The following is a 57671-nucleotide window of genomic DNA, read 5'->3' on the forward strand; positions in this document are numbered from 1 at the left end:
GGAAAAACCAGTCTTCCCTGCATCGGGTCTTATTCGAAGAAACCGATCGGGAAGAATCCTTCCGCGAGGACCTTGCGGAATACTCGGAAGCGAACAGCAAACAATTGGAGAAAAGGATCTTCGAAAAATTCCAGGCACAAATAGATGCTGAAACCAGGGCAGTACCAATAATTCCATTGCCGGTAATTCCTTCGGTATCCCTCCGGATACGGCGGTGGAAAGGAGCCGCGGCGGCCCTTTTTATCCTGGCCTTAGGCACTGGCGCTTATTTCCTGACTTTTTACAGACAGCATAAGGATCTCGCAACAAAGGACAGCAGGCCTTCCCCCGTAAAAAACGACATGCCGCCGGGCGGCAATAAAGCCATCCTTACACTGGCGGATGGTTCGGCCATTGTACTGGATGAGGCAAAGAACGGGAAACTGGCCGGTCAGGGAAATGCCAATATTATTAAGAAGGACAATGCCTTGGCTTATACGCTTAACGGCGGAAAAGCCAAGGCGGAATTTAACCAGATCAGCACTCCCGTTGGGGGCCAGTACCAGGTGGTATTATCGGATGGTACGAAGGTGTGGTTAAATGCGTCCTCGTCCCTGCGTTTCCCGACGGTATTTAACGGGAAGGACAGGACCGTGGAGATAACGGGGGAAGTATATTTCGAAGTAAAAAAAAATGTATCCCTGCCCTTTCGGGTAAAGGCTGGGGAACTTGCAGTTGAAGTATTGGGAACGAGTTTCGACGTCATGGCTTATAAAGAGGAAAGCAGTATTAATACAACCCTGGTCGAAGGTTCCGTGAGGGTTATCCATCGCGAGGCACAGAAACAACTGCAGCCAGGTGAACAGGCCAATCTGAATAAAACAACAGGTGCGATCCGGGTAGCCGAAATGGATGTGGAAGAGGCTATAGCCTGGAAAAATGGATTTTTTCTCTTTAATGACGCTTCTGTGGAGACCCTTATGCGGCAAATTAGCCGATGGTATGGGGTGGAGATACAGTATGAGGGTCCCATGCCCATGAAGCAAATTAGAGGGAAAGCGCCCCGAAACACGAACCTTGCCGAATTATTAAAAGTATTGGAGCTGAGCGGTGTACATGCACGGCTGGAAGGGGAAAAGATTTTCGTGATACCGGGTTAACAACAGGAGAAAATGAAAAATGTTGATTAAAATTAATATACTCTGAAATTATAGGATAAAGAACTTGGTTGATCCAAAGAAAAACCGGAAGTGTAGCGAGCACTCCCGGCATATAGCTTAGGTCAGCTAATTAGTACAATCTGTGGACTGCTTTAATAATTAACCTAAACGATGCTAAGGTATGAAAATTAATGTTCATGGTAAGTTCCCTCCGGAGGGGGGGAGCTTCCAAACCAAAACTCTGTTGATTTTGAAATTAACAGCCATTTTAATGATTGCCTCCTGTCTTCAGGTAACTGCCCATGGATATTCCCAGAATATTACCATCAGGCAGAAAAAAATCTCCCTGGAAAAAGTATTCAAAGAGATCGAACGGCAGAGCCATTATCTTTTCTGGTATGATAAGGCCCTTATCCGGGAGGCCAAAAAAATTGATATAGAGATCAGTAATGCTTCTGTGGAGGAGGTACTGAAGGTATGTTTTAAAGATCAGGATCTGACCTATAGGATCGTCGATCACTTTATCGCTGTCAAACGCAGGGATGAGGAGCCGGTGGATCCCTTAACTGCCAGACTGACGGCGGATGTCGTAATCTCCGGTCTTGTCCTGTCCGGCAATACCGGCTTGCCGCTCAGCGGTGCTTCCGTCAGATTAAAAGGAAGCGAAAGAGGAACGGCAACAGATGGCAACGGTAATTTTTCGCTGACCGTTCCCGAAAGAAAAGGAGTTTTGGTGATTTCTTTTGTAGGATTTGAAACCGTTGAAATAATACTTTCCGGAAATCAGCCGGTAAAGATCGTATTGAAAGAGAAACAAACAAAGATCGATGAGGTCGTAGTAGTTGGCTATGGTACGGTAAAAAAATCAGATCTCACCGGTTCTGTCTCTACCGTGTCTTCCGAAAAGATCACCCAGGTAGATGGGATATCGAATGTAGCCCAGGCCTTGCAGGGGCAGGCTGCGGGAGTCCAGGTGAATGCCGCTTCCGGACAGCCTGGCGCACCGGTGATCATAAAAATAAGAGGAACAAATTCCATCGGGGCAAGCAACAATCCATTATACGTGGTGGATGGAATGCCGCTGGATGATTTATCCTCTCAATTGAACCCGGATGATATTGCAAGCGTACAGATTCTTAAAGATGCCTCTTCTACCGCTATCTACGGCGCCAGGGGTGCAAACGGAGTTATCCTTATTTCCACCAAAAAAGGGAAGGATGGGAAAACCCGCGTTTCCTATAGCGGTTATTTTGGCGTACAGACCTTGCGGAAAAAAATAAAATTACTGGATGCACCGGAATATGCCACCCTTCAGAACGAAGTGGCTTCGAATGACGGTAAGCCACTGCCCTGGACCCCATCACAAATAGATTCCTTAAAAGGAAAAGGAACAGATTGGCAGGACCTGGTTTATCGGCCGGCGAACGTACAAAGCCATGATCTTTCCGTTTCGGGAGGAAATGAAAACACCAAATATTTTACTTCTTTCAATTATTATAATCAGGATGGGGTCATCAGGAACTCCAACTATACCCGGTTTTCCTTCCGGGGAAATCTTGACCAGAAAATAAATGATAAACTCGGTATGGCTACCAGTTTATCCGTTCAGCATTCCCGGTATTTCCAGGCCAACTATTCCAATGCAGACTATGGCGGAGTGCCCTTTCAAACAATGGTGGAACCTCCTACAGATCAAGTTTACGATGCCAATGGGAACTACACCGTGTTTACCGGCGTGCCTTGGGGACAGACCAATCCGGTAGGCATGGCTGCCACCTTATGGAACCCTAAGAATTCCTTACGGCTGATCGGCAATACTGCCTTCACCTATGAAATCATCAACGGTCTCAAACTAAGATCAAGCGTCGGTATTGACAATACCTGGGAGCGGGATGATTCTTATACACCCCCCACCAATACCTTTGGTTATGCACCCGCTAATCCGTCTGCGACTCCACCCTTACCCGCCTTGAATGGTTTCGCTTCTGCCGGTTATTCCAATAGCCTGACCTTTGTCAATGAAAACACCCTGTCCTATACGCGCAAAGCCGGTTTGCATTTTATCGATGCGGTGGGTGGTATCACTTATCAATCCAGTGTATATAAAAATCTGAACAGCGGACAGGCTAAAGGGTTTATTTCCACCATCTACCAGAATAATAATATCCAGGCCGCCGTAGTTCCTGGTATACCCGGCACCGGATATTCCAATAATAAACTGGTATCCTATATCGGTCGTGCGAATTATAACTATGCCGGGAAATACTTTGTGACCTTTACCGGCAGATACGATGGTTCTTCTGTATTCGGTGAGAATAATAAATTTGCATTTTTCCCATCCGGTGCTTTGGCATGGAGGATTTCTGAAGAGCCTTTTCTGAAAGGAAATTCTTCTCTTTCCAATTTAAAACTAAGGGCCAGCTATGGATCATCCGGTAGTCAGGCCATCAATCCTTACCAGACATTGGCAAGCCTCAATAACATAAGCGTAGTAGTGAACAATCAATTGACTACGGGGTATGTACTGGCTTCCCTGGCGAATAACAGCCTTAAATGGGAGTCTACTGCTCAACTTGATCTGGGTGCAGACCTGGGGTTGTATAACGACCGGATACAATTAACCGCCGATTATTACAATAAAAAAACAAGCAATTTATTGCTCCCCGTCAATTTGCCGGGCTCTTCCGGTTTTGGACAGAACCAGGTTTTGCAGAATGTAGGCTCGGTTCAGAACCGGGGATTTGAATTCCAGCTGACTACCCGTAATATTACCGGCGTTTTAAGCTGGAGCTCGGTACTGACCCTGTCTCACAATGCGACCAAGGTACTTAGTCTTGGGGACGATGCAACAGGCAAACCGCTGACTTATGAAGAATTCGGCACAGGAGGGAATTGGTTCCCCCTGATTGTGGGACAGTCCATGGAACAACTCTACGGGTATAAGGTAACCGGTGTATACCAGTCCGATGACGAGGCAGTTAAAAACGGGGAGCCGCAGAAACATGCCGGGGATTACAAATTCCAGAACTTTCACCCCGGTAGCCTGGTCAGCGCAGATTCTGACAGAGTCACCTTAACGCATCTGGAACCAAAATTCACCTTTGGTTTCAATAATACATTTTCGTATAAAAATTTTGACCTGTCCCTGCTTTTTGTAGGCTCCTATGGGAATGATATTGTGAACGAATTCAGGAAATACAACCTTACCCTGAATGGTTTGTGGAATCCTACCCAGCAGGCTTATGATAACCGTTGGAAAGGGCAGGGCAGCAGTAATACCGGGGACAAACCATCTGCGGGAAGCATGCAATACACCCGGGATTATGCCAACAGTTTATGGGTGGAGAATGGTTCCTATCTCCGTTTGCGGGATATCACCCTGGGATATACCTTTTCTCAAAAAATGTTGAGAACCGTTAAGATCGCATCGGTCCGGGTATATGTCAGCGCTCAGAATTTTTTGACCATAACCAGGTATTCCGGTTACGATCCGGAAGCATCCTGGACCTCAGCTACTATCAATGGATGGGACCGGGGTGTTTCTCCATCCATGAAATCCGTGACCGGCGGGTTAAAAGTCAATTTTTAATTCTTCAACACAAACAACATGAAAAAGAATTCATTCATCATAAGCCTCTTTTCTTTTCTCCTGTTTATTTTGACAGGATGTAAAAAAACACTGGAGGAACAACCGAAGACATTGATCAGCCCGGGTAGTTTTTTTACCAACGCAGCCAGTTATGAATCCGCCGTCGTGGGGATTTATTCTAATCTGCCCTTATTTGAGCCGATGCTGCAGGAAATGTGTACGGATGTTTATAGCCAGCCCTCGCCAGCTTTCGAACAGGCTCTTCCTATGTATCAGAATGCGCCTAACCCGGTGTATTATAATACCATCAATGCCTGGGGAGGTGGATATGCCTTGATAAAGGATGCCAATTTTATATTGGACAACCTCCCCAATGCCACCATGGAGACTGTTAAGAAGGCGGCCCTTATTGCAGAAGCGCGGTTCCTCCGGGCCTATGCCTATTTCTACCTGGTGCAATTGTATGGGGATATTCCACTGCGTACAAAATCCATCAATGGTTATAATGATGTAAAGATCCCGAGGAGCAGTCAGGATAGTGTGTATAATTTTATCCTGGAGGATCTGAATTATGCGGAAGCCAATCTGCCGGATAATACGACCCAGCAGGGTCGTGTATACAAACTCGTAGCCACGGCATTACTGGCTAAAGTTTATTTGACTACCGCCGGAAGTCCCCTGAAAAAGACTGATAATTATGCTAAGTCCCGGGATAAGGCCTTAGCCGTTATCAATTCAGGGAAATTTAAATTGCTGAATGATTATTCTACTGTGTTTCATAACGCTGCCTATACGACCGAATCGATCTGGGAAAAACTCTATGTATCGACTATTGGCGGGAACTCTCTGCATGGGTTAAGTTGTCCGGCTATTTCTTATGTGCCGATCCTGCTACCGGCCACCTGGTTTATTAACAGTTTTGCAGCAGGAGACCAGCGAAATGTATGGGGGATCCAGAAGAATTACAAGGATCCTGCAGGCAATACCCTGACGCCTTTCTTTGAAAAATTTGTACTTAATTCGGCTATCGATCAGGGCACCGGTCCAAGCGCACCGGGTTTGATCGTGCCGTTCACCCTGCCTTATCTGCGGTTGGCTGAAATGTATCTTATCGCAGCCGAGGCGGAAAACGAAGTAAATGGTCCGGCCAATGCCTATGCGTATATTAATATGATCAGGTGGAGGGCCAGGGTGGATAAATCGGATCCTTCCCATGTTCCCGATCTTTCCGGGTTGACACAGGACCAGTTCAGGGCAGCTGTCTGGCTGGAAAGGAAACAGGAGCTTAGCCAGGAGGGCAGCACCTGGTTCGATCTCAAACGGACCAATACATTCAGTACTATACAAAATATACGGGGAGCCGGTTTGATCAACCCGATAGGCGTCTATAATAATACCTGGTTGATTCCCTATACAGAATTTGTGGCAAATAATATTCCGCAAAACCCTTTGTATTAACTTCACCGCTTCGGGCAGGTATTCACAAAGTCATTAACCTATAATTTTTGACATGCGTTATCTTAATCTCCTTTTGGTATTTCTTTTTTTAGCGTTCTCCGGCAGGACACAGTCCGGGAAAAAAAATGCTCAGGGTCACCAACTATTTGTGTCAGTAAAGGGAAAAGACACAAATGCAGGTAGCCTGGTAAGGCCCTTTCGAACCCTGGAAAAAGCCCTGGAGTATGCCGGTCATTTTCAGGGGCAGCAGGTTAGTATTCAACTTCGTGGAGGCACCTATTACCTGGATAAAACAATTATGATCGACGCAGGCCCTCAGCGGCCTGCGTCTTTGCAAATAAGAGCCTGGCGGGATGAGCAGGTAGTCATCAGTGCCGGCCGTCCTTTAAATTTGGTATGGAAACCCTTTCGGGACGGGATATATCAGGCCTCGCTGCCGGATACGATCGAATTTGAGCGTTTGTATATCAATGACAGACTTCAGCAGATGGCCCGTTATCCGAATTACGACTCCACGGCCAGAATTTTTCATGGCGTCGCAGCGGATGCCATCGCTCCGGAAAGGGTGAAAAGGTGGAAACAACCCGCGGGAGGATATCTGCATGCCCTGCATGAAGGTGAATGGGGCGGCTTTCATTACCGTATAGAAGGAGCTGACAGCAATGGGAATTTAAAATTGGACGGAGGCTGGCAGAATAACCGGCCTGCTGCCATGCATGCGCAATTCCGTTTTGTAGAGAATATTTTTGAAGAATTGGATGCGGCCGGAGAATGGTGGCTGGACAGAACCAAACATATCCTTTATTATTATCCGGAAAAAGGCGTGAACCTCCATTCAGCGAAAGGAACGAAGGGTGATCTGAAACCGGCGATAGTCGTTGTATCCCATCTTAAGAACAGTATCGAATTAAAAGGAACTGCTGCTAATCCGGTGAGTAATGTAGAAATAATGGGTTTGCGCTTCGAACATAATGAACGCAGTTTCATGGATACCAAAGAGCCCTTGCTCAGGAGTGACTGGACAATTTACCGGGGTGGGGCAGTTTTACTGGAAGGAACGGAAGATTGTACAATAACCGCATGCGATTTTACAGGATTGGGCGGGAATGCCATAATGTTGAGTAAGTACAACAAGCGGGATACTATCAGCGGCTGCCTGGTTGCCTATATCGGCGCGAATGCCGTATGCCTGGTGGGCGACCCCAAGGCGGTGCGTTCCCCATCCTTCCGATACGAGAACTCCATACCCTATGAACAATTGGACAAAACGCCTGGCCCCCTGACCAATAATTATCCCGAAGACTGCCTGGTAACCAATAATCTTTTTCATCATCTGGGCGATATTGAGAAGCAGGCAACCGGCGTGGAAATTGCCATGTCATCCCATATCACTGTCAGTAATAATACCATTTACCATACCCCCCGTGCCGGTATTAATATTGGAGATGGTTGTTGGGGCGGGCATGTTCTGGCTTACAACGATGTTTTTAATACCGTACTGGAAACAGGTGATCACGGGGCCTTTAACTCCTGGGGTCGGGACCGGTATTGGTTTGCTGACAGAAAATATATGGATAGCCTTGTTGCGCTGCACCCTGAATTGATTTTGTTGGATGCTCAACGACCCAACAGTATCCATGACAACCGTTTTCGGTGCGACCATGGCTGGGATATCGATCTGGATGATGGTTCTACCAATTATCATATTTACAACAATATCTGTTTGAATGGTGGTCTCAAACTCCGGGAGGGATTTTACCGGATCGTGGAAAACAATATCATTATCAATAACTCCTTTCATCCCCATGTCTGGTTCAGGAATAGCGGAGATGTCTTTGCGCATAATATCGTGATGAAAAAATATTTCCCGATACAGATAATCGATTGGGGGAATAAGATTGATTCGAATTTGTTTCCGGAAGCCCAGGCTTTAGCGGAAGCCAGGGAGAATGGGACAGATGGGCATAGTAAAGCCGGGGATCCATTATTTAAAGGTCCTGCCATCGGTGATTATACCGTTACTTCTAATTCGCCTGCTTTTTCCATCGGATTCCTGAATTTCCCCATGACCGGATTTGGAGTAAGGGATCCCCGGTTAAGGAAAATAGCATTGGAGGTGCCGGTTCCGGCATTGACCGTAGAGGGAGATCCGTCCGATAGATCTGCCGTTCTTTCTTTCCTTGGAGGAACGATAAAAAATGTGGAAGGGCTGGGGGAGAGATCTGCTTTTGGCCTCCCGGATGAAACGGGAGTTATAGTCCTATCTGCTGGCCCTAACAGTTTGTTGGCCCAATCCGGGTTACTGGAAAAAGATGTGATCGTAGCCGCAGATGGCAAACCCGTGCAAACTATGAAGGATTTACTGGCTGCCTGCCAGTCGGCGAATGCGGGGGCGAAAATTGGGGTAACCCTCTTCCGGAACCAGCAAATGGTAAAGACCATGCTTCATTTAAAATAAGCCAATTATTTTGGCACAAAAATGCTAATTTAATTAGTATTTTTGTGCCAAATGCGGACAATGGCCCACCAACTTATACCCTTATTCAAGGCAAATTATATAGACTATTCAGGCAGCCTGCGTTATCTCGAAGTTAAATGCGTATATGGTCAAAAGGGATTGCTATTTTTTCACTGTATAATCGATGAGGAGCAATCTTATAATATCCGGTTAAGCGAAGATGGGCAATGGTGCGAGTATCAGGATGGCCCAACTGTATTAGCTGATGAGATTGGCAGTATTATAGAATTAAAGGTGTTTTGATTTTTTTCAATATGTTGTTATTCCTTTGCAAACAAATCATCCATTGTAATCGTATTTTGAATAAATCCGGTAGAATGTTGATTGGCTTGCAGACCAATGGTTGTGATCAGCGTGAGAAAAAGGGCCTTATTTGTTTTGGTCTCTTTTTGGAATCCGAATACTTTTTTCTCCAACTCCGCCTTATAGGACTTGCTGATGCTGTAGGGGGCTTTTGAAAATTTGATTTCACATAATGAAACTACCTGATCCCTGCGATCGATGAGCAGATCAATTTGTACGCCTGAAGTGCTGCTTTGCCATGAAGATATTTCGGTATAAACTCCACTGATGCCCAGTGCTTTTTTGATTTGGTCGATATGCAACAAACTGATATTTTCGTAGGCATATCCGCTCCATGCTCTCCAGGAGGGGCTATCGATCCGGCTTAGCCAAGCCCCCTTTCCGCTTGCTCGTCTATCGCTCATAAACTTTAAATAGAATAAGGAATATTGGTCAGTAAGGCGATAGAGGCTGTTCTTTATTCGTTTTCCAAATGGATAGATGATGGTAATAAAACCATTTTCCTCTAGTTCGCTGAGCGTTCTTGTAGTATTTCCTCCATTACTGAGACCACTGAGGGTAATCAGTTCTTCACGCGAGAGGCCCCTGTTCTTTTTTGCCAATGCTTCAACGATAGCGATATGTGTTTCTGCTTCTTTGAAAAGAGAGCGGTACAGATTTTCATATTCATTTACGAGCATTCCTCCCGGTGAAAAACATAACCGGTCTATTTCCTGGAAGGCGCTCTGACCGGGTTTGAGCTCGTTCAAATAATAAGGAATGCCGCCCAGGGCCATGTATAGCTGAATAATTTGATAACGGTCAAAATTAATTCGTTTATAGAGTAAATATTGTTCCGTTTCATAGAGTGTAAATGCGTCTAAACGTATGCGCTTAGTAACCCGGTTATGCAGACCTCCTTTGTTATTGATGATTTTGTTAATCATCCAAGATGCTGCAGAGCCACAGACGACAAGCACTATATCGGTTCGGGCAGAAGCCCAGGAGTTCCAGAAATGTTCCAGGGCCATTAAAAATTTAGATCTTGGCGTATCGATCCATGGTAATTCGTCAAAAAAAATGACCTTTTTCCTATGCTTAAGGTTCTGCAAATAGGTTTTAAGCAATTCGAACGCCTGCATCCAATCTTTTGGCGCAACATCAGTATTTAAATGAGGGTTAGCGGTTTTTAATGCGCTAAAAAAATTTATGAGCTGCTCTGTAGTGGTGGCTTCTGCAAAGCCAGTCATCTGGAATACGATTTCTTTTTCGTAGGCGTTTCTGATCAGATAGGTTTTGCCAATTCGTCTTCTGCCGTATACGATCAAAAACTGTGATTGGTGGTCGTTTAAGAGCCCCTTCATTTCTACCAGCTCGTTATTTCTACCTATTATGGGTTCCATTCCTATGTCTTATATGGGCTAAATGTACTTAAAAAGATTAGATTTCGCCCTACAAAAACTGTTTATAGGGCGAAATCGCATAAAAAATAAGAGATTTCGCCCTATAAATGTGAATGACACAGCAATCCTTCACATTTTAATAACCTTCTTCCCCCCGGGCCTTCCGTCATCCTGCTTAAATTCGTCATGCCAACCGTCAAAAAAGACAAACCTTCGCATGATCACTTTTCTAAAAGTCCAGGCAGGTTCCATCATTGGCTCCTTTGCCGATTTCCTCGTCACTATTATCCTGGTTCAGGTCTTCCATTGCTGGTACCTCGCTGCAAATACAATCGGCAATATCTCCGGCAATCTCACCCAGTTCTTCATTTTCCGGAACCTGGTCTTCAAAGCCGATGCCAATGCCAAAATCGTATCTCAGTTCCCCAGGTATCTCTTAGTTTGGACAGGCAATCTCTTACTATCTGCCGCAGGCGTTTTTCTTCTTACACACTACGGCCGCCTCAACTATCTTATTTCCAAAACCATTATCTCCGTCCTGCTCGGCCTCAGTTATAATTACCTGCTGCAGAAGTATTTTGTTTTTGCAAAACCACAACCGCCCCATCAGTCCAAGGGTTACTAAGATCATAATTTTATTTTATTATAAATGTATAGTTGGTTACTTTTCGCGAGGTGAATTTAAAGGGGAAGTTTTTGTCAAACAATACGTTTACTGTACGTCGGATACTTTCCTTGAGGAAACGGAAAAAACATTCAGCCATAAATAGGAGCAAGGTTACATTTAGCCCTATCAATTCTTTGTAATATGCGTCTTTGTAATATGCGTTGTAAATCGATTTCCATTGCATTCCTTATCGCAATTACTTTCTCTTCCCTAGCCCCCAATCCCCAATCCCCCAAGGCATTCCCCAAAATATCCCCTGACACCCTCTCCGAAAAAATCGTCGTACTCACCTTTGATGACGCGGTCAAAAGCCATTACACCGTCGTTGCTCCACTATTGAAACAATACGGTTTCGGAGCTACCTTCTTCGTCTGTGAATTTCCACCTGATTACGCCGACACGACCAAATATATGAGCTGGCTTCAGATCGCTCAGCTTTCCCGATGGGGCTTCGAAATCGGCAATCATACGCGTCACCATGCCCGTGTTAGCCACCTGACAGCAGACAAATTAAACGAGGAAATAGGTTATATCGATCGGCAATGTGAAATATACCAGATTCCCAAGCCAATCAGTTTTGCCTATCCAGCCTATGATACCGCCAGTCAAACCATCCCTGTATTACAACAACTGCACTATACAATGGCCAGGTCAGGAGGTGACCGAAGTTATAACCCAAAAACCGACGATCCCTATCTGCTCCCCAGCTTTACACCGGGTAACGACGCACAAAAAGCCATCGATGCCATCAAACAGGCAAGACCCGGAACCATTGTCATCCTTACCATCCATGGTGTACCAGACAATGCACATGCCTGGGTCAATACGGATGTCCAAACATTCCAAACCTATTGCCAATACCTCGCGGATCACCAATACACTGTAATTTCCCTCAAACAAATGGCAGGCTATATTCATAAATGGCCTGCTCTTAAATAATACCCCCAATAACTTTTCTGCATTTCCATGTGCAATAATATCTACACAACGACGATCTAAATCCCGATTTTATACAAAAAAGCAGATGAATGGCCTCTCTATTCCTTGGTCCAATAATTGTCCATTAATCATTTTTTAACAGTTCACCCCAAATAATAGAATATGAAAAAGAAAACCCAATCCGGTAAACCGGCCCCAAACGAAAAAGGATTTTTAGCACTTGCGGGAGAAGCATTTCATGTCCTTGGAGAAGAGATCATCGAAGGAAAAGATAAAGTAGTGGAAACAGCTGCTGAAAAATTTAACGATGTAAAAAAAGCTATCAAAAGAATCACTCATAAAAAAGAAGCACCCGCCAAACGAGTTATTAAAAAAATAGTGAAAAAGACTCCATCCAAAAAATCTCCATCCAAAAAATCTCCATCCAAAAAATCTCCATCCAAAAAAGCGACACCCAAAAAGGTAATTAAAAAGACTGGCGGTAAAAATTCTGGGATTTCCAAAAGGACGGTTAAATGAACAACCATGCAGCCTTTCCTTTCCGTCTTCAATTGAAAGATAAAATATACAAGGGAACAATTACGCCCTCGGGGGATACCGATAAAAACGGGGTCCCGGTTTATTTTAGGGTTGTGTTGGAAAATAATTTTTTTGCTTACCTATGTTGCGATGAAATTGGTTGGCAAAAAAAGGATGACAAAGATAAAAAAGATCAAGGGGAAATAGGGGATGAGGGGTTAATTAAAGCGTTGGGAGAATTTATTAAACAGCATTATTCTCCCTTGAAATAAAAAATAAGCTCCATGACCGTGCCCTTTTTATTAGATCCACACCATGTTTTACAATGAATTCCTTAAGAAAGTCATTTAAATTCTGGGGGCAGGGACAATATTAGTCCAATAAGGGCATAAAAATGCTGCCCCGGAACTAACTTCTAAGAGTTTCCACTTACATTTGAGAATGGGTTCTGATTCACATGAGAAAGACCGCGCCTATGGCGTAGGCTGCTTTATTCGTTTAGGCAGAATAATCCGTTTTGAACAGGTATTCCTATATATGTCCAAATCCGACCTCGCAAGACTTACCGGAATCAAGACCCAACGCCTATTGATTATTCGCAGGAACCCCGAACTGATCAGGACCTGGGAAACCATCATCATCGCCCAAATCTTTGAAGTTCCCGAAAAAACGATACTGAAACTGCTGAATGCGCGGGAAGAATTATAGTTACGATTTAAGCGGCCCGTAATATTTATAATGGAAGACTGCACACTTATTTGCCTGTTTGAATCTTCGGGTGGGTAATTTCAATTTGTTCTCGGTGGGAGGAATGGCGTCCTTCGAAGGCTTGTGTACCTTTTCTTCATTCGCTGGTATTCCGTCGGAGTGAGGTTGAATTGCTTTAAAAATGCTTTGCCGAAGTTGCTCCGGGAATTAAAACCGACCATTTTCGCAATTTCGAATATTTTGTAGTTAGCGTCTGAAATGAGCTCGGCAGCCCTATTCATTCTGGCCACATTTATCAATTCGTTAGGAGTCAGATCGGAAATACATTTTATTTTGCGGTAAAGCGTGGGACGGCTCATATTCATAAGCCTGGCCAATAGGTCGACGTTGAGCTCAATATTTGGAAGGTTGGCGGAAATGAAATCATTCAACTTATTCAAAAATTCCTCGTTTTCTTTTGAGCTTGACACTGTGCTCATATGTGCAAAAAGCGAGTGGGCAAAATAGTCCTTGATCCGTGACCTGTTGGAGAGCGTATTCTTAATTTGGGCCAGGAGATATTCCCGGGAAAAAGGCCTTTCGATATGGGCGTCCGCACCAGATTGCAGGCTTTTTATCCTGTTTGCGTTTTTATCGCTGGGAATTAACAGGATCACCGGGATATGGGAATAATGTAAAGAGGACTTTAGTCGGGTGCAAACTTCAGCTCCATCAGCATAATTTAATTCTATACTTATGATAATCAAATGGATGGGATGAGTTTCCATCATTTTTGTTATCGCAGTTTCGGTCCGTGCGGTAAATAAGTCGCACATGTCGGCTAGATATTCATGAAGTTTGTCCAGCTCCGGTTTATTGTGGTCAACCAATAAAACGTTGTAATTTGATTTCTTTTCTTTGGCGCTTATGCTTGCAATCATGTCAGGGGCATTTTCAGGAGAATAAGGTGCAGTTGCTCAGTTACCTACAAAGCTATAATGATCAGAGAGTTAGATATGTGCAATTTGTTGAAATTTATAGCACATTTGTCCAATTCGTGATTATTAAAGTAATTTGTCGCCAGTATCAAATATATGCGCATAAAATGCTATATATATCTGCCATTTATATTGTTGTCTGCGCTTTTCGCGTCGGCCCAGGATCCCCATATTAATTTTACCTCATTGACGTCCAGGGATGGCCTTCTATCCAATTCCGTAAATGCCATTTTAAAAGACAGGTACGGGTTAATGTGGTTTGCCACAGATGACGGCCTGAACAAGTTCGATGGGACGAACTTTACCGTTTATCGCCGCCAGCCAGGTGACTCCTCAAGCTTGCGGGCCAATGAAATTCTCGCCTTGCATGAAGACAAGTCGGGTAATCTTTGGATTGCCACCAGCGGCGGGGCAGTTAGCATATATGATCGAAAGATGGACAACTTTATAAACTATCCCCTGAATGGAAGTACGCCTGGCTTTTTACCAAATGCTGTGGTCAGGGGTATCTGCAGCGACTATCAGGGAAAGATATGGATTGCACAGTTTGAGTCTCCATTTGTGCTGGATCCGGCTACCGGCCATGTGTTGAGGGTCGACCTGGCTCCTTACGCCGATGCCTCCTCCTCTAAGATGGCCCTTAACTGTATATTTGAGGACAGCCACCACAGCATGTGGATAGGCACGGATAAGGGGCTTTTTTTATACCTGAGGTCTACGGGCACTTTCAGGCAATTCAGGCATGACAGCTCGGATAGGTCCAGCCTGCCGAATGATGAAGTCAGGGCGTTGGGGGAAGACAGGAGTGGGCACTTATGGGTTGGTACGGATGAGGGTTTATGCATGATGCGGCCTGGCGAAAGCGGGTTTGTACGTTACAAGGAAATGGATGTCTCCAACGAGGTGCTTGGCCACCAGACGATCAATGCAATAGCGGCGGATAGGGATGGGATTTTATGGGTTGCAACTATGCGGGGTTTGCATGCAATTAACCCGCAAAAGGGACATTCGGTGTGCTACATGCCGGATGAGGAAAATCTCCATAGTCTGACGAGCCAGGCTGTCCGAAGTATTTATATCGATAAGGACGGTATCTACTGGTTTGGGACCTACCAGGGGGGAATCAACAAATACGATAAGAATCTTAATCTGTTCAATATAAAGCTCAGCGAAACTTTCCATTACAACAACTCCGGGAGCGTGGTCGTCACTTCTTTTGCCGGGCGCGCGGACGGCAATGTCTGGGTGGGAACGGACGGCGCTGGTCTATATATATTTGATCGTAAAACTGAACTGCTGCGACCTTTCGACATCCGGATTAACGGCAAGATAGCTTCCTCCCTTTCGGTGCTGTCATTGGCAAAGGCCCGCGATAATAAATTATACGTAGGAACTTTTGGGCACGGATTGATCATTTTGGACCCCGCTACCGGAAAAATGCGGGATCTCCCGATGGGAACGGGCAAAAATGAACTAAATGGCAGGGATATTTATTGTATCAGGGAAGACAGCCATGGACAGATATGGGTTGGTACCAATGGACAAGGCGTCAATGTATTAAAGGACGGCAGGGTCGTGGCCAGATATACGCCAGCGCCGAAAGCTGCCAATGACGTCCTGATGCCGGTGAATGGATATATCAGGGCCATTGAGGAGGACAAGGAAGGCAATATCTGGATAGGATCGCACGGCGGTGGACTGGCCGTATACTATCCCAATACCGGCGGATTCGAGGTCTATAAGCAAAATGACAAGCAGCTGCCAAACGACAAAATACATTCGTTGCTGCTGGACAGCAAGGGAAAGATGTGGATAGGTACTTATGGTGGAGGATTGAGCGTATTTGATAAAAAAACCGGCCAGTTCACGAATTTCTCGGAAAAGGATGGACTTCAAAACACTACGATCTACCAGGTGCTGGAAGATGCTCAGGGAAAAATATGGGTGAGCACCAATACGGGCGTCAGCAGCTTCGACCCCGGCACGAAGACCTTTCATAACTATACACACTATAATGGTTTGCAGGATGACAATTTCGTGCATGGCGCCGGGATCCGGCTATCCGATGGGGAATTGTTCTTCGGCGGTCATCAGGGATTCAATTTCTTTAACCCGGCGGTCTTGACGACCAACAGAAATGTTCCGGCCGTGATCGTGACGGACCTCAGGATTGCAAACAAGACGGTCACCCCGGGAAAAGGGTCACCGATCAGGGAGCAGATCTCCGCAGCCAGCGAGATCCGGCTGGACTACAGGCAGAACTTTGCCCTAAGCTTCGTTGCCCTGAACTATACAATACCTAAACAGAACCACTATGCGTACAAGCTGGATGGATTTGACAAGGATTGGAACCATACGGGCCCTATGAATACGGCTTATTACACGAACTTAGACCCGGGGGAGTATGTCTTTCACGTGAAGGCAAGCAACAATGACGGTGTATGGAGCACAGGGGACACATCGATCAAAATTTACGTCAGGCCGCCATTCTGGCTTACTATATATGCATATATTTTTTATGTTCTGGCGGCTTGCTCCTTGCTGCTGTATAGCAGGCACCGTGGGATCACGAAGTTAAGGAGAAAGTTCGCGCTGGAACAGGAACGATTCGAAGTTAGACGTGTACAGGAGATAGATCGTTTAAAATTGAAATTTCTCACCAACCTGAGCCATGAGTTCCGGACACCTATCTCGCTGATCATGGGGCCTGTGGATCAATTGCTCTCGACCCAAACGGATCGACGGGCGCAGGATAAATTAAATATGGTCAAACGAAACGCCAGGAGATTGCTAAACCTGGTCAATCAATTGCTGGATTTCAGAAAAATGGAAGATCAGGAACTTAGGCTACATCTTTCGGAAGGCGAGTTTGTTACCTTTGTAGAAGATATTTGCCAATCATTTACGGACCTTTCTGAAAGGAAGCATATCACCTTTGCTTTTGAAAGCGAAAGCGAAGGTCTGTATGTTCTGTTCGACCGGGACAAAATAGAACGTATACTTTTCAACCTTTTATCCAACGCTTTCAAGTTTACGCTGGAAGGAGGAACCGTCAGACTTTCATTGAAGGAGCAGGAGAGTGAAGATGATAGGAAATGGGTATCTGTCATGGTGACGGATACGGGCATAGGTATACCGGAAGATAAAAAGGAAAGGATCTTTGACCGGTTCTTTCAAAGCCCATCGGCCAATGCGATACTCAACCAGGGTAGCGGTATCGGCCTTTCCATAACTAAAGAGTTCGTCAAAATGCATGGGGGAACGATTGAGGTTGACAGCGAGCCTGGCCGGGGAAGTATTTTTACGATCCGTCTTCCTTTGGCAACGGCCAGCGGACCCGCAAAGGAACTGATGCCTTCGCCGGAGGCGCCGGGCATTCCGGACAGCGTGTCTGCCGGGAACATGCAAACGGAGGTGTCCGGGAATGGGGCAGACAGCGGTTTGTTGATGCCTGTGATTCTTCTGGTGGAGGACAATGAAGATTTCAGGTTTTATCTGAAGGAGAATCTTCGGCATCAATACAAGGTCTTAGAGGCTGCCGATGGTAAAGAAGGCTGGCAAAAAGCCCTGTCAAATCACCCCCATCTGATCGTGAGCGATGTCAGCATGCCCTTCATGGACGGGATCACGCTGACCCGTAAGTTAAAAGCCGACAAGCGGACAAACCATATTCCTGTCGTATTATTAACTGCTTTGACCGGAGAAGGGCAGCAGTTGACAGGGTTGGGAACAGGCGCTAACGACTATATCACCAAGCCCTTTAATTTTGAAGTGCTGAATGCCAGGATAAAGAACCTGCTGGAATTGAGAAATACGCTGAAAACGACATTCACCAGGCGCATCAAGGTGGATACGCCCGAAGTAAAAATGGAATCCGATGATGAGAAGCTTTTGCGCAAGGTGGCTGGCTACATCGAAGAAAATCTGACCAATCCACAGCTATCGGTGGAGCTCCTGAGCAGAGAGATGGGCATGAGCCGGAGTTCACTGTATAGTAAACTGCTGGAGATCAGCGGAGAAAAGCCGGTGGAGTATATTCGTTCGTATAAGTTGAATAAGGCTGCCGTACTTTTGGAAAAGAGCGATATGACCATTGCTGAGATAGCCTATCAGGTAGGGTTTTCAACCCCAAACTATTTTGCGCGCGCATTCAAGGCGAAGTTCGACCTGCTGCCTTCAGCATATGCTGCAAGGATAAAGAATGTGGAGCACAATGGGGATCCTTAGCGGTCGGGTAGGCGCATTTTATATTATTTTAGTTTTTAACCGATGCACATACAACTGATGGAAAATTCAAAGGAAATCACTATTTATGACATAGCAAAGAATCTCAAGGTTTCACCCTCGACGGTCAGCCGGGCTTTGAAAGATGACCCAACGGTCAGCAAAAAAACAAAGAAAAAGGTTTTTGAGACGGCTGCTCAAATGGGCTACCGGTCGAACCCTTTTGCAAAGAACCTCAGGCAGCAACAATCTTTGACCATTGGCGTGATCGTCTATGAACTGGACAGCAGTTTTATGCCATCGGTCGTATCCGGCATTGAAAAGGCGGCCAATGAGGCCGGGTATGGGGTAATTATCACCGACTCATCGCTAAGCGCAAAAAAAGAAGCGGCCAATGTTCAGAACCTTTTCCACCGGAGGGTAGACGGTATAATTGCATTTCTTGCCCCTGACACGAAAGACCTGGATCACTTCAACCCTTTCATTGAGAGGAATGTCCCTATTATTTTCCTTGATCGTGTGGGGCAGATACCCAATAGCACGTCTGTAGTGATCGACAATGCCTTGTGTGGCTTTATGGCCACGAAACATCTGATTGAACAGGGCTGCCGCAGGATCGCACATGTGACATCTGATCTTAAGCATAATATTTATAGTTTGCGTTATAAGGGCTACCGGGATGCTTTGCTTGAAAGTAATATCCATTTTGATAATTCATTCCTGGTAGTGGCTGCTCCGACAGAAGACAGAGCCGAGGAAGCCGCAAAAAAGATCATGGGCTTACTACCTCTTCCGGACGGTGTATTTTTCACCAATGACTTTACGGCTGCGGTAGCTATTCGAACCTTTTTGGATAATGGCCTCCGCGTACCCGGGGACATTGCTGTAGTAGGTTTCAACAACGATGTCATAGGAAGACTGATAAAGCCAACCTTAACGACGGTGAACTATCCGGGAAAGGAAATGGGTGAGACTGCTGCACGGAGCCTTATCAATCACTTAAAAGGCGCGGGAAACATAGGCAGCATCAGTGCGCTGACCATTCGTGCCGATCTGATCGTCAGGCAGTCCTCCCTGAGAAAAGGGTAAGTGCGCCATACTATGTTCATTTTTTATCAAAAGCTGGTCAAAGCGTCTCAACAATAAACGAAATGCGTGTCTGACAAATTTTTTTTCGGGCGAAACTATTACATTGGTTAGCAAGAAAAAACGAATGCATGCCGGAAAAGAAACGCGTTGCGGTTTACGATATCGCCCGCAAGAAAACAAAAACCGTTGGGATCATCGTGAACAAGCTGGACAGCCATTTTATCACATGCGCTTTAAAGGGGATTGAAACGGTCACTACAGCCCGCGGATATGACATCATCATTACACACTCCCAGGAAAGCATGGAAAAGGAGGCGAAGAATGTTCAATTGCTCTTTGACCGAAAGGTGGATGGGGTAATTGCCTCACTTTCTGTCGAAACCTGCAACCTGTCTCATTTTTCCGCATTTACGGACAAGGGCATTCCCGTTGTCTATTTCGATCGTGCACAGATCGCCGGTAACGGCGGCATGGTAGGTATAGACAACTCCAAATGCGGGTTCCTGGCGACAGAGCATTTGACAAAGCAGGCATGCAGGCGTATTGCGATCATTACATCCAGCCTGACGACAAATATTTATGCAGAGAGATACAAAGGGTTCCGCGAGGCGCTGAATAAGTATAATATCCCATTTGACGATGAACTTTTAATCCTTGTGGATATCGAAAAAGACGGCGGAGCAGATGCAGCGGAAAAGATCATACGGATGGATCCGATGCCCGACGGTCTTTTCATCACCAATGACCTGGCAGCTGCTATGTGCATGCAGGCGTTGAAGGATGCCGGCATACGCGTGCCTGAAGATATTGCCATAGTGGGATTCAATAATGACCCGGTAGGCAGATTAATCAAACCAACACTTACCACCATCGACTATCCCGGGCATGAAATAGGCAAGGTGGCAGCTTCGAGCCTGCTGGATCAATTGTCGGGCAAGCGCTCGCCGGGCCAGACCAGGGCCCTAAGGGCTATTGTACCTTCGGCATTGATCGTGAGGGCTTCTTCAATAAAAGCGATAAATCTTTCAAAAGAATAGCTGCATACCCTGGTAAGGCACGACCGTCTTTATAGCTCCTTTTTCATCATACTCCAACCTGGTGACCTTTATGCTGCGTAAATGTGTGATCCCCTTACTCAGACTGCTGTCATGATAGAACAGATACCAATCATTTTTAAATTGGAGGATTGAATGGTGTGAGGTCCATCCAACCACCGGCTGCAGGATCCTGCCGGCGTATTTGAAGGGCCCATAGGGATTGTCCCCGATTGCGTAACAGATAAAATGGGTGTCGCCTGTCGAGTAAGAAAAATAATATTTGCCGTCGTATTTGTGCATCCAGGACGCTTCGAAGAACCTTCGCTCCTTATCGCCCGCAAGAAGCGGATGACCTTTCTCATCGGTGATTACTATTTCCTTAACCTCTTCCGCAAATTGCAGCATATCATAAGATAACCTGGCTATGCGGGGACCTAATGCGGGAGCGCCCGGCGGGGGCTCTTGATTTTCAGCCCTGTATCGATTGCTCCTATATGATTGAAGTTGTCCTCCCCAGATGCCACCGAAATACAGAAAGGCAGAACCGTCTTCATCGATGAAGACTGCCGGATCGATGGAATAGCTGTTGTGAATCGCCGTTGCCTCAGGTTTGAATGGACCGGTGGGCGAATCACTTACTGCGACGCCTATCTGGAATAGGTCATCCGGCCGTTTGGCCGGAAAGTACAGGTAATATTTACCGCCCTTGCAGGCTGCGTCCGGGGCCCACATTTGTTTTTTAGCCCAGGGAACGTCTTTTACGTGCAGCGCGATGCCATGGTCGGTTACGGGTTCATCCGGACCGTCCATGGAGAACACATGATAGTCTTCCATGGCAAAATGGCTCCCCAGGTCATCAAATGGAATTCCTGCTTCGATGTCATGCGATGGATAGATGTAGATCTTTCCGGAAAAGACATGTGCGGACGGGTCCGCAGTGTAGACATGCCTGACCAGGGGATTGGATATAGCGTTGCTGTTAAGATCGTCGAAGTCAAGATGTGTAATGCTTTCTTCCGGCATATTGAAGGATTTACCTGATCAATAATTATTTTTTCTTTTTTTCAGATCGGACTCGATCTGCCATTCCATCTTTTTGTCAATGGGATAGCGGAAAAGCAAAAGGGCGCTACCGATAAATATCAATCCTGGTATGATACTGACCAGCAGTCGTATTCCACGGGTGGCGCTGTCTGATTGCATGGGCGCATCCGCCACGTATCCGAATATGCCTAGAAGCCATGCAGATAAAGCGCCGCCAATGCTTAATCCGGCTTTCAACCCGAAAATCATTGCGGAGAATATGATGGCTGTTGCGCGGCGGTTTTTCTTCCATTCACTATAATCCGCCACATCGGCGATCATTGCCCAAAGTAAGGGGATGGTGATGCCGTATAAAAAGCCATGGATGGACAGTATGATGAATACGGCAGACACTGACCTGTTATCCAGGAAGTATACGGCGATCAGGCAAATAGCAGAAAGGGAGAGAAAAATACCGAAGACATTTCGTTTGCCATACTTGTCCGCAAGGGGGTTTGAGAAAAAGATGCCAATGATCATGGCAATAGTGCTGAAGGCGCTGGTAAAACTGGCTGCGGAATAAGGCGCGCTGCCAGGTTTTTGAAATTCTTCGAAGGCAGCAGGATTGAATATCTTGCTCAGCATGTTGATAAGGCTGTCGAACCCCATATTTTCGAGAAAGTTTGTCTCGCTTTGCCCGTTCAGGAAATACTTGAAATAAAATATATTCATGCCGCCCTTTATAGACAAGGTTATAAAAACAAGAGTGGTAAGGGCCAGCATGATCAGCCATGGCCTGCTGCTTACGAGATCGGCCAGGTCCTGTTTAACGGGCGTTTTTTGCTCTTTTGGAGGATGCACCCTTTCTTTTGTAGTGAGAAAGGTGATGAGGAAACAAATTACACCCGTGACAGCAAAGACGAGCATTACCTTCTCGAACCCCCTGGCTTTGTCACCATGTCCCAGGGAAAGGGCCAATGGCAGCAGCAGTACCTGGATAATGAACTGGGCCACCATCACAGCTATGAATCGATAGGAGGAGAGACTGTTACGTTCCTTCATATCCCCAGTCAGCACCCCGCTGAGGGCGGAGTAGGGAAGGTTATTTGCGGAATAGGCGATAACAAGAAGGAAATAAGTGATAAATGCGTAGGCGACTTTTCCCGTTTCGGAAAAGTTTGGCGTGGAGAACGCAAGCAGCGAGATCACGCCAAAAGGGACTGCTGTCCATAGAACCCATGGACGGAACTTTCCCCATCTTGTATTCGTACGGTCTGCGATGGCGCCCATCACGACATTGAAGCAGGCGCCGATCAGTCCTCCTATAAGCATGACGAGGCTTGCGCTGCCAGGTGCGATCTTGTAAATATCCGTATAGAAGAAAGCCAGGAACGCCATTAAAGTCTGGAAGATAAGATTGGCGGCCAGATCGCCCAGGCTATAGCCAACCTTTTCGAGTACTGATAGTTTTTGCGGATCGTTGCTCTTCATTGAAAGATAAATTATTGGGTCTTATTTGAGCACAAGCAAATGAAATGTTGCGGCAAAGCTAAAAAATAAAATTTCAATCGGTTGAAATTTAAAAATACTTCCTATTTTTGAATTATTAGCATAGAATTTTTCAAGTTCTTACCCTTTGCTCTCACTCATGGGTCTTTTGAATCGTCATTTAATGCAATCGAATGAAAAATAAACCAGACAATGGAAGGCTATTATCATCGTTTTACAGGATTGATAAGTATTTTATTGATCAATTTGGCTATATACGGCCAGGGCAGCCGGCCCGACTCTGCCGTATATTATAACCAGGTGCAAACCTATGTCAACCCGGTTTTACCCGGAGACCATCCGGACCCTACGTTATTGAAAGTGGGAGATGATTTTTATCATTGCGGGTCAAGCTTTCATTTTACGCCTTATCTGCCGGTGTATCATTCAAAGGACCTGGTGCATTGGGAAGTCATCAGCAGGGTGGTGCCGCCGGCAAGGGCGGGATGGGTAGCTGACAAACCTTCGGTAGGTATTTGGCAGGGTGCTATCACCTATTTCTATGGCGCCTACCGGATCTATTTTTCTTCGGGCGGGCAATGGTTTTGCAAGGCAGATTCTCCATATGGCCCCTGGTCGGAGCCGGAGCGCGTAAGGACAAATACCGTTACAGGGGAGCTTGGGTATGACAATTCAATATTCGTGGATGACGACGGAAAACCTTATATGGTCATAAAGAACATGCAGAGGGTCAATAGGCTGCAGGCTCTTGGAAAGGATGGTCAGTTGACCGACACGGTGATCAACCTGGATTGGATCAATCGTAATTTGCAATACAGCTGGGCCGAAGGCCCTGTTATGTGTAAGCGTAACGGATACTATTATTATTTTCCGGCGGGGGACGTTTCAGGGGGACAATACGTGTTGAGGACCCAAACGCTTACCAGCGATTCCAGCCAATGGGAGCGATTGGGTGACTTCTTCAAGCCTGTGACAGACCCTGCGACTGGTTTCCAAAGGCCCAATCATATTTCGGCTCCAGTGCAGCTTGCAGATGGGAGCTGGTGGACAATTGGTCAGAGCTATGAAAAGCCGCAGGGAGATGACTGGTCCGGCATGGGACGTCAGACCTCGCTGTATCCGGTGATTTGGGAAGGTGACAGACCCTGGGGTATGGCGCCTGTCAGCCGTCCGATTGAAAGACCCGATCTGCCGCAGGGAACTATCCATTGGAGGAGCGTTCAAACAGACTATTTTGATAAGGATTCGCTGGGTCTCTGTTGGCATTTTTTAAACAGGGCGGCTGCAGGTGACTATTCGCTGATGGCCCGGAAAGGATGGCTGCGGCTTACGCCTGGCAAGGGCAGGGCCCATCTTGTTCAGAAAGAAACGGATCACTATTATACCGTCGTTACGCAGGTGGACCTGGAAGCTTCCGACAGCACGGACAAGGCGGGCATTTACCTTACCAACGGCGACCAGCATGTAGTTGTGAGGCTGTATACAGGTTTGGATAGCGGGAAAAGGATTGTTTTTCTTTCAGGCACAGAGGTCCGGAGCGTTCCTAACAAGTTCGGCAAGCTCGTTTGGTTGAAATTGGTAAGGGATGGCCATATGTTGACCAGTTATTGCAGCGGGGATGGAATTACCTGGATATCTCTGGGACCTGCTATCAGCGCTGTGCGTCTGGATAAGACGCAGCCTGATTGGAATTCATGGGTGGGTACGAGCGTAGGACTGTTTGCTGAAGGAAAGCCGGCTGATTTCAACAGCTTCGTTTGCAAGGATGGGTTCTCGTCTCTCGAGGCTGCCGGCTACAGCAATTATTATGGTGTGGAAACAGTGAAGACGGGTGCTGAAAAAGCAGTGACAAACACCTCTCCTTACGGCGGATGGTTTATGATCTCGGGGGTGTCATTGGGCAAGGATAATTCCCTGCCGGGGCAAGTCAGCGTCCTTGCATCTTCCCTCAAAGGCGGAAAGATTGAGGTATGGCTGGATGACCTGAACACAGGCAGGATGATCGCCAGCATTGCGATTCCTGCAACCGGCGGGGCCGGGAACTGGATGAGATGCGGCATTCGGTTAAAAGGGATTTCCGGCAGCCATGATCTGTTCGTAAAATTTCCATCCGGCAGCGATCATGAAATATATGTGAGACAGATACTTTTCGTCAGGAAGAAATAGGCATCATGAACAGGAAAATATTTATTCTACAGGCAATTTTACTTTTTTCAGTGACCGGAGACCTCTGGGCGCAAAATCCGATTATTTACGCTGATGTGCCGGATATGTCGATGATCCGCGTCGGCGACACTTATTACATGAGCAGCACCACCATGCATATGAGCCCGGGTGTTCCTATCATGAAGTCGAGGGACATGGTAAACTGGCAATTGGTGAGTTATGCCTACGATACGCTGGCCGATATGGACGAATTGAATTTGAACAAGGGGAAGAGCACCTACGGAAGAGGCTCCTGGGCCAGCAGTCTTCGTTACCATGACAGCACTTTTTATGTCAGCACTTTTTCAGGCACGACAGGAAAGACCTATGTTTATTCCACAAAGGATCCCGTGAAAGGAATATGGAAAAGGGTTGTATTCAATCGTCAGCTGAATGATCATAGTTTGTTCTTCGATGATGACGGGCGCGTTTATATGATCTATGGCGGGGGCGAGCTGAGGCTTGTTGAATTAAAGCGGGATATTTCGGGTATCGATAGCTCGATGCCGGAGCAGGTGATCATAGTGAATGCGAGCGCACCGGCGGGCCCTGATATAGGACTGCCCGCCGAGGGTTCTCAGTTGTTCAAGGTCGACGGAAAATATTATCTTTTTAATATTACATGGCCCAAAGGGGGAATGCGGACCGTCGTTGTGCACAGGGCCGGCAAGATCACCGGCCCCTATGAAGGTCGCGTTGTTCTTCAGGACCGGGGTATCGCCCAGGGTGGAATTATATGTATGACCGATGGCAATTGGTATGCATACTTGTTCCGGGATTATGGGGCCGTCGGCCGTGTCCCTTATTTCGCGCCATTAAAATGGGAGGATGGATGGCCCGTCCTGGGCAACAACGGGAAAGTTCCTGATACGGTAGATCTTCCCGCAGGCAAAGGACTGATACCAGGTATCGTTTCGTCCGATGAGTTCAGTCGGCGTAAGGGTGAACCTTTGCTGCCATTGGTATGGCAATGGAATCATAATCCCGACAACAGGTATTGGTCTTTGATGCAAAGGAAAGGCTATCTGCGCCTGACGACGGGACGCATCGACAGTTCATTCCTGCTGGTAAGAAATATGCTGACACAACGTACTATCGGTCCTGTATGCACCGGTGCGACAGCCATCGATGTGTCGGATATGAAAGAGGGTGACCTGGCAGGCCTGGCGCTGCTCCAGAAGAATTATGGCCTGGTTGGCGTGAGATACGACAAAGGCGGAAGGTCGATCGTGATGGTTAACGCAGGATCGGGCCAACCTGTTGAAAGCCAGCCTGTGCCGATACATCAAAACACTATTTATTTTAAAATAACCTGTGATTTCAGGGACCAAAGTGATACAGCCAATTTTTTCTATAGCCTCGATGGTAAAAATTGGGTACCCGTCGGTACGACACTCAAGATGTCATACACGCTGCCCCATTTCATGGGATACCGGTTTGGGTTGTTCAATTATGCCGCCAAAAATCAAGGTGGGTATGCCGATTTTGATTTTTTCCATATTACGGATAAACTAAGTTCGGAATAAGCGCCTGGTTGGATAGGGTGTGATATGCGTAAACAAAAAAATTAAATATTCATGAAACGTTTATTTTTCTTTCTTGTCCTTGTCCTCTGCCTGGGCAATCTTGCGGATGCACAGGGACCGGTGTCCGTTGACCGCCAGCTGCAGGTCAACGACTCGGGGTATTTTGAAAAGCCGGGTGTGAACCTCCTTGTTTTCAGCAATCAATATAATGGGATGTTCTTCGACGAAAAAACCGCCGGGATCGAGCTCATCCACCATGGAGTGTGGACTTGTACGGGCGGCGCGGTGAGGCTGCAGAACACGCCCGAACAGTGGGACCTGGTGCCGATGCTGGTCAGCCGGAAGGTCGATAAGAGCAGCAACAGTATCGAGACGGTATTAAAATACAAAGAGTTCGACTTTTCTACAAGGGTGCTTGTCCAGGCGAAGGATCAGGGAGTGGAGATCAGCATTTACCTGGATCAGCCTGTTCCTGAGAAACTGGCAGGTCATGCAGGGTTCAACCTTGAGTTCCTGCCTGCTGCATATTTCGAGAAGAGTTATCTCGTGGATGGGCGTCCGGGAACTTTTCCATTGTATCCCGCCAGCCAGACGCGTATCGAATCCGCGTCGAAGAAGATACCGCAGTTCGCAGGGCATAATACCTTCGACGACAGAGGACGGAATGAATTCATCATCCCCTCACCACTTGCCACCGGAAGATCATTGTTGCTGGCGCCGGAAGATCCCGAGCGCATGGTTAGCATCCGGGCCCAGGACGCAGACCTGATGCTTTTTGATGGGCGCAACCTGGGACAGAACGGCTGGTTTATCGTCCGCAGTCTGTTACCTGTCAACAAAACGGGAAAAGTCTTGAGCTGGTACCTGGAACCCAACGGCATTCAGGAGTGGAAGCGGAAGCCAGTCATCGAATTCTCGCAGGTGGGTTATTTCCCCGGGCAGAATAAGATGGCAGTGATCGAACTGGATAAGAACGATTTACCCCTCGCATCTGCATCGTTATACAAAGCCACAGCGGATGGGAAATGGGTCGGGCAATTACAGGGTGCAGTCATTCCATGGGGGAGATACCTGCGGTACAACTATCTGAAATTTGATTTCAGCGCTGTTAAAGATTCCGGGTTATATTATATTCAATACGGCGGACAGCGGACGAATGTTTTTCCCATTAGTTCCAATGTATATGATGAGATCTGGCATCCTACGATGGATGTCTGGCTGCCGGTTCAAATGGATCATATGGAAGTGAACGAAGCATACCGGGTGTGGCATGGCGTTCCATTCCTGGATGATGCCTTGCAGGCGCCGATAAATCACGAGCATTTCGACGGCTACAGCATGGGACCGTCTACGCAGACGAAATATAAACCACTGGAACATATACCTGGCCTCGCTGTGGGAGGGTGGTTCGATGCTGGCGATTTTGATATTCAGACCGGGTCGCATTGCGATGCGGTGCTGGGTCTCGTAGATGCCTGGGAAAACTTCAGGCTAAGCCGGGATGAAACTTTCATCGACTATCCTACCCGCTATGTAGATATCCACCGGCCGGACGGCAAGCCGGACATATTGCAGCAGATCAAACATGGTACCTTGAATATGGTTGCACAGGTAAAGAACATCGGGCACCCGGTTAGAGGCATAGTCGTGCCCAATCTGCATCAGTACCACCATCTGGGCGATGCTTCAACGGAGACGGATAATCTTCCCTATAACCCGCATCTCAAGTCTTATGAATCGAATGGAAGAACCAGCGGCACGATGGACGATAGGTGGGCATTCACGGAAAGGTCCACTTTCCTGGATTATTATACCGCCGCCGCGTTAGCGGCTGCCAGCCGTGCTTTGCGGGGGTTTGACGACAGCCTGGCCGCAGAAAGTTTATACTATGCGAAAAAGCTATGGGACGAAGATGATACTTTAAGCAAAAAGGACACTTCACGGTTTGCCAGCATGTTCCGGAGAAACCTGAAGATGTCGGCAGCGCTCCAGCTGTATATCACTACGAAGGATAGCCGCTATGCAAAAGAATTCCAGGATGTCGTCTGGCAGGCACTGGACAGGTCGGTCCTATTCGGGATGACAACGGCATTGCAGGCTTGTGCGTATTTGGATGAAGACTACAAAAGGAAGTTGAAGGATTATGTCATCCGGTATAAAACGATGAGCGATGACTACGGGAAACAAAACCCCTATGGTGTACCGATGGCTGCCGGGGGCTGGGGCGGAAATGGTGGCATCATCAGCTGGGCTACAACCTGCTATTATGCACATAAGTTCTTTCCGGAGATCATGGGCACTGAATATGTGTACAGAGGTCTTGATTATATCTTCGGCTGTCATCCATATTCCAACGTATCATTTGTCTCTGCTGTCGGGACGCACTCGAAGAAGATAACCTATGGCAATAACCGCGCTGATTTCAGCTTCATAGCCGGGGGGGTGGTTCCGGGGATATTGATCCTAAAGCCTGACTTCCCTGAGAACAAGGAAGATTGGCCATTCCTATGGGGAGAAAATGAGGTCACTGTAGGCATTTGCGCCAATTATATTTTTCTTTGCGCTGCTGCCCGTGCATTGTCGGCGGGCAAATAATGGAATTATAATTGAATTGCCTGCTCGAAAAAGGGTACTCCGGGGATCGTAAATTTGTGTCTTGTATCAAATAAAATCTGGACGAATGAAAAAGACGTTTCTTTTGCTGCTGTTGGCTGTATCAATCAGCAAGACGATATTGGCTCAGGAGCCTTTAAAACATGCGCCGCAGGGATTTGACACCCTCCGTTCCGACATCCGGCATGGCAGGATCGACACGGTAACTTATAGCTCGACGACGGTGGGTACAGCACGAAGAGCACTGATCTACACACCACCTGGCTTTTCGAAAAGAAATAAATACCCGGTATTATATCTTTTACATGGTATCGGCGGTGATGAAAAAGAATGGCTGAACGGCGGGCACCCGGAGATCATCCTTGACAACCTCTATGCAGAGGGCAGGATCGAATCTATGATCGTCGTTATGCCTAATGGCAGGGCCATGAAAGATGACCGCGCCTTGGGTAATATTATGGCGGCAGACAAAGTACAGGCTTTTGCAACCTTTGAAAAAGATCTGTTGAACGACCTCATCCCTTTTGTTCATAAAAAATATCCGGTCTTTACAGACCGTGACCACCGGGCTATTGCCGGCTTATCCATGGGAGGGGGGCAGTCCCTGAATTTCGGACTGGGCAATCTGGATAAATTTGCCTGGATTGGCGCTTTCTCGGCAGCCCCTAATACAAAGACGCCCGAAGAACTTATTCCTGATCCTGAAAGAACAAAAAATGAGTTGAAATTACTTTGGATCTCCTGTGGCGCCAGCGATGGCCTTATAATGTTTAGCCAGCGTACGCACGATTACCTGGCCAGGAATACCATACCGCATATCTATTACATCGAGCCCGGTGTTCATGATTTTAAGGTTTGGAAAAATGGATTGTATATGTTCTCGCAGCTTATTTTTAAACCCGTGGATACAGCCACCTTTTCCAGGTATCCTGTAGTTGGGGCGCCCGCGGCGACCAATGTCCGGTCAGCAGGCTACCCCCAGATACTAGCCGACCATCGCGTTATTTTTCGTATCAGGGCTCCGCATGCGCAGACTGTCCAGATAGATCTTGGGAAAAAATACGATATGGCAAAAGACACCGGCGGTTATTGGATGGTCACCACGGATTCGATAGGAGAGGGCTTCCATTATTATTCTCTGGTGATCGATGGCGTCTCCCTGGCCGACCCTTCCAGCGAAACCTTTTATGGTATGGGAAGAATGGCCAGTGGTATTGAGATACCGTTCGCAGGCGGCGGCTATTATGCCGTCAGGGATGTGCCCCATGGCGAAACCAGGATAAAAAGATTTTATTCGCCTGTTACCAGGTCCTGGCGCGATATGTATGTTTACACTCCTCCCGGCTATGATGAGCATATAAACGATAAATATCCTGTGCTTTTTATTTTGCACGGAGGCGGAGAGGATGAAAGAGGCTGGGCTGCACAGGGTAAGACAGACCTGATCCTCGATAACCTAATCGCAGAAAAAAAAGCTGTACCGATGATAGTGGTGATGCCTGATGCCAATCTTAGCATCCCGGCATTTGAGGAATCCGGCTTGAAATTGTTTGAATCCGAACTGATGCTGTCGGTGATCCCTTTTGTCGAAAAACATTTTCGCACGCTTAATGATCCCAAGGACCGTGCATTAGCCGGGTTGTCGATGGGCGGAATACACACCCTTTATACAGGGATAAGAAATACAGATAAATTTTCATATTTGGGAGTGTTCAGTTCCGGCTGGATACTGCCTATGCAGCGCAGCATTGCGGAAGGACAAAATAATTTCATGACGAAGAATGCGGATGCGATCAATCACAACCTGAAAATTTTTTGGATCGCGATGGGCGGCAAGGAGGATATTGCATATAAGAACTGCCAGATCATGCTGGCCGGGCTTGATGACCTGCATATCAGGCATAGTTACTACGAGTATCCGGGCGGGCACACATGGCCGGTATGGAGGGACGATCTATATCAACTGGCTCAGTTGTTATTTAAATAGAATCTGACTTATAGGCCCCTAGGCCATCAGCATATCTTTTAGTAGCCGCTTATAATATAATTTGCCAATGTTTTTTTGCAATCGGTTGTTTTTTTAAGAGCAAAAATTAAAAATACAGCCTGTTCTCAATAAAATTTTGTGAGATTTTTTGCAAATTTTAGCAATAAATTTTTATAATAAAAAATAGTTATAAATAATTGAAATATAGCTATTTAAAAATATACAATATTTATATATTTAATTTAAATTAGCTTTTTTTCAACAAATTTCAACTTTTATGCAATCGGTTGTTATTTTTTTTCTTTAATTTGGTTTAACATTTAAAGAATTGCCACTAATAAATTAATTGATTGCGTATGAGAAATTCCCAAACCAACTTTGCCCAGCTTGCAAAGACATCCTTCTCTTTAATTGCCTCCCTCTTTTTTTCACTCGGCTTACTAGCTCAGACACCCGTGAAAGGGAAGGTACTGGATCCCGGCGGCGCCCCACTGGCCGGAGCATCCGTCATTGTAAAAGGTACTGCGAGGGGGACCAGCACAAACAGATCTGGCGAGTTTTCCATTTCTGCAAACCCGGGCGATGTACTGGAGTTTTCAATGATCGGATTTCAGATCGGATCCATGAAGGTCGGCTCCGCCGGCAAAGACATTAATATGCAACTTCAGTTAAAGGCTGCCAGTGTCGAAGAAGTTATCGTCATCGGATATGGTACGCAAAAACGTGCCTCGGTCACAGGAGCCGTATCCAGCGTGAGCGCCAAGACCATCAGGGAACTGCCCGTAGCAAGCATTCAGCAGGCATTGCAGGGACGTGTGCCGGGGCTCACGGTAACCAACAATGGCAGCCCGGGGACTGAGCCGCTTGTTCGCATCAGGGGTATCAGCTCCATATCGTATGCTTCCAATCCCTTGTACGTGATAGATGGTTTTCCGACGGGAGATCTATCGACCATCGATACCCGGGATATAGAGTCGGTGGATGTTCTGAAAGACGCCTCTTCAGCTGCTATTTATGGATCGCGGGCTACCAACGGTGTAATCATGATCACTACCAAAAAAGGCAGAAAGGACGGCAAGATCCACGTCAGCCTTGATTCCTATTACGGCACCCAGGACGTGACCAAAAGGCTCAGTCTGCTGAACACGACACAATTCCAGCAATATGCCGTCGCCTACAGGGGCAGTAATATAGGAAGACTCCTGCCACCCTGGGTCGACCAACCTATCTATAAAGGCGCTTCTCAAACCTATGGCCAAACCAATACCAACTGGCAGGACGCTTATTTCAAACATGGAGCGATGACACAACATAATATTGGTCTCAGCGGCGGCAATGATGTTTCCAGGTATTATGCTTCAGTAGGCTATTTTGACCAGACGGGCATAGCTCCCAAAGTTGGCTACAAAAGGTATAATTTCAGGATCAATTCGGAGCACAACATTAGTAAGGTGTTTAATTTCGGTGAGAACTTATACATTGCTGTTGGCGATCAGTCATATGACAATAATGAGGCGGGCTCCAGAACCAACCTGGTGAATGTCATCAGGATAATGCCGCACATGCCTGTCTATGACCCTACCACAACGGATGGCTATAGAGGGGTACATTCTGTGCTGGATGGAGGCGACCCGACCAATCCTGTAGAAGATGCAAATGTTAAAAACCCGGGCAACAGGACCAGCTTAAAGGTTTTGGGCACCACCTACCTTGAAGTGAACTTTACCAGATTTCTGAAGTTCCGCAGCACATTTGGGGTGGATTACGCCAATACGCTGGATTATCGCTTCTCCCCCATCTTCGACGATAGTGGGACCGTGGCAGGCCATAACGCGATTGTTGCCGGCATTTGGAATAATCGTAATATTTCTACTGTTAAATTATATACGCAACAGCTGTCCTTCGATAAGACTTTTGGCAACCATCATTTCAATGCTGTAGCCGTATACGAGTTTCAACAGCAAAAGATCAAGCAGGAAAATGCCAATGGACAACAGGCCTCCAATAACCTGCGGACCCTGAACAATGCTTCAAATATTTTCATCCAGACGCTGACGAATGAAAATGACCTGATATCCTATGTCGGTCGCCTCAATTATGATTACAAAGGCAAATTCCTGTTGAGCGGCGCCGTTCGCCGGGACGGACTTTCTGTATGGGCGCCGGGAAAGAAATGGGCTACCTTCCCCTCCGGCAGCATAGGGTGGAGGGTAGACCAGGAGCAGTTCATGCAGAGCCAATCAAAGATTTCCGAGCTGAAGCTTAGGGCTGGTTATGGCGTTACCGGTCTGAACGGAACAGTACTGGGCTCCACACCTTGGCTGGTAAGTGTAAATGCCAATAGCGCCTACTATCCGTTTGGCAATGGCATCCCCAATGGTCCGGCCTCTTCTATTCAGTCCCTTGGGAACAAAGATCTGGAATGGGAGACGACCAAGCAGCTGAATTTCGGTCTGGACCTTGGTTTATTCAACAATGCTTTCACTATGTCTGCCGAGTACTTTCGACGTAAGACGGACAACCTGATCCTGGCCGTTCCGCTGCCTTCCTCCTTGGGCTATATTCCACAAAATGGCGCTCCGACAGCTACAGTACCTCAGAACGTGGCTGCTATGACCAACAACGGCTTCGAGCTGCAGTTGGGCTATAATAAGAGACAAGGTGATTTCAAATGGAATGTCAGCGGCAACATTACCTTTATTACCAATAAGGTGACGAGGCTTTCCAGTGGGGTTAAAAATATAGAAGCAGGCTCCGATGCGGACCTTAGCGAAGGCTACAATGTCACCAGTACAGCCGTAGGTCACCCCATCCAATCCTTTTACGGCTGGCAGGTCGAGGGCATTTTTCAGGATTCGGCAGATGTAAAGAAGCATGCGATACAGGTTCCTCTCGTCAACGGCGTCGGTACAAGCCCCGGGGATCTTAAATTCAAAGACAATAAAGCCGACGGAAAGATAGACAATGACGATCGTGCGTACTTAGGCAGCTTCATTCCTAAGTTCACGTATGGATTCAACCTGGGGGCTAACTACCACAATTTCGATGCATCCATGTTCTTTCAGGGCGTTCAAGGCAACAAAATATTCAATGCCACACGGGTGATCTCCGAAGGCATGATCCGCTTCTTCAATGCCAGTACCAGAGTATTGGATGCCTGGACCCCCAACCATACCAATACCAATTTCCCCCGCGCTGCATCTGCCGACCCGAACCAGAACGCCAGGCCCTCTGACCGATTTATCGAAGATGGTTCCTATCTCCGCCTGAAAAACGTGATGATAGGTTATACTTTACCTGATAAGTCTCTGCAGTCCCTGACAAAAGGAATTGTCAGAAGTTTCAGGATCTATGTTTCGGCACAAAATGTCCTGACCTTTACGAAATATTCAGGATTCGATCCGGAAGTGGGCAACAGAACCGTCAATACATCGTCATTGACCAATGGTATCGATGCAGCTGTATATCCTCAACCAAAGGCTTACCAGGTGGGCATTCAGGCTAATTTTTAACAAAAGAAAAGAAAATAAAATATTATGAGAAGTAATATAAATATACTGATAGCCGCAATTATCCTGAGCGTAGCGGCTGTGATTGGGTGTAATAAAAAATTGAATGTACTTGATCCGAACAACCCCACAGCCGAAACCTATTTCAAGACGGCTTCGGAACTGCGCAACGGGGTAAATGCCGCATATTCGAGCTTGCGTGCGGGGAACCTGATCGGCCGCGAGTGGTTCTTTACCCATGATATGCGGGGCAGTGAAACTGCGCCGGGAGGTTCGCAATTGGAGGCCCCAAGGGCCGAGCTGTTGAAGCAGGCTTCTCCGGCGCCTTCCAATTCCGTCATGTCAAGCGTCTGGGCTGGCGTCTATCAAATGATCAACAGGGCCAATCTCGTCATTTCCAAGGCTCCCGGTGTCAACGATGATGTTGCGGCAAAAGATGTCATCGTCGGCGAAGCTGAATTTCTACGGGCATGGGCCTATTTTGAGCTGGCGACGATGTGGGGTGATGTCCCGCTATATTCAGAACCTGCCACTAATGCTACCGGCTATAAAGCCAAATCACCCGCTGCAGATGTTTATGCCCTGATCATAAGCGATCTAACGGATGCGGCAGCCAGGCTGCCTGCCGGCCACTCCAAAGATGGCCACGCTACAAAGGATGCCGCCAATGCCATGCTCGGGAAGGTACAGATGCAAAAAGGCGACTACGCCGCCGCAAAAGCAGCGCTGTTGCAGGTTTATAACAAATATTCCCTCATGGATAATTTTAATGATAACTTCGACGGCGATATCCTCCTGGGGGCTAAATCCTTCGCCACCGGTCATGAATTTAACCAGGAATCCATCTTCGAGGTCGTCTTTGTGGACAAGGGCGATGATAACTTCAACTGGGGCTATACTGGCGAAGGCTCTAATGCTGACCACAGCATCATGCGCAGCCAGGAATATGGCATCGTTTGGGGAAATGTAGTTCCCTCCGACGCTATATTGAATGAGTTCGAAGCGGGCGACCCCCGATATAAATTTACTTTTTATGAGGTCGGCGATAGCATCGTGACCGCCCGCAGCAGCCAGGTAGGCAAAGTGCTAACGGTAGTCGGGATGAACGTTGACAGCAGCAATCATAACGGCGTGATCAAAAAAAGAGTGTATCGCAAATATTCCATACTGGACTGGAGCGACGATGGCTTTCATCCCGACGGTATCAACCAACGCCTGATCCGTTATGCTGATGTCCTGCTCATGCTGGCAGAATGTGAGGCCGAAGTAGGTACACCTGCTATGGCAGCCAGCTATATCAACGAGGTACGCGGCCGGAAGAGCGTGATGATGCCGCCCGTGACTCTGACCTCCCACGACAATGCCATTCAGGCCGTCATGCATGAAAGAGCTGTCGAGCTGGCCGGGGAAGAGGTCAACAATATTGACATCCTGAGATGGAGGGCTAAGAATTATTACCCTTCCATGAGGGCTGATCCCAAACCAGGACAGGTGGCCTTGTTCCCATTGCCTACAAGCGAAACTTCGGCTAATCCCCTGGTAAAATAGGCTACTTGAATTTTATTTGGAAAAGAGGCTACCTGTTAGCCTCTTTTTCTTTATTTTGTTTAAACTATGAAAGGAAGGTTTTCTTTTAGTGATCTATTTATTCCATGTATTGTTGCCGTTTGCTTGGCTGCCTGTGTTCATAAACAAAAAAACACATTATTTACACAGTTAAAGCCAGAGGAATCCGGTATACATTTCCGTAATGATGTAAATGACGGAGATTCTTCCAGCTCCTTCATCAACGAGTTCGGCTACATGGGTGGAGGCGTTGGCATCGGTGATTTTAATAATGATGGCCTGAAAGACATTTTCTTTTCCGCCAACCAGGTCAGCTGCCGTCTCTATATCAACAAAGGAAATAATCATTTTGAAGACATATCTGAAAAGGCGGGTATAACAACGAATGTATGGGCAACGGGCGTCAGCATCGTCGACATCAATAATGACGGTTACGACGACATTTATGTTTGTGTGCTGGGAAAGGACCTGGCCCACCCGGCAAAAAATCTATTATTTATCAACCAGCATGACCTCACCTTTAAAGAAGAAGCAGAAGAATACGGTCTCGCCTTTTCAGGTTATTCGACCCAGGCGGTCTTTTTGGATTACGACAAGGATGGAGATCTAGACATGTATCTTGTCAATTACTTATTAGGCACCAATACCAATAGCATTACCCCCAGGGATAGGAGCGGAAGGTCTCCCGCCAATGACAGGCTGTACAGAAATGAAGGCTATTCGAAGACAAAAGGCCATCCCGTGTTTTCGGATGTTACCCTACAGGCAGGGATAAAAGAAGATGGCTATGGTCTGGGTGTTACAGTGAGCGACTTCAATAACGATGGTTGGCCCGACATCTATGTAGCCAATGATTTCCTCTCCAATGATGCACTATGGCTGAACAATCACAACGGCACTTTTACCAATTGCATCGCCAGGTCCCTCCAACACCAGAGCTACTCCAGCATGGGCGCCGATGCGGCAGATATCAATAACGACGGTCTGCCGGATATCATAACCCTGGATATGCTGCCTGAATACAATAAGAGGAAAAAGGAATCTTTTTCCTTTATGAACTATGATAGATACGAGGCCGAGCGTGGGATGGGCTACGAGCCTGAATTCATGCGCAACATGCTTCAACTGAATAATGGCTGCGTCTATGCCGGCGATACAAGCGTCCCTTATTTTAGTGAAATAGGACAATTGGCCGGCATTCAGGCCACCGATTGGAGCTGGAGTGTGCTGGTCGCAGATTTTAACAACGACGGATGGAAGGATATTCATATCACCAACGGAATCGGCCGGGATTTTATCAATGCCGATTTTCTCGAATTCAGCAGCAAAATATTCAATAGCGATAAAAGCAGGGCCGAACAGGAATCCCTCATCAGGAAAAGATTGGCAGCGCTTGATCATGTCAATCTTCCCAATTACTTATTTCTTAACCAAAGGGATTATACTTTTACGGATGTCTCTGCACTGGCTGGTATTGACGAACCTTCCATGTCCAACGGCGCCGTTTATGCAGATCTGGATAATGATGGCGACCTGGACCTTGTTGTGAACAACATCAATAAAGAAGCTTTTGTATTTATCAATAATACGATACAAAAGAACAAACCTCCGGAGGCTCATTTCTTAAGCCTGAAATTGAATGGGGAAAATCTGAACAGACATGGCTTTGGCGCCAAAGTTCACGTATACAGTGATGGGAATATGCAGATGCAGGAAGAAAATCCTGTGCGTGGCTATTTTTCTTCCGTAGACCAGCAATTGCTTTTTGGATTGGGGAGGAACCCACATATTGATTCCATCTCGGTGATCTGGCCCGATAGCAGCATGCAGGTTATAAAGAATATCGCAGCAGATACTTTCATGACATTATCCTGGCAAAATGCCAAAAAAGGCAACCCGGCTTTCCACCCTGATACGGCAGCTCTTTTCTCGGATATAACCTCTTCCTCCGGGTTTATTTACAGACATCATGAAAATTCTTTTAATGATTTCGCACTTCAAAGATTACTGCCGCATAAATACTCCCAACTTGGCCCATTTATCGCTACGGGTGATATAAATAATGATGGAGCTACCGACTTTTTTATTGGCGGCGCTTTCAATTTTTCAGGCAAATTTTTTATGCAGGGGAAAGACCGGCTATTCACCTCGAAAAATCTTACTGATAGCATTAAAATGGAAGAAGACATGGGGTGCATCTTATTTGATGCCGATAATGACGGCGATCCCGATCTGCTGGTCACGGGTGGGGACATTCAATACGAGGATAGCTCGATCTATTATAAACCACGATTGTATATCAATGACGGAAAAGGTAATTTCAGCCTTAGGCAAAATGCCATACCGGATGCTGTCAGAACCATCGCAGGCTGTGTAACCGCTGCGGATCTCGATGGCGACGGCGATTTGGATCTTTTTATAGGCGGCAGGGTTTCCAGGGAATACCCCTTATCTCCCCGAAGTTTTATTCTGCAGAACAATAAGGGAGTTTTCACCGACGTCACCGCCAAAGTTTGTCCTGCATTGCAAAAAGCTGGTATGATCACATCCGCGGTATGGGTAGATTTTGATAATGACAAACAGGCTGACCTGGTAGTTGCCGGTGAATGGATGCCAATAAGGTTTTTTAAAAATGATCATGGTATCCTGCATGAGGTGACGGACGCCACCGGTTTAACAAATATGCATGGCATGTGGAGAAGCCTTATTGCAACGGATATCGATAATGACGGCGACATAGATTTTGTCGCTGGCAACCTCGGCCTTAATTGTGATTATCATGCCGGCGCTAAAGAGCCGATGGAGTTATTTGCAACCGACCTTGACGGAAATGGCCGGATAGACCCGGTACTTTTTTACTACATAAAGGATAGGGATGGTAAAAAACGCTCTTATCCAGCCTTTAGCAGAGGTCAGCTTGCTGCCCAGGTGCCGACTGTAAAAAAGAGATTTCTTCTTTATGAAGACTATGCAAAGGCAGGCTTTGAGGATATTTTCCAGGGAAAGACAAAAGCCGATGTCTTAAACTTCTATTGTGATGAGACAAGGAGTAGTTGGTTGGAAAACATAGGAAATGGGAAATTTGTCAAACACACCCTGCCGGGAAGAGCGCAATTCGCGCCAATTAACGCCATTATTTGCGAGGATATCGATCATGATGGGTATAAAGACCTTCTGCTGGCAGGAAATGATTTTCAAACAGACGTTATTACCGGCAGGTATGATGCATCCTTTGGTTGTTTCCTCCGTGGCAGCAATAAAAAGGAGTTTACATCCGTGCCGCCGGACAAAAGTGGATTCATATTAAAAGGCGATGTAAAAGATATGGCGCTTATCCGGTTGGCCAGGGGGGGAAGAATCGTCGTTGCAGCCGTCAATGACGATAGTGCGAGGGTTTTCAGGATCAATAAATGATAATGATTTTTAAAATATTTATATGCAACATCGCATGCTGAATATATCTGTGCTATCCTTTTTTGGATATTTTCTCCTTTTTGTTTCATGTAAGGATAGCCACTCTCATCCAAACCAGGAGATGATAGATCTTATAGAAGTTTCCGATAGATCGGATCGTCATCATGAGAATGTTTTTTGCCCCGAAGCAATGATAACGTATTCCGATTCCATCCTCAATAATACCTCCGACGCGGACGTCCGGATAAAGGCGCTTGGAAACAAAGCCGGCGCATTGCTGCAAACAGGCGAGGAACAAAAAGCGATAGATATTTTTGAAGACCTCCTTAATAAAACATCCCCCAGCAAATTGGAGCAACGACAATCCATTATGCGGGATATGGCCATTGCATATCTGAGGCTCGGTGAAAGGATCAATTGTATTCACGGCCATACCGCGGAATCCTGCATTTTTCCCATTGCAAGGGGCGGAGTTCACCAGGATAAGACGGGCTCCGCGAAAGCCATAGAGATCTACAAAGCATTATTGACTGAGAATCCCGGTGACCTGGAATCAAGATGGCTGTTGAATATAGCCTACATGACCACCGGCGGGTACCCGTCGGCAGTGCCACCGCAATTCCTTTTAAAAGTAGGGGATGATGATACCATGCACCTGGTAAAGCCATTCACAGATGTAGCAGCCAATGCAGGCCTGAATTATAAATGCATCGCCGGCGGGAGCATTGTGGATGATTTTAATAACGATGGTTATCCTGATATTGTATTAAGCAGCTGGTCCCTGACCGAGCCTATGCGCTATTACAGGAACAATGCCGACGGGTCGTTTACAGACGTCTCGGATTCATCGGGCCTGGGCTATTTGAATGGCGGTCTTAACATAATGCAAACAGATTATAACAACGATGGCTTCAAAGATATCTTTGTATTAAGGGGCGGATGGAAAGGCAGATTCGGAAAGAACCCCAATTCCTTGTTGAGAAACAATGGCGATGGGACGTTCACGGATGTGACAAAAGCCAGCGGGCTGCTTTCTTTTCACCCATCTCAAACAGCTACATGGGCAGACTTCAACAACGACGGCTGGCTGGATTTGTTCATTGGCAACGAAACCACCCCTAATGAGGAGGCTCACCCCTGTCAATTGTTCATCAATAATAAAAATGGAACCTTTACGGAGATCGCAGCAAAGGCCGGTTGCGCAATAACGAAGTATGTCAAGGGGGTTACCTCGGGGGATTATGACAATGACGGCCTGCCGGATATATTCCTATCCACCCTGAATGGGGAAAAGATCTTATTAAAGAATATATCCGGTAAGGACGGGATTATAAAATTTGAGAATGTGAGCGAGTCGGCCGGGTTTTCCAATAATTTGATCCGCAGTTTTCCCACATGGTTTTGGGATTATGATAATGACGGCTGGCTCGATATCCTCGTTTGCGGTTACGAGTTTACCCAATCTCTTTCTTATTATGCCGCGGCTGAAGCGATAAAGTCCCCAATAGGCTATTCCGGTAAAGTTTTTTTATTCCGGAACAAGCACGATGGCACCTTTGAGGATGTGTCTGCCAAGGTTGGATTGAATAGGGTTGCTTTTGCCATGGGCGCGAATTTTGGTGATATTGACAATGACGGCTACCTTGATTTTTACCTGGGCACGGGCAATCCGCAACTGAGATCGGCTATTCCAAACAAATTGTTTAAGAATATCGACGGTAAAACCTTTCTGGATGTTACGACTTCCGCACATGTAGGCAATTTGCAGAAAGGCCATGCCGTATCTTTTGCCGATCTTGACAATGATGGCAATGAAGATATATATATCAAAATGGGGGGCGCATATACGGGTGATGCGTATGAAAATGCTTTATACCTGAACCCCGGTCAAAATAACAATCATTGGATAAATCTTTTACTACAGGGGACTGTTTCAAACAAAGCGGCCATTGGTGCCCGGATAAAGGTAACCTTTAAAGAAAATAATACTGAGCGGTCTGTTTTCAGGGACGTAAATTCCGGTGGAAGCTTTGGCTCCAACCCATTGCGTCAGCATATAGGCATTGGGCAGGCTACGTCTGTTGAAAGAATAGAAATAAGATGGCCTGTAACTGGCAAATCGCAGGTATTTCAGAACCTGCCCATCGATACAAATATCAAGATAATCGAAGGGGACAGCGTCTTCAGCACTTACCGGCTTTCCCGTCTGGATTTCCGTTCCCGGGTGAGGGGGCTTTTAAGATGCTCTCCCAAATAAATCTTGGATAAATTGACCTGAGATTTTGCCGGTGGAAGGGGTAGTAAACAAATTTTACCCCAGAAATACCAGAATTATACCCTCACAGCTAACAATTCAACTCCATTATTTGCAAGTTAGCCTACCCCTGTTTTAGGGGTATCGGTCTAAATTCGGGATGTTTTACAACCGATTGCAATGCAATACAAAAAACTGCTGAATTTCAGTTACCAAAATTTGCTTCATATGAGAATGTTTAATGTGTTAGGGAAATGGGGGCTCATGGTATGGGCTTCTATCTTTTTCTGCTGCTTGCTTATGCAAGCTGGCGAAGCTTGTGCACAGGGAGGAGATCGGAGGATCTCCGGGAGGGTCAGGGACAAGGCCTCGGGCGAGCCCCTCCAGGGCGTGACCATTACGTTGCGAAAGGGACGCGGTGCAGCGACTACCGACAGCACCGGCAATTTTTCCCTTCAAATAGGATCCGGCGAGACCTTATCGGTATCTCTTGTGGGCTATAGCGGACAGGATATCCGCGTTGGCGAAGGCTCTATTTTAAACATTGCCCTGGCGAAGGATTATTCCAAAATGGACGAAGTGGTGGTGATCGGCTACGGCACCGCCCGAAAAAAGAACGTTGTGGGTGCATTGGACATCATTTCAGCCAAAGATGCCGGCGCTAATACATCTACTAACGCCTCTCAGTTACTGGTCGGTAAATCAGCAGGCGTACAGGTGCTACAGTCCAGCGGGACACCGGGCTCCGACGCGCAGATCATTATACGCGGCACAGGATCTTTCACCAGTGTGGACCCCCTCTATGTTATCGACGGTATACAGGGCGATAAGAACCTCTTCAATACGCTAAGTACACAGGATATCGATAATATTACTATCCTGAAGGATGCATCCTCCACTGCCATCTACGGTTCGTCCGCAGCAAACGGCGTCGTCATTATTACGACCAAAAAAGGTAAGTCTGGTGCTCCTAAAATATCCATTACCTCTCAATGGGGCGTGGCAAAAGCCTGGAAACAACTCCACCTGCTCAATGCCGCCCAGTATGTGGACCTGCTGAAAGATTTCGCTGTTACCAGCAACACTACGCTCCCGGCCAAGTTCAATACCCACACGGTACTGGTCGACAGTAACAACTGGCAAAATAATATATTCCGGCAGGCCCTGGTTTCCGAAAATAATGTCAACATCAGCGGTGGCAGTGAAAAGGTTACCTATAGCCTTTCCCTGGGTTTTATCAGCCAACAGTCTATCGTTCAGTCCCTGACCAACAACCGGCTGAATGCCCGCTTCTCCCTCGATGAAAACCTCGGGCGTTTCCATTTCGGCCAAAGCCTTGCTGTACGGTATACCCGGACAAAGGGGCAAATGGCCAATATCACTGATGGCATTGCCTATGCGCCTTATAAACCTATTTTAGATCCGAACATACCGGGTGGGTATTCCATCGAATCCAATATCGAGGATTTCAGCAATTCCATCAATCCCCTGCAGGCGCTCAATCTGCAACATCCTCTTACCACCGATTATGTACTGTTCCCCCAGGGTTTCGGGGAAGTCTCCCTGCTGAAAGGCCTCCGCTTCCGGAGCCAGATCTCCGGCGAGATCGGTGGCAACAGATTCTCTACCTACCAGTATCCTTACACGCTTGCCAACTATCTTACTTCTCCCCGTCAGGCACAGTTGGGATATGGCAGCTATTCTTCCTACATCCTGGAGAACTATTTTTCTTTCGACAGGACCTACGGCAAACATGCTGTTTCCGCCGTCGCCGGCAACAGCTATAAAGATCCCGGCAACAGTTCGGGCATTACGGCAACAGGGTCCAATATTCCCAATGACAATATTCAGAATATCAGCGTGTCGCCGTCGCAGACCGTCACATCTTCCAGTTATGGCTATGCGCAAAGTGCCATGATATCCTATTTTGGCCGGCTGAGCTATACTTATGACGGCAAATACATCGTCACCGGCAGTTTCCGCAGTGACGGGGCATCCAATTTCGGCCCGAACAACCGGTTTGGCAATTTCCCCGGTGTGGGCGTGGCCTGGCGTTTCAGCGACGAAAACTTTATGAAAGGCATTTCTTTTCTGTCGGATGGCAAGCTGCGTGCAGGATGGGGCAGGACAGGCAATAATAACATTCCGACTACGGGCATTACCTCTGTCCTGACCTTTAATGGCAGTCCCAGCGGCAACCTGGTCTATTCCCTCGGTCCCAACGAAGGATTTTACACCGGCACCACCATCAATACCCTGGCCAATCCCGACATCAGGTGGGAGTCCACCGATCAAACCGATATCGGCGTGGATCTTTCCTTCCTCAACAATAAATTATATATGACCGCCGACTGGTACAACCGTAAAAGTTCCGGTCTTCTTGTACAGGTGCCCGTACCCGGCAGTACAGGAGCTTCCATCAGCGGTGGCCAGCCTGTAGAGTATGCCAACGCCGCCACTGTCGTCAACAAGGGTATCGAGCTCATGATAGGTTACAGGGGGGAAATTGGAAAAGGAGGATCGTACAACGTCAGCGCCAACTTCTCCTATAATCTGAACAAGGTGGTTTCGCTTGGCAGTCAGTTCACCGCCCCCATCAAGGACGGCACTCCGACTATAACGTACACGGCGCCCGGTTCTCCCGTCGGCGCCTTTTTTGGCTATAAGCTCGACCATGTGGCCAGGGACCAGGCGGAAATCGATGCGCTTAACGCAAAGGCTCCTGGCGGTACCTACCAGAGTGGCCTTCAGCCCGGCGACTTTATTTTTAAGGATGTCAATGGCAGCGGTTTTGTTACCGACAGCGACCAGGTGATCCTGGGCAGCCCGATACCAAAATTTATCTATGGTATTAATGCCGGGCTCAACTATGGCAACTTCGATCTGAACCTCGTTTTATCCGGTATTGCAGGCCTCAAACTGGTCAATGGGTTGAAATCCATCACTTCCATAGAAGCGATAGGGCATAATGCGACTACAGATATCCTCAACCGCTGGCGTAAACCGGGCGATGTGGCTTCACTCCCAAGGGCAGGACAAAATGCCAACTCATCCGGAAATCTCCGCCCTTCGGATTGGTGGACAGAAGACGGCTCTTACCTGAGATTAAGGAATATTACCATCGGCTATTCCTTACCCAAAGACCTGGTGGCCCGCATTGCCGGTACGCATGCTTTTAAGCGTATCCGCATTTATGTAGCGGCGCAAAACCTGTTCACCCTCACTAATTATAGTGGGTATGATCCGGAACTCAGTACCATGAGCGGCCCCAATCCCAATACACATCCGCCTTATGTGTTTACCCGCGGTATCGATGATGGGGCCTTGCCACAGCCCCGGACAATGCTGGCCGGCATACAGCTCGGCTTTTGATTTAACCATTACCACACATTAAAATATTTATATGAAAAAGATATTTTTATATACCTGGATTGCCCTTGTTATGGTGAGCATGGGAAGCTGCAAAAAGTCGTTACTGGATCTCAAAAGTCAAAGCGCGTATGACTACAGCACTTATTTTGCCAGCAATGACGCCATGAACCAGGCTGTTATTGCCACTTATGCCACCCTTCTCCACAATGGCTTATGGGCAAGATCTTATTACTTCATTTTTGATATGCTTGGGCATGATGCCAAGAAGACTACGAACCTGCAGGGGGACTTTGCCAATTTGTCCGAATATTCTTTCGGCACCGATTTGTCTGAAATAGGGATGATGTGGAATTCTCTTTACCGCATGGCTTTCCGGGCCAATGTGGTCATCGACAGGGCCAAGGCCTGGAATCCTTCCGGCACTGCGGATCAACAGCATGCCAGACAATATATCGCGGAAGCCCGGTTCCTCAGGTCCTATGCATATTTCAATATCGTCAGTCTCTGGGGTGCAGCCCCCCTTATTACTTCTTATGACAGCGTCCTGAACAACAAATACTTTCCGCGCAGCCCGGCGGCTACTATCTGGGCCTCTATCGAGAACGACCTGACGGTTGGCATTCCCGACCTGCCCCTTTCCTATGATACGGCATTGGGGCGGGCTACGAGGGGCGCGGCGGTAGCATTGCTGGGTAAAGTTTATCTGTATCAAAAGAAATGGGCGCAGGCGCAGTCAACTTTTGAACAACTCACTCAAACTCCCTATGCATATGATCTGGACCCTTCCTATGACCATCTCTTCAGTACGACCAACCAGTTCAGCGTGGAGAACATCTTCCAGGTAATGAATGGATCCTGGTCGGATTGGGCCATAGGCAATCAATACTACGTCTTCGGCGGACAGGAGACCTGGGGTGGAAAGGCTACCCATTCGGACAGGGCGCAGGAATATGGTTTCAAAGACTGGTGGAATACCTATATTACGACTACTGCCGTCAATGCCTTTCATTATCCTAACCCGGTCGGCGGAGCAGCCTATATCGACCCACGCGCTTACTCCACTTTTTATGGGGACAAGCCCAGCGGAGGCGACACCGTATACTGCGAACATTGCTCCACCGGAAAAATATCCTATCCTTTTAATGCAGCGGACCCGCAAGGCGACTACAGCTGGCGTAAATACGAATATTATGATCTTGTGTCTACCTATGGCGGACCGCAAAGTTCTATCAACGGACAGGTGATACGGTTTGCCGACGTTCTGCTGATGCTGGCAGAAGCGCATATTCAGCAAGGTGACATCGGCAGCGCCCCTCTGGGATTGATCAACCGGGTCAGGCTGCGCGTGGGTGCAGCGGCTTATCTCAGCCTGGGCGCCGATCAGGCTGCCGCCATGGCGATCCTCATGAGAGAAAGACAATTGGAGCTTTGTGGAGAACAAAGCCGGTATTTTGACCTGATCCGCTGGGGCATCGCCAAACAGACCATCAATAGTGAAAAGGCGGCTGAACCCGGAGATGGCAAACAGCCATTCCAGGACAAAAATGTGTTATTCCCTATCCCGGATGCAGAAAAGAACTACAATCCCAATGTGGCGAAGCAAGTGACGAACGGATGGAATTAAAATGAAACAATAATGCGGCCGGGTGAACTTCTTCACCCGGTTTTTTGTGTGTCAGGCATGTATATCAGCTATAGGGTGTAAGTCCCGAAGGCACTTCACAGCAGGGAGCCTTAGCCAAGAGCAAGGGTGTCCGCCGCGAGGCGGAATCTGAAAGAAGCTGGCGGCAAACGTTCGGGCCTACGAACAGAAACTGCATATAAGGCGTCATTGCGTGGGTGATGTTGCAAAAATGACAGAAGCCCGATGCTGAGCGGAATGCGATGGCGTAAATGCAGAGGCCACATGAGCGGAAAGCGGATATACTTACCCTGAGAGATCTGCGGGTGAATCTTCACTTAGAGCAGAAGTCAGCCGAGGTCATAGTAGGCAGGGAACGAGCCATCCCCCGATAAAAAGGGCAAAGATGGAGGTCTCACAGACAAGCCGAAGGACCGAATGTTAGAATGGCGGAGCGATTGTAAAATCTGTAGCGAAGCGATCACAACCGAAACACGTAAGAGAACTCCCGGATTGAGCGATGGCCGGAAGCCAACAGCCATGCGGGAGGAGTTGAGCCGAGCTATACGACGAACAAGGGCAATGCCGATGTAATTTTTTTTTAGTATGCTGGAAGAAATACTCGATTACCGGAACATTCAGAAGGCCTTGAAGCAGGTAACAAGCAACAAGGGTGCCGGAGGTATCGATGGCATGGAAACAGGAGAGCTAGGCCTATGGCTGGAAACCAACTGGATGGCATGGAAAGGAAGTATTTTGGACGGCAGTTTTCGACCTCACCCGGTTCGCAAGGTAGAGATACCGAAGCCGGGAGGGGGAGGCAAGCGGATGCTGGGGATACCTTGCGTGTCTGACAGACTGTTACAGCAAGCTATCCATCAATGGCTTAGTCCAAAGTACGAGTCGGAGTTTTCCGCAAACAGTTACGGATTTAGGGAAGGGCGCAATGCCTATCAAGCCGTGTTGCAAGCTCAACAGTACCTGGATGAGGGCAAGGAGTGGATCATCGAGTTGGACCTGGAGAAATTCTTTGATCGGGTCAACCATGACAAACTAATGGGAAAGTTAGCGAAGCGGATAACCGACAAGCGAACGCTAGGGTTGATCCGGAGCTTCCTGAACAGCGGAATCATGGAGGGCGGCCTGATAAGCGCGCGGACGGAAGGAGTGCCGCAAGGCTCTCCCCTGAGCCCACTATTGTCCAATATCGTGCTGGATGACTTAGACAGTGAGCTAAAGAGCAGAGGACACAGCTTCGTGCGTTATGCGGACGATGTAAGCATCTACGTAAGGAGCGAGAAATCCGCTGCCCGGATACTGGAAACGATCAGCGCCTATCTAACGAAGGAGCTGAAGCTAAAGGTAAATGGGGAGAAGTCAAAAGTGAGTCGTCCGGAACAAAGCGCGCTGTTAGGGTTTTCCTTCTATCGCAAGAAGGACAAATGGGAGATTAGAATTGCACCCAAGTCGCTGAAACGGATAAAGGAAAAGATACGGGCAGCCACGAGCCGTAAAGACCCTACCAAGGTAACAGAGAAGATCAAGAAGATGGAAGCCTTTATCGTGGGATGGGTCAACTACTTCTTGATTGCCCGGGCTAAAGAAGTTATGCGGAATCTGGACAGCATGGCACGACACAGACTACGCATGGGTATCTGGAAGCAATGGAAAACTCCGCAGGCCCGAATGAAAAACCTAAGAAAACTCGGGATCAGTAAAAGCCAGTACTACCAGTGGGGGAAAAGCAGTACGAGTTATTGCCGGATCGCTAACAACAAAGTTATGAAGATGGCAGTAAGCAACAGCGTTCTCCAACGAACTGGGTATGTGGGCTTTTTCAACCGATACTACTGGAAAACGGAACATCAAATCAAATTATTCTAACAAACCGCCGTATACCAGACCGGTACGTACGGTGGTGGTGAGGACGGATAGCCAATTTGAAATTAAATTGGCTATCCTCCTACTCGATTTTGCTGGAACAATCGCGGAGTGTGTATATTTAAGGAGTGTGTATATTTAATGTGTAATTACTTTGTTTGTTCCATGATCAAAAGGTGGTTAATTCTTGTGTGTATGTTATTGGCCGGTGGAGAAGGATTTTGCCAGGTCAATGACTATCCATTTTCAAAGTTGGATATCCAGGATGGATTATCGGACAATCATGTGAATGCCATTTTAAAGGATCACAGAGGATTCCTATGGTTCGGCACAAGGTCCGGATTGAACAGGTATGACGGCTATTCATTCAAAGTTTTCCGGCACGATGACACCGATTCTACCTCCCTTACGGATGGGAATATACAGCGTATTTTCGAGGGGCCCGAAGATAAATTGTATATTTCTACCGGCACGGGCGGCCTCAATATTTATGATCCATTGAAGGAGCAGTTCGTTCCTCACACGGATGCCTATTTACAATCACTTCATCTGTTGCGTTATGGATTGGCCACCATTATCCATGGAAAAAATGGCTGCTATTATTTTGTATATACTGATTCCGGGGTTTATCGGTACGAGCCTGGTAAAGTGGCGGTACCCGTGCTGAAGAATATAAAGGGTATGGATCGGATACCTGCCGGAGTGAAGGATGCCGCCATGGATTCGTCAGGCGGGTTGTGGTTGTCCTATGGTAAGGGAACGCTTGAACGGATCGACCTCGCCGGCGGCAAGGTCAGCTTTCAATCGGATGCGTTGGAACAAAGGCTGCCTGTTCCGTTTGGATACAAGTTGTTCATCGACACCCGGGATAAATTGTGGCTATATGCACCAGGCAATCTTTCTGGCTTGTGGGAATTCGACCGGCAGACGGGCGAATTTTTGCATTTTAGCCGCGATTCCGGTATGGTGCGGTTGAGCAGCAATATCGTAAGTGATATTACGGAAGACGATAGAGGATTGATATGGATTGCTACCGACCAGGGGGGACTGGACCTGTTGGATAAGGTAACACACACCGTGAGGAACCTCCGGCATTCCGATGAAGAGCGAAGTATTTCCGAGAATACCATAGCTACCCTGTACCAGGACAACACAGGCACCATCTGGGTGGGGACTTTTAAAAAAGGTATTGGCTATTACCACCCTAAAATGCTGCGTTTCCCTCTTTACAGGCGTCAGCCCGGGCTGCCGGAAAGCCTGCCTTTCAATGATGTAAACTGTTTTGCGGAAGACGGCAAAGGAAATATCTGGATTGGCACGAATGGCGGGGGGCTTATTTATTTCGACCGGGTCCTTAATACATTCGCCAGGTTCCGGCATGAAGCAGGCAACTCCAACAGTCTTTCCGGCGATGTGGTGGTGGTGATGACAGTGGATCACCGGGGATGGCTGTGGATCGGAACATACCAGGGTGGCCTTGATTGTTATGACGGCACGAAGTTCATCCATTACCGGCACTTGGAGTCGGACCCGGCCAGCCTTTCGGATGACCGGATTTATGCCCTTAGGGAGGACAGGAACAGTGATCTTTGGATAGGGACCATGTATGGCGGCCTTGACCGGCTCGATCGGACAAGCGGGAAATTTTATCATAACAATGTCGCCATTCCCTATTCCATTCATTCGAATTATGTTTCTTCCCTGGAAGAGGATTCGGCGGCCAATTTGTGGATAGGTACGGCATACGGCATCAATGTGTTGATCCGAAATACGGGGAAGTATATTTATCTCACTTCCGAAAGCAGTAAGTTAACTGACAATATCGTGTTTGGGATGGCTTGCGATCACAAGGGGAATATGTGGGTGGCGACAAGACAGGGGTTGAGCGTTATGGCGCGGGGTAAAGATACTTTTCAGGTGTTCCGGATGAAGGACGGACTTCCTTCCAACACGATCCTGAGCGTACTCGAGGATCGGGATCATTTTTTATGGGTCAGCACTTCCGGCGGCGTCTCCAGGATTGCCGTCTCTGAAGAAGGGGGACGCTTCAGGATCAAATGCGTAAATTTTGATGGATACGACGGCCTCCAGGGCCGGGAATTCAATGAGAATGCCGCATTGCGTACCAGGTCGGGAGAACTGTTGTTCGGCGGGGCGAATGGATTCAATCTTTTTAAGCCGGAATTGATCGGTCGGGATGAAAATATCCCCCCGGTAGTGCTGACGGGCCTGCAATTATACAATAAGGAAGTTCCATTGCCTGCTTCCACCCTTTCTGATGGCAAGCTGGTACTTTCTTATGACGAGAACAACTTTACGCTGGAGTTTGCTGCACTGAGCTATATCAACGCGAGAAAGAATAAATATAAGTACCAACTGATAGGATTTGATAAGGACTGGATGCAGTCCGATGGCAGAAACCGGCGCGCTACCTATACGAATATCGATCCTGGGGAGTATGAATTCCGCGTCCGGGCTTCCAACAGTGATGGGGTATGGAACGATAAAGGAATCTCTATTCATGTGCTGGTTAAGCCACCTTTCTGGAAAACCGGTTTTGCTTACGTCATTTATATCCTCCTCGTACTTGGCGTTTTGTATTTGGGTCGTATGAGTATTTTAAGACGTGCCAAAGCGCGGTTTGCCCTGGCAGAAGAGAGGCGTGAGGCCTTAAGAGTACATGAGCTGGACAGGATGAAGATCAAGTTTTTTACCAATCTCAGCCATGAGTTTCGCACGCCGCTGTCCCTGATCCTTTCGCCGGTGGATAAATTGATACGTAGCGTCGAAGATCCCGGTTGGAGGCAATTGGCGATGACGATCGAACGGAATGCCAAAAGATTGCTGCATCTGGTGAACCAGTTGCTGGATATTAGGAAGATGGAAGTGAATGAGCTGAAGTTGAATATGCGCCAAGGCGATATAGCTTCCTTTATAAAGGCGACGGTGAACTCTTTCACAGACCTGGCCGAAGAGCGGGGAGTTACTTTCCGCTATGAGACACAGGTCGAGCATCTCCAGACATTATTCGACAAGGACAAAGTGGAGCGAATACTTTTCAATCTGTTATCCAACTCCTTTAAGTTCACCCCTACCGGTAGCTCTGTGATGGTGACCCTGAACGTGGCGGAAAAAGATGAAAAAGGAGCCCTGCTGGAATTAAAGGTAAAAGATACGGGCATAGGGATCCCACCTGCACTTCAGAGCAAGATATTTGATTCATTCTTTCAAGGGGAGATGCCGGGCCATATCAGGAACCAGGGCACTGGCATCGGACTGGCTATTACCAGGGAATTCGTGGAAATGCACGGAGGTACCATCAAGGTCGAGAGCATGCCTGGCAAGGGTAGCTGTTTTACCATATTGTTGCCCGTATCAGCGATTACGGAGATTTCTGCAGATGTTTCAGTCACGACATTTGACAGCCAGGATGAAGAGGATATATCGCCAATGGCGGCAACGGAAGAAAGGACAGGCAATCCGCCTCCTCTTTCCGCTGGTGGAGAGAAGCCATTCAAAGTTCTGCTGGTGGAAGACGACGACGACTTCAGGTTCTACCTGAAGGACAATCTGGCCTCCCTGTTTACCATAATGGTGGCGGCAAATGGCAAGGAAGGCTGGCAGAAGACGCTTGCCGGGCAGCCGGACCTCGTAGTCAGCGATGTCAACATGCCATTGATGGATGGGATGGAACTTGCCAGGAAAATTAAAGGTGACGAGCGGGTGCAACATATCCCTGTTATTTTGCTTACAGCCCTTTCAAGCGAGCAGGACCAACTGCGTGCACTTGGTATGGGCGTCAACGACTATATTTCGAAGCCCTTCAATGTGGAAATCCTCATTTCACGTATCCGGAATCTTTTGGAGTTCAGGGGATCTGTCGTGAAAGCCTTCAAAAAGAGGGTAGACGCGGAGCCTGCTGAGATCGACATCGAGCCGGAGGAAACGCAGGAGAACTTCATTCGTCAGGCTGTCGGGGTACTGGAGAAAAACATTTCCAACCCGGATTTTTCTGTTGACGAATGGTCCAGGGAAATGGGCCTGAGCAGGACGACTTTATATAAAAGAATACTTTCTGCGACAGGGAACACCCCGATAGGCTTTATACGCGGCTTCCGGATGAAGCGTGCGGCCCAATTGCTGGAAAAGACCCGGCACAATGTGGCTGAGGTGGCCTATATGGTTGGCTTCAATAATCCTAAATATTTCGCAAGATATTTTAAGGAGGTCTACGGCAAACTACCCAGCGCCTATCAGGCGGAGAAGCGGAAAAAGGGGTGACAGGTTTCACTTGAACCATTTTTACCCTAAAAATAACAGAATCATACCCTCAGGGGCAACAATTCAACACCTTCATTTGCAAGTTGCTCTACCCTGCCTGTTGACATATCCCATTATTTTTGTATTGGTGGTGCAACCGATTGCAATACTACAGTAATGTTATCCCATTCCAGGTTGCCGGTCTTTAAGTTAAAACCAAAACGATTGCGTATGAAAAAGCGAACTATTCAAAGGCTTATTAAATGCCCTTTTTGGTGCATGCTCAGCCTTCTTCTCTCCTATTACGGCGGAAATGCACAAAATCCGCCCGCCACTAAAAAAATCACCGGAAAAGTCGTGGTCAGCCCGGGCGACAAACCCCTCCAGGGCGCCAGTGTCATGGTCAAAGGGCGATCGACGGGTACACAGACGGACAAGGATGGCCTGTTCAGTCTGAATGCCGGAGATGGGGATGTGTTGATTATCAGTTATGTAGGCCTCTCTCTCCGGGAAATTAAGGTAGGTACCCGGCAAGTGGTCAACGTCCGAATGGAAGTGCTGGACAAGAGCAACATGAATGACGTTGTTGTTATCGGTTATGGAAAAGTGCGCCGTCCGGACGTCACCGGATCCATTTCTTCCATCTCGGGTGCGGAACTCATGAAAACCCAGCCGGCAACTTTCGATCAGGCCCTTCAGGGAAAAGTCGCGGGCGTTGTGGTACAACAGGTATCAGGACAGCCGGGTGGAGGTGTATCCGTTCAAATACGTGGCGTGTCTTCGATAAGTGGCTCTAATTCGCCCTTATATGTAATAGATGGTATTATAATTCCTCCGGTCAGTGACCCTGGTGGCGGTTCCAATCCATTAAACACCATCAATCCTGCTGAAATAGAATCAATAGATGTATTGAAAGATGCTTCTGCATCGGCCATATACGGTTCGCAGGCGACCAATGGCGTTATTGTTATTACTACGAAAAGAGGCAAGGTAGGGGCGCCGCAAATTTCTTATGATGGTTATGCCGGATACCAGGAGATACCAAAAAGACTCCCTACCATGAACCTGCAGCAGTTTGCCGGTTATCTGAATGCCCGGGGACAAGCATGGGGCTTTGACATCAGGCCCGAATTTGCGAATCCGAAATATTTAGGCGCCGGTACCGACTGGCAAAAAGAATTATTCCGGAAAGCACCGGATATGAGTCATACTCTTACGGTAAGCGGTGGCGATAACAGGACCCAATATCTGTTATCGGGCTCTTATTTTAAACAAAAAGGAATGGCGCTTGGTTCAGATTTTGAAAGGTATTCCGTGCGGCTGAATCTGGATAATAAGACCACTAACTGGTTAAAAGTAGGAACCAGTCTTCAAATGGCTCATGTTTATGAAAATGTAAATACAAGCACCTCTGGCATCATTGGCTCGGCACTCAATCTTACACCCGATATTCCGGTGCAAAACCCCGATGGCTCCTGGGGTGGTATTACCAACACCAGCGGTTGGGTTCCCGGGGTGGTCAACCCGGTAGCGATAGCAGAAATTGTCAAAGATCAAAAAAAGAGGAACCAGTTATTTGGCAATGCGTATGCCGAAATACAATTTACCAAAGATTTGTCCCTGCGAAATGAAGTATCGGGTAATTTCGATTTTAATACGGAAGATAAATTTACACCAACCTATACATTTGGTAAAGTTGTAAATGGCACTAACAGCGGTTCCACGTCAATGAACCAAAACTTTTATACCGTATTACGCAATTATCTGACGTACAATCATTATTTCAGTACATTTAATCTCAATGCATTATTAGGGCATGAAGCACAATCCTCCTCTTTCGAAAATTCCGGCGGCCAACGATCGAATTTTCCGTCAAACAATGTGCAGGCCCTGAATGCCGGCGATGCGACCACCGCCAAAAACTCAGGTGATAATGGTCTTGGCTCTTCACAGGAATCCTATTTCGGTCGTATCAATTTTTCCTGGAAGGATAAATATCTGCTCACCGGAAATGTAAGGAACGATGGTTCCTCGAATTTTCCAGCCAGCAACCGATGGGTTACTACCTGGTCAGGGGCAGTTGCCTGGAAAATCAATAATGAGGCATTCTTAAAAAATGTAACGTTTATAGAAGAATTGAAAGGGAGACTTGGTTACGGACTTACCAACAATCAAGGGATACCGGGCAACACCTATGTAACGCAACTTCAAACAGTGGCAAATGGTTTGTCAGGAATTGCACAGTTTCAAAGCAATTTGGCTAATCCTGATGTAACATGGGAAAAAACAAATTATTATAATGCAGGTCTTGACGGAACGTTCCTCAATGGGCGGTTAAGTTTTACAATTGATGCTTATTACCGTAAAACAGACGGGCTTTTATTAAAGGTCCCGTTCCCGGCTTATTCGGGAACGGCCACCGGGTATTCACCGGGAACCATGCAGGCGCCCTATGTTAATATCGGTTCAGTCAGCAATAAGGGGTTTGACTTCAGGGTCAGCTCTACCAATATCAATTATAAAAATTTTACCTGGAAAACGGATGTTACCGTATCGCGTAATGTAAACAGAGTACTCAATTTAGGTTCCGGGGATCAGGCTAACTTAAGCCAGAAGTCCTATGTAATTAACGATATTATCGAAAAGACGGTGGTGGGTCGGCCCATTGGCGAATTTTATGGCTACCTGTTCGATGGAGTGTTTGCCAATCCAAAGGATTTCCAAAAACATGCCATGCCGGTTGACCAAAGTGGCAATCCATATGCCATTTCTTCGGCAGGCGGGGGGATTTGGTACGGTGACCGGATGTTCAAGGATTTGAATGGCGACGGTGTTATTGACACCAAAGACCAGACATTTCTGGGCTCTCCGATCCCAAAATTCCAGTTTGGGATCAATAATACATTTACCTGCAAAAATTTTGATCTGAATATCTTCCTTAGTGGCAGTGTTGGCAACAAAGTTTTCAATGAGCTGGCTGTAGCGCAAACCAATTCGCAAAATAATACCAACTATTTTGCATCGGTATTGAATTATGCAAAATTAGGTTTGGTAGATCCCGGTGGCTCCGCGTCGGATATTAATAATGTATATGTTACCAACCCGAACACACATGTTGTAGGATTGAGGAATGATAATACCAACGGTAATAACCGTGCATCTGATTTGTTTATCGAAGATGGTTCATTCCTGCGATGCAAGAATATCACCATAGGGTATAGATTGCCCGGCAATATTTTGTCAAAAATTCACCTGCAATCTTTCCGGGTATTTGCTACGGTGACCAATGCATTTATCATTACAAAATATTCGGGTATGGATCCTGAAATTGGTTCGTGGAATCCTCTTCAGGCTGGCTGGGACAGCGGATATTATCCCCAGCCAAGAACATACACGATAGGCGTAAACATCGCATTCGCTAAATAAAGCAATCACTAATTAAGCGCATAATTATGAAATCAAATAATAAAATAATAATCATTTTGTCATTTGCAGCAGCAATGGCAGGATGCAAAAAGAGTTTTTTGGAACGTCCATCGAGCTCGCAGATAAGTTCCAATAATTTTTACAAAACCCCGGCCGATTTGCGGCTTGCTACGGCAAGTCTGTACGGCGGTTCTGAGTGGTGGCAATGGCAAAATAATGCGTTGTTGCCCTTGGGTGACGTATTGAGCGGAAATGCTTATTTCGGTTATTGGGGGGATCTGGTGCAGCTGTATACAAGAACGATCACCGGTCAGAATAGCATTGTCTCGAGTGGTTGGACGGGTTTGTATAATGTTATAGCGCAATGCAATTCGACTGTTTTGGCCATTGAGCAGCAAGCTGCTTCGTCTATTTCCGCCACCGATAAAAATGCTGCCATAGCCGAAGCTAAGTTCATACGGGCCGTAGCATATTATCATTTGGCGGTTATGTGGGGAGCTGTACCCATTGTCGAGGATAATACCAAACTGATCAAACAACCCTTGCTTAACAGGAACACCGTTTCAGATGTTTATACCTTCATTGCCAATGACCTCAGTTTTGCAGCGCAAAACCTTCCCAATACGGATGTACCGGGACGGGTAACTACCTGGTCGGCGCAAGGAATGCTGGGCAAAGTGTATTTGACGGCGGCGGGTTGGGGTCAAAGTGGTGGCCAGCGTAATCAGGCCTTCCTGGACAGTGCCCAAAAATATGCCGGCAATGTGTGTAAGAACAGTGGTTTGTCCTTGCTTCCCAGCTATTATAATCTTTTCAGGTCGCAGTACAACGATAACCCGGAATCACTATTTTCCCTTCAATGGACCGCAGGTGTGGGTTATGGTAATGGCAACGATTTCCTGACCTATTCGCCCAGCAACGACATAAATCCTTTAAAGACAGGTGCATGGACGCCT

General features: G+C 47.1%; 31 protein-coding genes (2 of these 31 running past the window's edge). 27 read left to right on the forward strand and 4 right to left on the reverse strand.

Annotated elements, in window-relative coordinates; translation table 11 throughout:
- From ACX0G9_RS01865 to ACX0G9_RS01885, 5 genes are all read left to right on the forward strand, one after another.
- A protein-coding gene (locus tag ACX0G9_RS01865; protein WP_459063141.1) for a FecR family protein crosses the window boundary here: on the forward strand, nucleotides 1–1139 show its 3' portion. The gene continues 88 nt to the left of window position 1, outside the view; only the last 1139 of its 1227 coding nucleotides appear in the window; its start codon lies beyond the left edge, outside the window; it ends in the stop codon at nucleotides 1137–1139.
- Between the two features lie 250 nt (nucleotides 1140–1389).
- Nucleotides 1390–4728, forward strand: a complete 3339-nt coding sequence (locus ACX0G9_RS01870) for a TonB-dependent receptor (RefSeq protein WP_459063142.1) — start codon at nucleotides 1390–1392, stop codon at nucleotides 4726–4728.
- A gap of 18 nt (nucleotides 4729–4746) precedes the next feature.
- On the forward strand, nucleotides 4747–6186 hold the full coding sequence (locus ACX0G9_RS01875) for a RagB/SusD family nutrient uptake outer membrane protein (protein WP_459063143.1): 1440 nt from the start codon (nucleotides 4747–4749) through the stop codon (nucleotides 6184–6186).
- 52 nt (nucleotides 6187–6238) lie between these two features.
- On the forward strand, nucleotides 6239–8644 hold the full coding sequence (locus tag ACX0G9_RS01880) for a right-handed parallel beta-helix repeat-containing protein (RefSeq protein ID WP_459063144.1): 2406 nt from the start codon (nucleotides 6239–6241) through the stop codon (nucleotides 8642–8644).
- A gap of 60 nt (nucleotides 8645–8704) precedes the next feature.
- Nucleotides 8705–8947 (forward strand): hypothetical protein, encoded by a 243-nt coding sequence (locus ACX0G9_RS01885; protein ID WP_459063145.1) that lies wholly within the window; start codon nucleotides 8705–8707, stop codon nucleotides 8945–8947.
- 17 nt (nucleotides 8948–8964) lie between these two features.
- On the opposite strand, the gene ACX0G9_RS01890 is transcribed toward ACX0G9_RS01885, so the two are convergent.
- The gene (locus ACX0G9_RS01890) at nucleotides 8965–10389 is read right to left on the reverse strand and encodes an AAA family ATPase (protein ID WP_459063146.1); all 1425 of its coding nucleotides are present in this window, start codon (nucleotides 10387–10389) and stop codon (nucleotides 8965–8967) included.
- 217 nt (nucleotides 10390–10606) lie between these two features.
- Here ACX0G9_RS01890 and ACX0G9_RS01895 point away from each other — a divergent pair, with 217 nt between their 5' ends.
- The 5 genes from ACX0G9_RS01895 to ACX0G9_RS01915 all read left to right on the forward strand — a co-directional run bounded on the left by ACX0G9_RS01895 (nucleotide 10607) and on the right by ACX0G9_RS01915 (nucleotide 13222).
- Nucleotides 10607–11014 carry a GtrA family protein gene (locus tag ACX0G9_RS01895; protein ID WP_459063147.1) on the forward strand — a complete coding sequence of 136 codons (408 nt, stop codon included), beginning with the start codon at nucleotides 10607–10609 and terminating at the stop codon, nucleotides 11012–11014.
- Nucleotides 11015–11212: 198 nt separating this feature from the next.
- Complete coding sequence (locus ACX0G9_RS01900; protein ID WP_459063148.1) at nucleotides 11213–11995, forward strand: polysaccharide deacetylase family protein; 783 nt, start codon at nucleotides 11213–11215, stop codon at nucleotides 11993–11995.
- Nucleotides 11996–12157: 162 nt separating this feature from the next.
- On the forward strand, nucleotides 12158–12514 hold the full coding sequence (locus tag ACX0G9_RS01905; protein ID WP_459063149.1) for a hypothetical protein: 357 nt from the start codon (nucleotides 12158–12160) through the stop codon (nucleotides 12512–12514).
- A gap of 32 nt (nucleotides 12515–12546) precedes the next feature.
- A complete protein-coding gene (locus ACX0G9_RS01910; protein WP_459063150.1) occupies nucleotides 12547–12786 on the forward strand; it encodes a hypothetical protein in 240 nt (79 codons plus the stop codon).
- A gap of 169 nt (nucleotides 12787–12955) precedes the next feature.
- The gene (locus ACX0G9_RS01915) at nucleotides 12956–13222 is read left to right on the forward strand and encodes a hypothetical protein (RefSeq protein ID WP_459063151.1); all 267 of its coding nucleotides are present in this window, start codon (nucleotides 12956–12958) and stop codon (nucleotides 13220–13222) included.
- Nucleotides 13223–13302: 80 nt separating this feature from the next.
- Here ACX0G9_RS01915 and ACX0G9_RS01920 read toward each other — a convergent pair whose 3' ends face one another.
- Complete coding sequence (locus ACX0G9_RS01920; protein ID WP_459063152.1) at nucleotides 13303–14142, reverse strand: helix-turn-helix domain-containing protein; 840 nt, start codon at nucleotides 14140–14142, stop codon at nucleotides 13303–13305.
- Nucleotides 14143–14295: 153 nt separating this feature from the next.
- On the opposite strand from ACX0G9_RS01920, the gene ACX0G9_RS01925 reads away from it, so the two are divergent.
- The 3 genes from ACX0G9_RS01925 to ACX0G9_RS01935 all read left to right on the forward strand — a co-directional run bounded on the left by ACX0G9_RS01925 (nucleotide 14296) and on the right by ACX0G9_RS01935 (nucleotide 20549).
- Entirely contained in the window at nucleotides 14296–18426 is a 4131-nt protein-coding gene (locus ACX0G9_RS01925; protein WP_459063153.1) for a hybrid sensor histidine kinase/response regulator transcription factor, read from the forward strand.
- Nucleotides 18427–18483: 57 nt separating this feature from the next.
- Nucleotides 18484–19512: a LacI family DNA-binding transcriptional regulator gene (locus ACX0G9_RS01930; protein ID WP_459063154.1), complete on the forward strand. Its 1029-nt coding sequence runs from the start codon at nucleotides 18484–18486 to the stop codon at nucleotides 19510–19512.
- A 128-nt stretch (nucleotides 19513–19640) separates the two neighbouring features.
- Nucleotides 19641–20549, forward strand: coding sequence for a LacI family DNA-binding transcriptional regulator (locus ACX0G9_RS01935; RefSeq protein ID WP_459063155.1), 909 nt, complete (start codon nucleotides 19641–19643; stop codon nucleotides 20547–20549).
- Here ACX0G9_RS01935 and ACX0G9_RS01940 read toward each other — a convergent pair.
- Nucleotides 20538–21572: a glycoside hydrolase family 43 protein gene (locus tag ACX0G9_RS01940; RefSeq protein WP_459063156.1), complete on the reverse strand. Its 1035-nt coding sequence runs from the start codon at nucleotides 21570–21572 to the stop codon at nucleotides 20538–20540. The genes ACX0G9_RS01935 and ACX0G9_RS01940 overlap by 12 nt on opposite strands.
- A gap of 18 nt (nucleotides 21573–21590) precedes the next feature.
- Nucleotides 21591–23063 carry an MFS transporter gene (locus tag ACX0G9_RS01945; protein WP_459063157.1) on the reverse strand — a complete coding sequence of 491 codons (1473 nt, stop codon included), beginning with the start codon at nucleotides 23061–23063 and terminating at the stop codon, nucleotides 21591–21593.
- A gap of 210 nt (nucleotides 23064–23273) precedes the next feature.
- On the opposite strand from ACX0G9_RS01945, the gene ACX0G9_RS01950 reads away from it, so the two are divergent.
- The 14 genes from ACX0G9_RS01950 to ACX0G9_RS02015 all read left to right on the forward strand — a co-directional run.
- The gene (locus ACX0G9_RS01950; RefSeq protein WP_459063158.1) at nucleotides 23274–25247 is read left to right on the forward strand and encodes a family 43 glycosylhydrolase; all 1974 of its coding nucleotides are present in this window, start codon (nucleotides 23274–23276) and stop codon (nucleotides 25245–25247) included.
- A gap of 5 nt (nucleotides 25248–25252) precedes the next feature.
- Nucleotides 25253–26812: a glycoside hydrolase family 43 protein gene (locus ACX0G9_RS01955; protein WP_459063159.1), complete on the forward strand. Its 1560-nt coding sequence runs from the start codon at nucleotides 25253–25255 to the stop codon at nucleotides 26810–26812.
- Between the two features lie 51 nt (nucleotides 26813–26863).
- The gene (locus tag ACX0G9_RS01960; protein WP_459063160.1) at nucleotides 26864–29407 is read left to right on the forward strand and encodes a glycoside hydrolase family 9 protein; all 2544 of its coding nucleotides are present in this window, start codon (nucleotides 26864–26866) and stop codon (nucleotides 29405–29407) included.
- 85 nt (nucleotides 29408–29492) lie between these two features.
- On the forward strand, nucleotides 29493–31412 hold the full coding sequence (locus tag ACX0G9_RS01965; RefSeq protein ID WP_459063161.1) for an alpha/beta hydrolase-fold protein: 1920 nt from the start codon (nucleotides 29493–29495) through the stop codon (nucleotides 31410–31412).
- A gap of 356 nt (nucleotides 31413–31768) precedes the next feature.
- A complete protein-coding gene (locus ACX0G9_RS01970; RefSeq protein WP_459063162.1) occupies nucleotides 31769–34924 on the forward strand; it encodes a SusC/RagA family TonB-linked outer membrane protein in 3156 nt (1051 codons plus the stop codon).
- Between the two features lie 24 nt (nucleotides 34925–34948).
- The gene (locus ACX0G9_RS01975) at nucleotides 34949–36469 is read left to right on the forward strand and encodes a RagB/SusD family nutrient uptake outer membrane protein (RefSeq protein WP_459063163.1); all 1521 of its coding nucleotides are present in this window, start codon (nucleotides 34949–34951) and stop codon (nucleotides 36467–36469) included.
- Nucleotides 36470–36535: 66 nt separating this feature from the next.
- Nucleotides 36536–39901, forward strand: a complete 3366-nt coding sequence (locus ACX0G9_RS01980; protein ID WP_459063164.1) for a VCBS repeat-containing protein — start codon at nucleotides 36536–36538, stop codon at nucleotides 39899–39901.
- A gap of 22 nt (nucleotides 39902–39923) precedes the next feature.
- The gene (locus tag ACX0G9_RS01985) at nucleotides 39924–42158 is read left to right on the forward strand and encodes an FG-GAP-like repeat-containing protein (RefSeq protein ID WP_459063165.1); all 2235 of its coding nucleotides are present in this window, start codon (nucleotides 39924–39926) and stop codon (nucleotides 42156–42158) included.
- A 225-nt stretch (nucleotides 42159–42383) separates the two neighbouring features.
- The gene (locus ACX0G9_RS01990; RefSeq protein WP_459063166.1) at nucleotides 42384–45527 is read left to right on the forward strand and encodes a SusC/RagA family TonB-linked outer membrane protein; all 3144 of its coding nucleotides are present in this window, start codon (nucleotides 42384–42386) and stop codon (nucleotides 45525–45527) included.
- Nucleotides 45528–45558: 31 nt separating this feature from the next.
- Nucleotides 45559–47151: a RagB/SusD family nutrient uptake outer membrane protein gene (locus tag ACX0G9_RS01995; protein ID WP_459063167.1), complete on the forward strand. Its 1593-nt coding sequence runs from the start codon at nucleotides 45559–45561 to the stop codon at nucleotides 47149–47151.
- A 603-nt stretch (nucleotides 47152–47754) separates the two neighbouring features.
- Nucleotides 47755–49032, forward strand: a complete 1278-nt coding sequence (gene ltrA, locus ACX0G9_RS02000) for a group II intron reverse transcriptase/maturase (RefSeq protein WP_459063168.1) — start codon at nucleotides 47755–47757, stop codon at nucleotides 49030–49032.
- 192 nt (nucleotides 49033–49224) lie between these two features.
- Nucleotides 49225–53310 carry a hybrid sensor histidine kinase/response regulator transcription factor gene (locus tag ACX0G9_RS02005; RefSeq protein ID WP_459063169.1) on the forward strand — a complete coding sequence of 1362 codons (4086 nt, stop codon included), beginning with the start codon at nucleotides 49225–49227 and terminating at the stop codon, nucleotides 53308–53310.
- A gap of 210 nt (nucleotides 53311–53520) precedes the next feature.
- A complete protein-coding gene (locus tag ACX0G9_RS02010; protein WP_459063170.1) occupies nucleotides 53521–56715 on the forward strand; it encodes a SusC/RagA family TonB-linked outer membrane protein in 3195 nt (1064 codons plus the stop codon).
- Nucleotides 56716–56813: 98 nt separating this feature from the next.
- Nucleotides 56814–57671: the 5' portion of a RagB/SusD family nutrient uptake outer membrane protein gene (locus tag ACX0G9_RS02015; protein WP_459063171.1), read on the forward strand. It continues 645 nt past the right edge of the window; only the first 858 of its 1503 coding nucleotides appear in the window; it begins with the start codon at nucleotides 56814–56816; the stop codon falls past the right edge of the window.

It is taken from the genome of Flavitalea flava, from assembly GCF_054461575.1.

Coding starts and splice junctions, on each gene's coding strand:
- ACX0G9_RS01875 (WP_459063143.1), top strand. CDS start 4,747: ATGAAAAAGAATTCATTCATCATAAGCCTCTTTTCTTTTCTCCTGTTT.
- ACX0G9_RS01880 (WP_459063144.1), top strand. CDS start 6,239: ATGCGTTATCTTAATCTCCTTTTGGTATTTCTTTTTTTAGCGTTCTCC.
- ACX0G9_RS01885 (WP_459063145.1), top strand. CDS start 8,705: ATGGCCCACCAACTTATACCCTTATTCAAGGCAAATTATATAGACTAT.
- ACX0G9_RS01890 (WP_459063146.1), bottom strand. CDS start 10,389: ATGGAACCCATAATAGGTAGAAATAACGAGCTGGTAGAAATGAAGGGG.
- ACX0G9_RS01895 (WP_459063147.1), top strand. CDS start 10,607: ATGATCACTTTTCTAAAAGTCCAGGCAGGTTCCATCATTGGCTCCTTT.
- ACX0G9_RS01900 (WP_459063148.1), top strand. CDS start 11,213: ATGCGTTGTAAATCGATTTCCATTGCATTCCTTATCGCAATTACTTTC.
- ACX0G9_RS01905 (WP_459063149.1), top strand. CDS start 12,158: ATGAAAAAGAAAACCCAATCCGGTAAACCGGCCCCAAACGAAAAAGGA.
- ACX0G9_RS01915 (WP_459063151.1), top strand. CDS start 12,956: ATGGGTTCTGATTCACATGAGAAAGACCGCGCCTATGGCGTAGGCTGC.
- ACX0G9_RS01920 (WP_459063152.1), bottom strand. CDS start 14,142: ATGATTGCAAGCATAAGCGCCAAAGAAAAGAAATCAAATTACAACGTT.
- ACX0G9_RS01925 (WP_459063153.1), top strand. CDS start 14,296: ATGCGCATAAAATGCTATATATATCTGCCATTTATATTGTTGTCTGCG.
- ACX0G9_RS01930 (WP_459063154.1), top strand. CDS start 18,484: ATGGAAAATTCAAAGGAAATCACTATTTATGACATAGCAAAGAATCTC.
- ACX0G9_RS01935 (WP_459063155.1), top strand. CDS start 19,641: ATGCCGGAAAAGAAACGCGTTGCGGTTTACGATATCGCCCGCAAGAAA.
- ACX0G9_RS01940 (WP_459063156.1), bottom strand. CDS start 21,572: ATGCCGGAAGAAAGCATTACACATCTTGACTTCGACGATCTTAACAGC.
- ACX0G9_RS01945 (WP_459063157.1), bottom strand. CDS start 23,063: ATGAAGAGCAACGATCCGCAAAAACTATCAGTACTCGAAAAGGTTGGC.
- ACX0G9_RS01950 (WP_459063158.1), top strand. CDS start 23,274: ATGGAAGGCTATTATCATCGTTTTACAGGATTGATAAGTATTTTATTG.
- ACX0G9_RS01955 (WP_459063159.1), top strand. CDS start 25,253: ATGAACAGGAAAATATTTATTCTACAGGCAATTTTACTTTTTTCAGTG.
- ACX0G9_RS01960 (WP_459063160.1), top strand. CDS start 26,864: ATGAAACGTTTATTTTTCTTTCTTGTCCTTGTCCTCTGCCTGGGCAAT.
- ACX0G9_RS01965 (WP_459063161.1), top strand. CDS start 29,493: ATGAAAAAGACGTTTCTTTTGCTGCTGTTGGCTGTATCAATCAGCAAG.
- ACX0G9_RS01970 (WP_459063162.1), top strand. CDS start 31,769: ATGAGAAATTCCCAAACCAACTTTGCCCAGCTTGCAAAGACATCCTTC.
- ACX0G9_RS01975 (WP_459063163.1), top strand. CDS start 34,949: ATGAGAAGTAATATAAATATACTGATAGCCGCAATTATCCTGAGCGTA.
- ACX0G9_RS01980 (WP_459063164.1), top strand. CDS start 36,536: ATGAAAGGAAGGTTTTCTTTTAGTGATCTATTTATTCCATGTATTGTT.
- ACX0G9_RS01985 (WP_459063165.1), top strand. CDS start 39,924: ATGCAACATCGCATGCTGAATATATCTGTGCTATCCTTTTTTGGATAT.
- ACX0G9_RS01990 (WP_459063166.1), top strand. CDS start 42,384: ATGAGAATGTTTAATGTGTTAGGGAAATGGGGGCTCATGGTATGGGCT.
- ACX0G9_RS01995 (WP_459063167.1), top strand. CDS start 45,559: ATGAAAAAGATATTTTTATATACCTGGATTGCCCTTGTTATGGTGAGC.
- ltrA (WP_459063168.1), top strand. CDS start 47,755: ATGCTGGAAGAAATACTCGATTACCGGAACATTCAGAAGGCCTTGAAG.
- ACX0G9_RS02005 (WP_459063169.1), top strand. CDS start 49,225: ATGTTATTGGCCGGTGGAGAAGGATTTTGCCAGGTCAATGACTATCCA.
- ACX0G9_RS02010 (WP_459063170.1), top strand. CDS start 53,521: ATGAAAAAGCGAACTATTCAAAGGCTTATTAAATGCCCTTTTTGGTGC.